The sequence below is a fragment of the Streptomyces sp. NPDC051173 genome (genome assembly GCF_040689515.1).
In the GTDB taxonomy this organism is placed as follows: Bacteria; Actinomycetota; Actinomycetes; order Streptomycetales; family Streptomycetaceae; genus Streptomyces.
Genome location: NZ_JBFBBD010000050.1, coordinates 1 through 51,647, shown reverse-complemented (window position 1 = coordinate 51,647; position 51,647 = coordinate 1). Strand labels below are relative to the sequence as shown.

40 protein-coding genes, 1 tRNA gene and 3 pseudogenes are annotated in these 51,647 nt (G+C 70.6%); 21 read left to right on the top strand and 23 right to left on the bottom strand.

The features are described from left to right. Positions 1 to 554: hypothetical protein (locus tag AB0435_RS23680; protein ID WP_366427896.1), on the bottom strand; the 554-nt coding region annotated here is incomplete at its 3' end. Between the two features lie 359 nt (positions 555 to 913). On the opposite strand from AB0435_RS23680, the gene AB0435_RS23675 reads away from it, so the two are divergent. Together AB0435_RS23675 and AB0435_RS23670 are read left to right on the top strand one after the other, a co-directional pair. Continuing rightward, positions 914 to 2,419, top strand: a complete 1,506-nt coding sequence (locus tag AB0435_RS23675; RefSeq protein ID WP_366427895.1) for a pyridoxal-dependent decarboxylase — start codon at positions 914 to 916, stop codon at positions 2,417 to 2,419. After that, on the top strand, positions 2,416 to 3,888 hold the full coding sequence (locus AB0435_RS23670; RefSeq protein ID WP_366007096.1) for a SidA/IucD/PvdA family monooxygenase: 1,473 nt from the start codon (positions 2,416 to 2,418) through the stop codon (positions 3,886 to 3,888). Before AB0435_RS23675 ends, AB0435_RS23670 begins: the two co-directional genes overlap by 4 nt. Here the strand turns inward: AB0435_RS23670 and AB0435_RS23665 are convergent. Continuing rightward, positions 3,844 to 5,655: a 5'-nucleotidase C-terminal domain-containing protein gene (locus AB0435_RS23665; protein WP_366427894.1), complete on the bottom strand. Its 1,812-nt coding sequence runs from the start codon at positions 5,653 to 5,655 to the stop codon at positions 3,844 to 3,846. The two genes, AB0435_RS23670 and AB0435_RS23665, sit on opposite strands and share 45 nt — an antisense overlap. Before the next feature lie 147 nt (positions 5,656 to 5,802). Here AB0435_RS23665 and AB0435_RS23660 point away from each other — a divergent pair, with 147 nt between their 5' ends. From AB0435_RS23660 to AB0435_RS23650, 3 genes are all read left to right on the top strand, one after another. Then, the gene (locus AB0435_RS23660; protein WP_366427893.1) at positions 5,803 to 6,501 is read left to right on the top strand and encodes an SIMPL domain-containing protein; all 699 of its coding nucleotides are present in this window, start codon (positions 5,803 to 5,805) and stop codon (positions 6,499 to 6,501) included. Between the two features lie 145 nt (positions 6,502 to 6,646). Further along, positions 6,647 to 8,068 carry a pyruvate kinase gene (gene pyk, locus AB0435_RS23655; RefSeq protein ID WP_366427892.1) on the top strand — a complete coding sequence of 474 codons (1,422 nt, stop codon included), beginning with the start codon at positions 6,647 to 6,649 and terminating at the stop codon, positions 8,066 to 8,068. A 206-nt stretch (positions 8,069 to 8,274) separates the two neighbouring features. Further along, a complete protein-coding gene (locus AB0435_RS23650) occupies positions 8,275 to 9,009 on the top strand; it encodes a class I SAM-dependent methyltransferase (RefSeq protein ID WP_366007100.1) in 735 nt (244 codons plus the stop codon). Here the strand turns inward: AB0435_RS23650 and AB0435_RS23645 are convergent, their stop codons facing one another. Together AB0435_RS23645 and AB0435_RS23640 are read right to left on the bottom strand one after the other, a co-directional pair. Continuing rightward, a complete protein-coding gene (locus tag AB0435_RS23645; protein ID WP_366007101.1) occupies positions 9,010 to 9,783 on the bottom strand; it encodes a helix-turn-helix domain-containing protein in 774 nt (257 codons plus the stop codon). A 109-nt stretch (positions 9,784 to 9,892) separates the two neighbouring features. Next, positions 9,893 to 9,965 (bottom strand) — tRNA-Leu (locus AB0435_RS23640). Between the two features lie 100 nt (positions 9,966 to 10,065). Here AB0435_RS23640 and AB0435_RS23635 point away from each other — a divergent pair. Then, positions 10,066 to 10,713 (top strand): response regulator, encoded by a 648-nt coding sequence (locus AB0435_RS23635; protein ID WP_366007102.1) that lies wholly within the window; start codon positions 10,066 to 10,068, stop codon positions 10,711 to 10,713. A 53-nt stretch (positions 10,714 to 10,766) separates the two neighbouring features. Here AB0435_RS23635 and AB0435_RS23630 read toward each other — a convergent pair whose 3' ends face one another. The 8 genes from AB0435_RS23630 to AB0435_RS23595 all read right to left on the bottom strand — a co-directional run bounded on the left by AB0435_RS23630 (position 10,767) and on the right by AB0435_RS23595 (position 20,391). Then, the gene (locus AB0435_RS23630; RefSeq protein ID WP_366007103.1) at positions 10,767 to 11,483 is read right to left on the bottom strand and encodes an ABC transporter ATP-binding protein; all 717 of its coding nucleotides are present in this window, start codon (positions 11,481 to 11,483) and stop codon (positions 10,767 to 10,769) included. Further along, a complete protein-coding gene (locus tag AB0435_RS23625; protein ID WP_366427897.1) occupies positions 11,480 to 12,340 on the bottom strand; it encodes an ABC transporter ATP-binding protein in 861 nt (286 codons plus the stop codon). Before AB0435_RS23625 ends, AB0435_RS23630 begins: the two co-directional genes overlap by 4 nt. Positions 12,341 to 12,345: 5 nt before the next feature. After that, positions 12,346 to 14,157, bottom strand: coding sequence for a branched-chain amino acid ABC transporter permease (locus tag AB0435_RS23620; protein ID WP_366007116.1), 1,812 nt, complete (start codon positions 14,155 to 14,157; stop codon positions 12,346 to 12,348). Positions 14,158 to 14,162: 5 nt separating this feature from the next. Next, positions 14,163 to 15,095, bottom strand: a complete 933-nt coding sequence (locus AB0435_RS23615) for a branched-chain amino acid ABC transporter permease (protein WP_366007104.1) — start codon at positions 15,093 to 15,095, stop codon at positions 14,163 to 14,165. A 91-nt stretch (positions 15,096 to 15,186) separates the two neighbouring features. Continuing rightward, positions 15,187 to 16,422: a branched-chain amino acid ABC transporter substrate-binding protein gene (locus AB0435_RS23610; protein WP_366427891.1), complete on the bottom strand. Its 1,236-nt coding sequence runs from the start codon at positions 16,420 to 16,422 to the stop codon at positions 15,187 to 15,189. Positions 16,423 to 16,814: 392 nt separating this feature from the next. Further along, positions 16,815 to 17,219 carry a hypothetical protein gene (locus AB0435_RS23605; RefSeq protein WP_366007106.1) on the bottom strand — a complete coding sequence of 135 codons (405 nt, stop codon included), beginning with the start codon at positions 17,217 to 17,219 and terminating at the stop codon, positions 16,815 to 16,817. Between the two features lie 346 nt (positions 17,220 to 17,565). Beyond that, positions 17,566 to 18,024 carry a PaaI family thioesterase gene (locus AB0435_RS23600; RefSeq protein WP_366007107.1) on the bottom strand — a complete coding sequence of 153 codons (459 nt, stop codon included), beginning with the start codon at positions 18,022 to 18,024 and terminating at the stop codon, positions 17,566 to 17,568. Positions 18,025 to 18,108: 84 nt separating this feature from the next. After that, positions 18,109 to 20,391: an FdhF/YdeP family oxidoreductase gene (locus AB0435_RS23595; RefSeq protein ID WP_366427890.1), complete on the bottom strand. Its 2,283-nt coding sequence runs from the start codon at positions 20,389 to 20,391 to the stop codon at positions 18,109 to 18,111. A 262-nt stretch (positions 20,392 to 20,653) separates the two neighbouring features. On the opposite strand from AB0435_RS23595, the gene polA reads away from it, so the two are divergent. The 4 genes from polA (at position 20,654) to AB0435_RS23575 (ending at position 25,031) form a co-directional block, all read left to right on the top strand. After that, the gene (polA, locus tag AB0435_RS23590; RefSeq protein WP_366007109.1) at positions 20,654 to 23,389 is read left to right on the top strand and encodes a DNA polymerase I; all 2,736 of its coding nucleotides are present in this window, start codon (positions 20,654 to 20,656) and stop codon (positions 23,387 to 23,389) included. A gap of 245 nt (positions 23,390 to 23,634) precedes the next feature. After that, positions 23,635 to 23,769: an SPW_0924 family protein gene (locus AB0435_RS23585; protein ID WP_366007110.1), complete on the top strand. Its 135-nt coding sequence runs from the start codon at positions 23,635 to 23,637 to the stop codon at positions 23,767 to 23,769. Between the two features lie 13 nt (positions 23,770 to 23,782). After that, entirely contained in the window at positions 23,783 to 24,823 is a 1,041-nt protein-coding gene (locus AB0435_RS23580; RefSeq protein ID WP_366007111.1) for a DUF3068 domain-containing protein, read from the top strand. Between the two features lie 16 nt (positions 24,824 to 24,839). After that, the gene (locus tag AB0435_RS23575; protein ID WP_366007112.1) at positions 24,840 to 25,031 is read left to right on the top strand and encodes a hypothetical protein; all 192 of its coding nucleotides are present in this window, start codon (positions 24,840 to 24,842) and stop codon (positions 25,029 to 25,031) included. Positions 25,032 to 25,108: 77 nt separating this feature from the next. On the opposite strand, the gene hrpB is transcribed toward AB0435_RS23575, so the two are convergent. Together hrpB and AB0435_RS23565 are read right to left on the bottom strand one after the other, a co-directional pair. Beyond that, complete coding sequence (gene hrpB / locus AB0435_RS23570) at positions 25,109 to 27,643, bottom strand: ATP-dependent helicase HrpB (protein ID WP_366427889.1); 2,535 nt, start codon at positions 27,641 to 27,643, stop codon at positions 25,109 to 25,111. A 232-nt stretch (positions 27,644 to 27,875) separates the two neighbouring features. Next, positions 27,876 to 28,679, bottom strand: coding sequence for a methyltransferase domain-containing protein (locus AB0435_RS23565; protein WP_366008290.1), 804 nt, complete (start codon positions 28,677 to 28,679; stop codon positions 27,876 to 27,878). Between the two features lie 438 nt (positions 28,680 to 29,117). Between AB0435_RS23565 and rpsA the strand changes: the two genes are divergently transcribed. The 5 genes from rpsA to AB0435_RS23540 all read left to right on the top strand — a co-directional run bounded on the left by rpsA (position 29,118) and on the right by AB0435_RS23540 (position 33,579). Then, positions 29,118 to 30,626: a 30S ribosomal protein S1 gene (gene rpsA / locus AB0435_RS23560; protein WP_366008289.1), complete on the top strand. Its 1,509-nt coding sequence runs from the start codon at positions 29,118 to 29,120 to the stop codon at positions 30,624 to 30,626. A gap of 187 nt (positions 30,627 to 30,813) precedes the next feature. Next, positions 30,814 to 31,758: a PAC2 family protein gene (locus AB0435_RS23555; RefSeq protein ID WP_116211169.1), complete on the top strand. Its 945-nt coding sequence runs from the start codon at positions 30,814 to 30,816 to the stop codon at positions 31,756 to 31,758. Positions 31,759 to 31,783: 25 nt separating this feature from the next. Continuing rightward, complete coding sequence (coaE, locus tag AB0435_RS23550; RefSeq protein WP_366427888.1) at positions 31,784 to 32,383, top strand: dephospho-CoA kinase; 600 nt, start codon at positions 31,784 to 31,786, stop codon at positions 32,381 to 32,383. Between the two features lie 123 nt (positions 32,384 to 32,506). Continuing rightward, positions 32,507 to 32,821 carry a hypothetical protein gene (locus tag AB0435_RS23545; protein ID WP_366427887.1) on the top strand — a complete coding sequence of 105 codons (315 nt, stop codon included), beginning with the start codon at positions 32,507 to 32,509 and terminating at the stop codon, positions 32,819 to 32,821. Beyond that, the gene (locus AB0435_RS23540; protein WP_366427886.1) at positions 32,818 to 33,579 is read left to right on the top strand and encodes a hypothetical protein; all 762 of its coding nucleotides are present in this window, start codon (positions 32,818 to 32,820) and stop codon (positions 33,577 to 33,579) included. Before AB0435_RS23545 ends, AB0435_RS23540 begins: the two co-directional genes overlap by 4 nt. A 111-nt stretch (positions 33,580 to 33,690) precedes the next feature. On the opposite strand, the gene AB0435_RS23535 is transcribed toward AB0435_RS23540, so the two are convergent. Further along, a complete protein-coding gene (locus tag AB0435_RS23535) occupies positions 33,691 to 34,548 on the bottom strand; it encodes a hypothetical protein (RefSeq protein ID WP_366427885.1) in 858 nt (285 codons plus the stop codon). Positions 34,549 to 34,680: 132 nt separating this feature from the next. Here AB0435_RS23535 and AB0435_RS23530 point away from each other — a divergent pair, with 132 nt between their 5' ends. Continuing rightward, on the top strand, positions 34,681 to 36,807 hold the full coding sequence (locus tag AB0435_RS23530; protein ID WP_366427884.1) for a toll/interleukin-1 receptor domain-containing protein: 2,127 nt from the start codon (positions 34,681 to 34,683) through the stop codon (positions 36,805 to 36,807). A 34-nt stretch (positions 36,808 to 36,841) separates the two neighbouring features. Here the strand turns inward: AB0435_RS23530 and AB0435_RS23525 are convergent, their stop codons facing one another. The 4 genes and pseudogenes from AB0435_RS23525 to AB0435_RS23510 form a co-directional block, all read right to left on the bottom strand. Next, entirely contained in the window at positions 36,842 to 37,123 is a 282-nt protein-coding gene (locus AB0435_RS23525; protein ID WP_366008281.1) for a DUF6343 family protein, read from the bottom strand. Positions 37,124 to 37,177: 54 nt separating this feature from the next. After that, positions 37,178 to 38,608: a WGR domain-containing protein gene (locus AB0435_RS23520; protein ID WP_366427883.1), complete on the bottom strand. Its 1,431-nt coding sequence runs from the start codon at positions 38,606 to 38,608 to the stop codon at positions 37,178 to 37,180. A gap of 121 nt (positions 38,609 to 38,729) precedes the next feature. Continuing rightward, the gene (locus tag AB0435_RS23515) at positions 38,730 to 39,305 is read right to left on the bottom strand and encodes a methylated-DNA--[protein]-cysteine S-methyltransferase (RefSeq protein ID WP_366008278.1); all 576 of its coding nucleotides are present in this window, start codon (positions 39,303 to 39,305) and stop codon (positions 38,730 to 38,732) included. Positions 39,306 to 39,597: 292 nt separating this feature from the next. Next, positions 39,598 to 39,777, bottom strand: a pseudogene (locus AB0435_RS23510) (glycerophosphodiester phosphodiesterase family protein); the annotation flags it as partial. A 118-nt stretch (positions 39,778 to 39,895) separates the two neighbouring features. Between AB0435_RS23510 and uvrB the strand changes: the two are divergent. From uvrB to AB0435_RS23490, 4 genes and pseudogenes are all read left to right on the top strand, one after another. After that, positions 39,896 to 42,016 carry an excinuclease ABC subunit UvrB gene (uvrB, locus tag AB0435_RS23505; protein WP_366007531.1) on the top strand — a complete coding sequence of 707 codons (2,121 nt, stop codon included), beginning with the start codon at positions 39,896 to 39,898 and terminating at the stop codon, positions 42,014 to 42,016. A 145-nt stretch (positions 42,017 to 42,161) separates the two neighbouring features. Further along, positions 42,162 to 42,740, top strand: a complete 579-nt coding sequence (locus AB0435_RS23500; RefSeq protein ID WP_366007532.1) for a TerD family protein — start codon at positions 42,162 to 42,164, stop codon at positions 42,738 to 42,740. 145 nt (positions 42,741 to 42,885) lie between these two features. Further along, positions 42,886 to 44,339: pseudogene (locus AB0435_RS23495) on the top strand (TerD family protein). A 138-nt stretch (positions 44,340 to 44,477) separates the two neighbouring features. After that, positions 44,478 to 45,458, top strand: coding sequence for a TerC family protein (locus AB0435_RS23490; RefSeq protein ID WP_366427882.1), 981 nt, complete (start codon positions 44,478 to 44,480; stop codon positions 45,456 to 45,458). Between the two features lie 20 nt (positions 45,459 to 45,478). Here AB0435_RS23490 and AB0435_RS23485 read toward each other — a convergent pair whose 3' ends face one another. The 3 genes from AB0435_RS23485 to AB0435_RS23475 form a co-directional block, all read right to left on the bottom strand. Continuing rightward, positions 45,479 to 46,762 (bottom strand): MFS transporter, encoded by a 1,284-nt coding sequence (locus AB0435_RS23485; protein WP_366007545.1) that lies wholly within the window; start codon positions 46,760 to 46,762, stop codon positions 45,479 to 45,481. A gap of 218 nt (positions 46,763 to 46,980) precedes the next feature. Then, the gene (locus tag AB0435_RS23480; RefSeq protein WP_366007534.1) at positions 46,981 to 47,637 is read right to left on the bottom strand and encodes an MBL fold metallo-hydrolase; all 657 of its coding nucleotides are present in this window, start codon (positions 47,635 to 47,637) and stop codon (positions 46,981 to 46,983) included. A gap of 10 nt (positions 47,638 to 47,647) precedes the next feature. Continuing rightward, the gene (locus AB0435_RS23475; RefSeq protein ID WP_366427881.1) at positions 47,648 to 48,337 is read right to left on the bottom strand and encodes a maleylpyruvate isomerase family mycothiol-dependent enzyme; all 690 of its coding nucleotides are present in this window, start codon (positions 48,335 to 48,337) and stop codon (positions 47,648 to 47,650) included. A 178-nt stretch (positions 48,338 to 48,515) separates the two neighbouring features. Here AB0435_RS23475 and uvrA point away from each other — a divergent pair, with 178 nt between their 5' ends. Further along, complete coding sequence (gene uvrA, locus AB0435_RS23470) at positions 48,516 to 51,512, top strand: excinuclease ABC subunit UvrA (RefSeq protein WP_366007536.1); 2,997 nt, start codon at positions 48,516 to 48,518, stop codon at positions 51,510 to 51,512. Here uvrA and AB0435_RS23465 read toward each other — a convergent pair. Next, positions 51,454 to 51,647 (bottom strand): annotated as a pseudogene (locus tag AB0435_RS23465) (hypothetical protein); the annotation flags it as partial. The gene uvrA and the pseudogene AB0435_RS23465 sit on opposite strands and share 59 nt — an antisense overlap.

Genomic DNA, 51,647 nt, shown 5'->3' with positions numbered 1-51,647 from the left:
CCGAGGCGAGAGCGTCGGGCGTGATCTCCGCCAACGGGGCGGGCACACCGGGCAGCGAGGTGTGGATGACCGTCCGTATCCGTACGCCCGCCGGCCACCGGCTCACCGGAGATCCGGCCCGCCAGCTCCGTCGCCAGCACACCGACCTGCTCACGCAGCTCGGCCTCCGCGACCGCACGCTCCGCGTCGATCACCGCGTGCCCGGCGGAGATGATCTCCTCGCGCTGCCGCTGACCCTCGGCCCGCAGCTCCGCGATGATCGCCGTACCCTGCTCCACCGACTCCTGACGCAGGCGAGCGGCCTCGTGCCGCGCCTCGGCCAGCAGCTCCTGGTACTCGGCGTGCACCCGCGCGGCCTCCGCGCGCGTCGCCTCCGCCTCGTCGAAACGCCCGCCCGTGGCCTTCTCGCGCTCGACGAGGACCTTGCTGATCCGGGGGAGGAGCACCTTCGCCATCACGGCGAAAACAATGAAGAAGAGGACGAACCCAAGGACGAGCGGCGCGGGCTCGGGCTTGAGCGGCCCTACGTCGAGAGCGAGAAAGTTCATGGCCATAGGTGCAGATTAGTCGACGCCGCGCCCGAAGTCCGCCCCGCACCAGTGCCTGTCCGGCGGATCTTGTGGCCGGTTCTGCGGGTGGTGCCGTCCGCACCACCGCTGCGCGGCGGTGTCCTCACACTCCCCCAGCTACCGCTGGGAGGTGCCCCAACAGGCTTGATGTGGCTGATGCGAGTGCCCAATTCAGCACGCGGGAGCACCTCTCCGCCTACCAGACCCAACTCCCCGCCGTCGCACGGCCTACCACCATCGGGCGAAACTCCTCCGGACCCCGGTCACCGAACGTGCGTCGAAAGTAACTTGATGCAGTTACTGCCCGCTCACCTCCGCGAGACAGCCCAAAGGGGGCACCAGCATTGCCCGAGACCACACTCCCGCCCCTCGCCGGAGGCACCGAGGGACCCTCGGCACTCCGCCCCCTCCTCGACACCGTCCTCGACGCCCTCACCCAAGGCGCCACCACCCGCGCCGGCCCCATCCCCCACGGCGGCCCCCACGCCGTCACCGCACGCGTACGCGCCACCGGCCCCGCACTCCCCACCACCGGCACCGGCCCCCACGAAGCCCTCCACACCCTCGTACGCACCCTCGCCGAAGGCGCCGCCGACCCCGCCGACCCCCACTGCGCCGCCCACCTCCACACCCCACCGCTCGCCCTCGCCACCGCCGCCGACCTCGCCGCCTGCGCCCTCAACCCCTCACTCGACTCCTGGGACCAGGCACCCGCCGCCTCCGCCCTGGAAACCGAGGTCCTCCGCGCCCTGGCCGCCCTCGCCTACCCCCACCGCCCCGCACCCGACGCCGTCACCACCACCGGCGGCACCGAGTCCAACCACCTCGCCCTCCTGCTCGCACGCGAGGAAGCGAAAGGCGCGCCCCCGGCCACCACACCCGACGGCGCACACCACCCGGCGGCCGGAATCACCCCCGGAACCACGCACGGCACCACCACGTACGACTCCTCGTACGGCACCTCACCCCGACCCGACCGCACCCTCCGCGTCATCTGCGGCGCCAACGCCCACCACAGCATCCACCGCGCCACCTGGCTCCTCGGCCTCCCCGCACCCCACGTCCTGGCCACCCCCACCGGCACCATCGACCCCGCACACCTGCACACCGCGCTCTACGCCCACCACGCCACCCCCACGCTCGTCGTCGCGACCGCGGGCACCACCGACACCGGCCGCATCGACCCCCTGCCCCACCTCGCCGACCTCTGCGACACCCACCACGCCCGCCTCCACATCGACGCCTCCTACGGCGGCCCCCTCCTCTTCAGCGACACCCTCCGCCCCGCCCTCCACGGCCTCGACCGCGCCCACACCATCGCCATCGACCTGCACAAACTCGGCTGGCAACCCATCGCGGCCGGCCTCCTCGCCGTCCCCGACAGCACCGCCCTCCACCCCCTCGCCCACCGCGCCGACTACCTCAACGCCCCCGACGACACCGACGCCGGCCACCCCGACCTCCTCGGCCGCTCCCTGCGCACCACCCGCCGACCCGACATCCTCAAGATCGCCGTCACCCTCCGCGCCCTCGGCCGCACCGGCATGGGCCGTCTCGTCGAACGCGTCTGCGCCACCGCACACCACCTCGCCGACCTCATCGACGCCCACCCCCGCTTCGAACTGCACGCCCGCCCCACCCTCAGCACCGTCCTCTTCCGCCCCACCGGCACCGACGACCACACCATCGCCACCATCCGCCGCCGCCTCCTCCACCACGGCCACGCCGTCCTCGGCCGCGCCACCACCCCCGACGGCCTCTGGCTCAAGACCACCCTCCTCAACCCCCACACCACCACCCACCACCTCCGCACCCTCCTCAACCTCGTGGAAGGCCACATCAACCCATGAACAACCCCAACCCCCCGAAAAAGACCCCCCGCACCACCCCCGACACCCCCCAACCAGGCCCCCGCACCACCCCCGACCAACCCCTCGACATCGCCGGCATCGGCATCGGCCCCTTCAACCTCTCCCTCGCCGCCCTCGCCCACGGCCTCCCCGACCTCCGCACCGCCTGCTACGACCAGACCCCCACCTTCCGCTGGCACCCCGGCCTCCTCATCGACGGCACCGCCCTCCAAGTCCCCTTCCTCGCCGACCTCGTCACCCTCGCCGACCCCACCAGCCCCTGGAGCTTCCTCAACTACCTCAAGGACCGCGAACGCCTCTACCCCTTCTACTTCGCCGAGCGATTCCACATCCAACGCGCCGAATACGACGCCTACTGCCGCTGGGTCAGCCAATCCCTCCCCGGCCTCCACTTCGGCCACCAGATCGACGCCCTCCGCTGGAACCCCGAACGCAACCTCTTCGAAATCGACTACACCCAACTCGACACCGAAGGAGAAGCCGAAGCCCTCGGCCGCGCCTACGCCCGCAACCTCGTCCTCGGCGTCGGCACCACACCCCACATCCCCGAACCCCTCCGCCCCCTCAGCGAAGCCCCCAACGTCCCCGTCATCCACTCCGCCGACTACCTCGACCACCGCGAGAAAATCCTCGCCGCCGACCACATCACCGTCATCGGCTCAGGCCAGTCCGGCGCCGAAGTCTTCCTCGACCTCCTCCGCAACCGCCCCACCGGCCGCGAAAAACTCCACTGGCTCGCCCGCACCCCCGCCTTCGCCCCCATGGAATACAGCAAACTCGGGCTCGAACAATTCACCCCCGACTACACCCGCTACTTCCACGCCCTCCCCGAAGGCGTACGCAACCAACTCCTGCCCCAGCAATGGCAACTCCACAAAGGCATCGCCGCAGAAACCCTCGCCGACATCCACGAAGAGCTCTACCGCCGCAGCCTCCACGGCGGCTGGCCCGACACCGTCCTCACCCCCGGAGTCTTCGTCCGCACCGCCGGCCGCGTCGGCACCACCCGCGTCGAACTCCACCTCGAACACGCCCAGCAAGGCACCCGCTCCCGCATCACCACCGACGCCGTCGTCCTCGCCACCGGCTACCGCGAACGCCGCACCGACACCCTCCTCGCCGCCCTCGACCCCTACATCCGCCGCGACCACAGCGACCGCCCCCGCATCGACGAGAACCACCGCCTCGTCCTCGACCCCCTCGTCAAGGGCGCCGTCCACGTCCAGAACGCCGAACGCCACACCCACGGCATCGGCACCCCCGACCTCGGCCTCGCCGCCTGGCGCAGTGCCGTCATCCTCAACGCCATCACCGGCAAGACCGCCTACCCCCTCCCCGAACGCACCGCCTTCACCACCTTCGGCCTGGAGCCGCGGCCACAGCCACGACCCCGGACCACCACCTCAGAAGACCGGCGCACCATCCCGCGTCAACTTCCAGTCCACTGAGGCGAAACGCCCCACATCGATCGCCCCCTGGGCCCGCACCCACGAGATGATCGTGTTACGGATCTCCTCCGAATTCGCCCACACCTGCTTCGCCCGAGCGACATGCGGAAAATTCCCCCCGCCACTCGCCCGGTAGTTGTTCACCGCCAGCACGAACCGCGCCGCGTCGTCCAGCGGCTTCCCGTCGAAGACCAGCTTCGAGATACGCGCCCCCGGCGCCTTCGCGATGTCGATCTCGTACGAGAGGCCGCTGACCACGTCATAATTGAAATCCGGGATGTTCTCCGCATTCGTCAGCTTCGCCGGATCCACCGCCCCACCCGGAGCCGTCCGCACGTAATACCGCGCCGAGAACTCCAGATACTCCCGTATCTGAGCCCCCGTCAACACCCGGGCCTCCAGCGTGTTCTCGAACGGATACAGACCCGCCACCTCCCGGATCGTCACCTTCCCCGCCGGTACCCCCGCCGTCCGCGAGAAACACGACGCCTGCGACAACACCGGCAACCCCGCGTACGCCGACCCCCGCAACGCCGCACGCACCGTCTCCACCTGCACATGATTGATGAAATCGATCACCGGCGTGTCCTTGTACGCCGCCTCCGCCGCACTCATCGCCGCCGACGACGTACCGATCACCTGATTCACATACGCCACCACCTTCCGGTGCTCACCCCGCAACAACTGAGTGATCTTCCGGTCCTCGGCGACCGTATTCGAATTCAGCACCCTCGCCCCCACCGAGGCCACCCGCCAACAACCCTGCTCCCACACCAGATCGAAGTCGAACACCGTCAACCGCTGCCCCCACTTCAACGGCTCCGACAACACCACCTCCTTACCCGACTCCTTGTTCACCACCCGGCGCTCGGGAATCTCCACATGCGCATGCCCCACCAAAATGGCATCGATCCCCGGCACCCGCTCCGCCACCAACGCCGCCGCATTCTCCACATACGGCAACTGATCCCCGTACGACGACGTACCACTGGCCCCCGAATGCGCCGCGACGATCACCACATCCGCACCCATCGACCGAAGCTTCGGCACCCACTTCGCCGCCTGCTCCTCCAGCCCCGGGAACACCATCTTCCCCTGCACATTCGCCTTGTCCCAGATAGCGATCCCCGGATTCGTCAACCCCAGAACCGCCACCCGCACATCCCGCCCGAACGGCGCCCGCACCCGCTTGATCACATACGGCGGAAAAGCCGGACGCAACGTCTTCGCATCCAACGCGTTGGCACCCAGCAACGGGAAATGGCACTGCTCCTCGAACTTCCGCAGCACCGGAATACCGTAATTGAACTCGTGATTCCCCAGCGCCGCCGCGTCATACCCGATCGCATTCATCGCCCGCGCCATCGGATGCACCGGACCGTGCGCCTTCGTGATCGGATCCACCCGCGCGTAGTAATACGACAGCTGAGTACCCTGAATCGTGTCACCCGCGTCGATCAGCAGCGTATTCCGCCGCCCCTTCTCCCGCCGCACCTCGTTCACCAGGGTCGAGACCTTCGCCAGCCCCACATCGTTGTGCGCCTGGTCATCGAACTCCGCATCCGTGAAATAGTCCCAGTTGAAGACATTCCCGTGCAGATCCGTCGTCCCCAGCACCGTCAACGCGTAATGCCGGCCCCGGCCACCACCCGAGCCGGCCACCGCCTCCCGCGCCTCGGCCGACCCGGCACCCACCGACCCCACCAGCGCGACACCCGCACCCGTGGCAGCCGTACGCCCCAGGAAATTCCTCCGGTTCAACGACACGTCAACTCCTAGAATCTCGCAGCTCAACTCACCGACAACGCGCGTAGATTCTGGCGTCGGACACCCCAACCGCAACACCCCCACAAGGTTGCGAAACGGTGACTCCCACATGGCGCCCCCACGCCCCCGACCTGACACCCTGACCCCATGACCACACCCGCACCACTGCCCTACGGCACCCCCGACAGCCCCCGACTCGCCGTCCGCGGCGAAGCCCGCCTCGAAGTCGACCCCGAAATCGCCCACATCGACATCACCATCAGCGCCCGCGGCACCGACCGCACCACAGCGCTCAACGACCTCACCCGCCGCAACAACCACACCCTCGACCTGCTCAAGAGCTACGGCGACACCGTCGAAAAACTCGAGACCGGCACCTTCACCCTCACCCCCCAACTCACCGAAAAAGGCCGCCACGAACGCATCCACGCCTACCACGGCACCGTCCGCCTCACCGCCACCCTCAGCGACTTCACCACCCTCGGCGAACTCACCACCCGCCTCGCCGCACTCGACCTCACCCGCGTCGACGGCCCCTGGTGGGCACTGCGCCCCGACTCACCCGCCCACCGCGAAGCCCGCCAGCAAGCCGTACGCGAAGCCGTGCAACGCGCCCGCGAATACGCCGGCGCCCTCGGCGCCCAGCTCGTCGCGCTCGTGGAACTCGCCGACCTCGGCGCCGAGAACATGGCCCCCGCCGGCCCGCCCCCCGCCCCCGGCGGCCTCATGCGCTCGGCCGGCTACGGCGGAGCCGCCCCGGCCCCCGCACTCGACCTCGAACCCCAGCGCCAGAACGTCTACGCACAGGTCAACGCCCGATTCACCATGACGCCCCCCGCACTGTAGAGACCCATGCGCGGGGCGTGCGCGAACGCTCATCGGAGCACCCCCGCGCACGTTTCACTAATTGTCAACGAGCTTTTACCCAACGGACGTTGGGGAGTTGGACTCGACCAATTCTCTACCCACCGGTAGGTCATAAGGTCGTGCCATGCGCCGAGCAAAAATCGTCTGCACCCTGGGACCGGCCACCGACTCGTACGAGCAGATCAAGTCACTCGTCGAAGCCGGAATGGACGTCGCCCGGTTCAACCTCAGCCATGGCACCTACGTCGACCACGAGGCGCGGTACCACCGAGTACGCAAGGCCGCCGAAGAAACCGGCCGCAGCATCGGCATCCTCGCCGACCTTCAAGGCCCGAAGATCCGCCTCGGCCGATTCCGCGAAGGCCCCGTACTTCTTGAACGCGGCGACGAGTTCACCATCACCGTCGAGGACATCGAAGGCGACCGTCACCACTGCGGCACCACCTACGACGGCCTCGCCGCCGACGTCACCAGGGGCGAACGCATCCTCGTCGACGACGGCCGCGTCACCCTCGAAGTCACCAACGTCGACGGCCCCCGCGTACGCACCATCGTCATCGAAGGCGGCATGGTCTCCGACAACAAGGGCCTCAACCTCCCCGGCGTCGCCGTCTCCGTCCCCGCCCTCTCCGAGAAGGACGTCGAAGACCTCCGCTGGGCCATCAGGACCGGCGCCGACATCATCGCCCTCTCCTTCGTCCGCAGCGCCGACGACATCCGCGACGTCCACCGCGTCATGGACGAGGAAGGCCGCCGCCTCCCCGTCATCGCGAAGATCGAAAAGCCCCAGGCCGTCGAGAACCTCCCCGGCATCGTCGACGCCTTCGACGGCATCATGGTCGCCCGCGGCGACCTCGGCGTCGAAATGCCCCTCGAAACAGTCCCGATCGTGCAGAAGCGCGCCATCAAACTCGCCCGGCGCAATGCCAAACCGGTGATCGTCGCCACCCAAATGCTCGACTCCATGATCGACGCCTCCCGCCCCACCCGCGCCGAAGCCTCCGACGTCGCCAACGCCGTCATCGACGGCACCGACGCCGTCATGCTTTCGGGTGAGACCAGCGTCGGCAAATACCCCGTCGAAACGGTCAAGACGATGGGCCGCATCGTCGCGGCGGCCGAAGAGGACGTCCTCGCCAAGGGCCTCCCGCCCCTGAGCGAACGCGGCAAGCCCCGCACCCAGGGCGGCTCCGTCGCCCGCGCCGCCGCCGAGATGGGCGACTTCCTCGGCGCGAAGTACCTCGTCGCCTTCACCCAATCCGGTGACACAGCACGCCGCCTGTCCCGCTACCGCTCCCCGATCCCCCTGCTGGCCTTCACCCCCGAGCCGGCGACACGCTCCCAACTCAACCTCACCTGGGGCGTGGAGACCTTCCTGGGGCCCATGGTCCAGACGACGGACGAGATGGTGAAGCAGGTCGACGAACACCTGCTGAAGATCGGCCGCTGCCAGAAGGGCGACATGGTCATCATCACCGCCGGCTCCCCACCGGGGGTCGCGGGCACGACGAACCTCGTGCGGGTGCACCACATCGGAAAGGAGTGAAAAACCCGCTCCAACGCCGCCCGGAATGGCCCCGGGACGGCCTTCGCCGGGGGAACGGGCGACCACGCGCACGGGACGAGGGCGACGGGACCAAGCCCCTCACGCCCTGCCCCCAGGGGCCTTCCCACACGCTCGCGCCATCCGGCCTGAGCTGGGCTTTCACCTCGTACGGCCGTACTGTCCCCCCAAGCGAAAAGGGGGACCGGATGGACCGGAACATACGCACGGTCGACGACGTACTCAAGCTCCTGGACGGCCTGTTCGCGCCCGAAGCCGACCGCTGGACGGCCGACGGGGCCACTTGGTGGGACGGCTTCTACACCGACCGCTCGAAGCCCGTGCCGTTCTTCGTCGCCAAGCCGGACGAGAACCTGGCCTCGTACATCGACCGCGGACTGATCACCCCCGGCCGGGCCCTCGACCTGGGCTGCGGCCCGGGCCGCAATGCGCTGCACCTGGCCGCACTGGGCTTCCAGGTGGACGCGGTCGACCTGTCTCCGACAGCCATCGCCTGGGCCGAGGAACGCGCCCGCGAGGCCGGTGCCGACATCCGCTTCCACTGCGGCGACGCGTTCGCCCTGGCAGGGACCGAACTGACGGGCCCGTACGACCTGATCCACGACTCGGGCTGCTTCCACCACCTGCCGCCTCACCGCCGCGTCAGCTACCGCGCGCTTCTTGAACGCGCGCTGGCTCCGGGCGGCCATCTGTCGCTCGCCTGCTTCGCCTCCGGAGCGATGGGCTCCGAACTCCCGGACCCGGCCTTCTACGACCGGACCGGCCTCCGGGGCGGGCTCGCCTATACACCGGAGTCCTTGCGCTGGATCTTCTCCGACCTGGAGGAGGTCGAACTCCGGCGGATGCACGATGAATTGCCGGAGTCCGCGTGCTTCGGTGAGCCCTTTCTTTGGACGGCGCTGTTCCGCCGAGGGGTGGGATAGTCAGTATTTGGGGCCTATGTGGGCGTCCATGAGGGCTACGGAGTCGCGGCGGGCTACGGAGATGTTGTACGGATCCTTGCCTCGCCGAGTGGTTTTCCACTCGACTCCGACCTTGTCTAGGGCGTCGGCGTAGAGGCGCAGGATGTCCTCCGATTTGTTGGTGAAGAGGTATCTCGGGTACTCGTAGCGCTTGTTCTCGCCCCTGACGAGGCGGATGGTCCAGTTCGTCACGCGGCAGCCGTCGGAGTGGATCAAGCCGCGTATGAACTCCCAAGGGTGTGTGTCCACAATGCGTTGTTGCCACGCTTCGAGAGCGATGCGTCGTTCGTGCTTCTTGCCCGGGCCATGCTGAGGGAACAAGCACGGCCAGTGCTGGCTGTACGACTTGACCTCGACGCAGCCGTCTCGCTGCCGTTGGTTCACGCTGGGCAAGGACATCACCTTGCGCATGGCGGCTTCAGCGCTCTCGATCAGGCCGGGCCAGGCGTCAGCGCAGTAGATGGACAGGTGGTGTTGCTTGGGTTTGGAGATTATGTGGCCATCGCCGAGATAGAGGCCCAACAAGTAGGCGTATGCCGGGCCATCGAGTTCCTGGTTGGTGCACCTGGGGCAGTCGGTCGGATGGACGAAGACCTCGCCATGATGTCGCCGATCCTCGTACCGCCACCAGCCGACTGTGCCTGGAGGGACGCCGAGCTGTTCGGCCACGGCTCGGTTGGCCATGCCTTGCCGCATCAGAGTCACGGCGCGATTGCGCGTCTGGGAGTCGTACATGGCTACGAGATTGGCTGGATTCAAGCCATGCCGAGCTGGTTCGAAGACGCGTTCACCGGAGCGAGTGAAGATCGCCAATCAACGGTGAATCTTGGAAATGAAGGTGAAGTGCCCCGAGTCGGATTCGAACCGACGCTGTATGGGTTTTGAATCCATGGCCTCTACCGCTGGGCTACCGGGGCTAGCCTACGAAACCAAGGTTAGCGGAAACCTGCTGTGCGTCAAACATACCGCAGCTAGGTAGGCTCATGGGGCACCACCTGCCCTTGATCGAGGAGACCCGTGACCGCCGCCGAGCCCACGCCGCCCGTCGACGACGAGCCGCAGCACACCCCTCCCCACATCACCCGCGTCGTGATCGCCGAGGACGAGGCCCTCATCCGGCTCGATCTCAAAGAGATGCTCGAAGAAGAGGGCTACTCCGTAGTCGGCGAGGCGGGCGACGGGGAGACCGCGGTCGCGCTCGCCCGGGAGCACAAGCCGGACCTGGTCATCCTCGATGTGAAGATGCCGGTCCTGGACGGGATCTCCGCCGCCGAGCAGATCGCCGCGGACTCGATCGCGCCCGTCCTGATGCTCACCGCCTTCTCGCAGCGCGACCTCGTGGAGCGGGCCCGGGACGCCGGGGCGATGGCGTATCTCGTGAAGCCGTTCAGCAAGAGCGACGTGGTGCCGGCCATCGAGATGGCGGTGTCGCGCTTCACGGAGCTGAAGGCGCTGGAGCGGGAGGTCGCGGACCTCTCCCAGCGGCTGGAGACGCGGAAGCTCGTGGACCGGGCGAAGAGCGTTCTGCAGACGCAGTACGGGCTGACGGAGCCGGCCGCGTTCCGGTGGATCCAGAAGACGTCGATGGACCGTCGGCTGTCCATGCAGCAGGTGGCCGAGGCGGTCATCGAGGACGCCGAGGAGAAGAAGGCCAAGGGGCAGTAAGCAGCAGAGAGAAAGGGCCCGCGTCGTTCCGGACGCGGGCCCTTTCGTATGGCTCAGTCCTCGCCCAGATACGCCTTTCGCACCGATTCGTCGTGCAGCAGATCCGCGCCGGAGCCGGAGAGGGCGATCTTTCCGACCTCCATCACATGACCCTGGTCGGCGAGCGACAGTGCCGCCTGGGCGTTCTGCTCGACGAGCAGGATCGTGGTGCCGGTGGCCTTGAGTTCGGCGATGGTCTCCATGATCTTCTGCATCATGATCGGGGAGAGGCCCATGGAGGGCTCGTCGAGCATGAGGAGCTTGGGGCGGGACATCAGGGCCCTGCCCATGGCGAGCATCTGCTGTTCGCCGCCGGAGAGGGTCCCGGCGGCCTGCTTCGCTCGTTCGCCGAGGATGGGGAAGAGCTCGTAGGCGCGCTGGATGTCCCGCTGGATGCCTCCCGTGTCCTTGCGGAGGAACGCTCCGAGCTGGAGGTTCTCGGCGATGGTGAGGCGCGGGAAGATGTGGCGGCCTTCGGGGGAGTGGGCGAGTCCGCGGGCGACGATCTCGTGGGCGGGAGTGCCGAGGATGCTGCGGCCGTCGAAGCGGACGGTGCCGCCGAGTGGCTTGATGAGGCCGGAGAGGGTGCGGAGCGTGGTGGTCTTCCCGGCGCCGTTGGTGCCGATGAGGGTGACGATGCGGCCTGTCTCGACGGTGAAGGTGATTCCCTTGACGGCTTCGATCTTGCCGTAGGCGACGCGGAGGTTCTCGACCTCCAGGAGGGCGGTCATCGGTCTTCCTCCGGGGAGGCGTGGGCGGCTTCCGCTTCGGCTGCTTCGACTTCGGCGACTTCCTCCTGGCCGGGGGCGCCTTCGAAGGGGGTGCCGAGGTAGGCGGCGATGACGCGTTCGTCGGCCTGGACGGTGTCCGAGGTGCCTTCGACGAGTTTTTCGCCCTGGACGAGGACGGCGACGCGGTCGCAGAGATTGAAGATGAAGCGCATGTCGTGCTCGATGACGAGGACGGCGGTGCCTTGTGCGCGGATGGCGCGGACGAGTGCCTCGGTGGCGCGGGTTTCCTGGGGGTTCATTCCGGCGGTGGGTTCGTCGAGGAGGAGGAGTCCGGGGTCGCTGGCGAGCGCGCGGGCGATTTCGAGCTTGCGCTGTTCGCCGTAGGGGAGGTTGCGGGCGAGGTGGTCGGCCTTGTGGGTGAGGCCGGTGAAGTCGAGGAGTTCCAGGGCGCGTCGGGTGGAGGCGGCTTCGGCGCGGTGGAATCGCGGGCTGCGGAGGAGGGCGGCGAGGAGTCCTTCTTTGGTGCGGGTGTGGCGGCCGACGAGGACGTTTTCGAGGACGGTCATGTTGGCGAAGAGCCGGATGTTCTGGAAGGTGCGGGCGATGCCGGCCCGGGTGACGAGGTGGGGTTTGGGCGGGAGGACGGTGTCGCGGTAGGTGACGGTGCCTTCGGTGGGGCGGTAGAGGCCGGTGAGGCAGTTGAAGAAGGTGGTTTTTCCTGCCCCGTTGGGGCCGATGAGTCCGACGATCTCGTGCTGGTGGACGGTGAGGTCGACGGTGCGTACGGCGGTGAGTCCGCCGAAGCGCATGGTGACGCCGGTGGCGGTGAGGACGGGGGCGCTGTGGGTGGTGTTCATGGTGGTCACGCCTCCGCCTTGGTGATGCCGAGGGATCCGGTGGCGTCCTCGTGGTATTCGAGTTGTTGCCTGCGGTTGGGGATGAGGCCTTCGGGGCGGAAGCGCATGAGGAGGATGAGGGCGAGGCCGAAGGCGAGGAGTTGGTAGTCGTGGAGGAATTGGAGTTTCGCGGGGATGAGGTAGAGGAGCGCGGCGCCGAGGAGCGGGCCGCGGATGGTGCCCATGCCGCCGAGGATGACGGCGGCGAGGAGGAAGGCGGAGTTGGGGGGTACGGGGCCGGCGAAGACGTATTGCTCGGGTACGACGGTGTAGGCGACGTGGGCCTGCACGGTGCCAGCGAGTCCGGCGAGGGTGGCGCCGAGGGCGAAGGCGAGGAGTTTTAGGCGGAAGCTGTTGATGCCCATGGCGGTGGCGGCGGTCTCGTCCTCGCGGATGGCGATCCAGGCGCGGCCGATGCGGGAGTTGCCGGCTCGGCTGAAGACGAGGACGACCAGGATCGTGATGAGGAGCATGAGGAGGTAGTAGTTGGCGAAGGGGTTGAGGGTGATGTTGCCGAGGGTGTGGGTGGCGCCGAAGTTGTAGCCGAAGAGCTTGAGGTCGGGGATGTTGGGGATGCCGTTGGGGCCGTTGGTTAGGGAGGGGCCGGATTCGCCGTTGAGGTTGCCGACGGTGATGCGGAAGATCTCGCCGAAGCCGAGGGTGACGATGGCGAGGTAGTCGCCGCGGAGGCGGAGGGTGGGGGCGCCGATGACGATGCCGAAGGCGAGTGAGGCGGCGGCGCCGGTGAGGACGGCGGCCCAGAAGGGGAAGTGGACGCCGAGGGTGGAGGCGGTGGAGCCGGAGACGAGGGCCGCGGTGTAGGCGCCGACGCCGAGGAAGGCGACGTAGCCGAGGTCGAGGAGGCCGGCGAGGCCGACGACGACGTTGAGGCCGAGGGCGACGGTCGAGAAGATCAGGATGTTGACGGCGATCAGGGTGTATTGGTCGGTGGACTGGGTGAGGGGGAAGAGGGCGGCGGCGACGAAGGCGGCCGTGATGGTGATGTTGCGGTGTTTGTCGGTGAGTTCGGTGAGCCTGGTGACGAGTCCGGCTTTGCGGAGAGCGAGGGTGGTGAAGGCGCCGATGATGAGGAAGCCGGTGAAGAGTTCGCCGTAGCCGGTGCCGATGCCGTAGGTGACGAGGTGGAGGGCGATGCCGAAGGTGGCGGCGATGATGAGGATCTCGGCCCAGGCGGGGAGCGGCTGTGCGGTGGGGAGGGGACGGTCGGTGCGGCCGGGCCGGACGGTGCGCAGTGTGCCGCGGAGTGCGGTGGCCAGGGGGGCGGGCAGGGTGGCGAGGCGGCTGCCGGGCGGGTAGGAGGCGGCGGTGCGGCGGTCGATGGGGAGGCCGAGGGCGCCGGTGAGGGTGAGCAGGGTGGCGAGTGCGGCGACGTAGCCGCCGGGTTCGAGGTTGGCGAGTCCGCCGAGTTGTACGGCGATGGCGGCCAGGGTGTACCAGGTGGTGGCGAGGGTGCCGGCGGCGAGGTAGGTGGTGGCGTCGTGGCGTCGGGTGGGGTTGAGCCAGCGGAGTCCGGGGGTGGGCCGGGTGGCGAGGGTGAGGGCGAGGGTGAGGAGGGCTCCGGTGAGGGTGAGGAGTTGGAGTCCGCCGGGGTAGCCGTTGACGGTGAGGTTGCCGGGGAAGGCGGTGGTCCAGGTCCAGGAGAGGAAGGTGGAGGCGGCGGTGAGGAGGGCGCCGGTGGCGGTGAGGGCGCGGGCGGCGGTGAGGGGGAGGGGGATGACGGGGGTGGTTTCGAGGGTGGTGTCGGTGTGTGGGGTCATGGTGGTCACGCCCGATCCGCGACGCGTTCGCCGAGCAGTCCTTGGGGCCTGATCAGCAGGACGAGGATGAGGAGGACGAAGGCCCAGACGTCTTTCCAGCCGCCGCCTCCGAGTTGGTGCATGCCGGGGATGTTCTGGATGTAGGTGGTGGAGGCGGCTTCGGCGATGCCGAGGACGACTCCGCCGAGCATGGCGCCGTAGATGTTGCCGATGCCGCCGAGGACGGCGGCGGTGAAGGCTTTGAGGCCGAGGATGAAGCCCATCTCGAAGTTGATCTGGCCGGCGCGGAGTCCTTGGGCGACGGCGGCGACGGCGGCGAAGGCGCCGCCGATGGCGAAGGCGAGGACGATGATGCGGTCGGTGTTGATGCCCATGAGTTTTGCGGTGTCGGGGTCCTGGGCGGTGGCCTGCATGGCGCGGCCGGTGCGGCTTCTGGCGACGAAGAGGCCGAGGGCGAGCATGCAGAGGGGTGCGGCGATGAGGACGAAGAGGTCGTCGCGCTGGATGTGGATGTTGTTGGCGAGTTCGAAGGCGTCGCCTTGGAACTGGGGGAACGCGCGGGATTTCTTGGCGTCGGGGTAGAAGGCCCAGACGGTTTGCTGGAGGGCGATGGAGAGGCCGATGGCGGTGATGAGGGGGGCGAGGCGGGGGGCGTTGCGGAGGGGGCGGTAGGCGAAGCGTTCGGCGGCGGTGGCGATGGCGACGGAGGCTATGGCGCCGCCGATGAGCATGAGGGGGAGGGCGGTGGCGAGTGTGGTGCCGTCGGGGAGCCAGAGGTGGATGGTGAGGGCGCCGAAGGCGCCGATCATGACGATCTCGCCGTGGGCGAAGTTGATGAGTTGGACGATGCCGTAGACCATGGTGTACCCGATGGCGATGAGGCCGTAGAGGGCACCGAGGGCGAGTCCGCTGACCAGCGTTTGCGGTAGTTGGTGCACCGCGGGCCTCCGATGTGGGTGTCGGATGTGGGTCCGCGCGAGGGCGTGGTGGTGGCGTCCTCGCGCGGTGGGGTGGGGGCCTTGAGTCGGGTCAGTCCTTGAAGGTGGCGCTCTTGATGGAGTGCCAGGTGTCGCCCTGGACTTGGTAGACGGTGAGTTGTTTGTTGGTGGTGTCGCCGAATTCGTCGAAGGAGACCGTGCCGGTGACTCCGTCGAAGGAGATCTTGCTCATGGCTTCGGTGACTTTGTCGCGGGCGTTGGCGGGGAGCTTTCCGTTGTTGTCGGCCACGGTTTTCTTGACGGCTTGGACGATGGCCCAGGCGGCGTCGTAGGAGTAGCCGCCGTATGCGGCGTAGGGGTCTTTGTAGCCGGCGTTCTTGTAGTTCTTGACGAAGGTTTTGGCGGAGTCGAGTTGGTCGACGGGGTAGCCGACGGAGGTGCCGAGGTCGCCGTCGTTGCTTTCGCTTGAGGCGGTGATGAAGGCGGGGTCGTAGATGCCGTCGCCGCCCATGAGGGGGATGTGGGCGCCGGCCCTTTTGACTTGGTCGGCGAGGAGGCCGCCTTCGGGGTACTGGCCGCCGAAGTAGACGATGTCGGCGCCGGAGTTCTTGACTTTGTTGGCGACGCTGGAGAAGTCGGTTTCCTTGACGGTGATGTGGTCGGTGCCGACGACCTGGCCGCCCAGGTGTTTGAATTCTTGGGCGAAGATGGAGGAGAGGCCGACGCCGTAGGTCTGTTTGTCGTCGACGACGAAGGCTTTGGTCTTCTTGGCGTCGTTGTGGGCGTATTGGGCGGCGAAGCGGCCTTGGATGATGTCGGTGGTGGCGGTGCGGAAGTAGGTCTTGAAGGGGCGGGTCTTCTGGCCTTTGAGCCAGTTGGGGCCTTGGCTGAGTTCGGGGCTGGTGTTGGCGGGTGAGACCTGGGTGAGGCCGGCGCGGGCGAAGACGCCTTGCATGGACTGGCTGACGCCGGAGTTGAGGGGGCCGACGACGCCGAGGACGTTCTTGTCGGCGACGAGTGTGGTGGCGTTCTGCTGGCCGGAGGCGGGGACGGCCTGGTCGTCGAGGGGTTCGGTCTTGAAGGTGATGCCCTTGACTTCTTTGTTGTCGTTGGCGGTGCGGGCGGCGAGGTCGACGGAGTTCTTGATGCCTTGGCCGAGGGCGGAGAGCGATCCGGTGAGTGGGGCGTCGACGCCGATGACGACGGTGGCCTTGGTGCCGTTGTCGTGGTCGGCGCCGCTTTTGTCGTCGCGGGATCCGCATGCGCTGAGGGTGAGGGCCCCGGTGGCGATGGCGGTGGTGAGGACGAGTAAGGAGCGGTGTCGCAAGGCTGGAGTCCTTTCCCTGGCGCGGCTTCCTCTGCTGAGGTGCCGTGTCGCCCGCCGGGCGGGTGGGAAGGCGGGGGTTCGGGTCGTGCGGCGCCCGGGGGGTGGTGACTGGCCGTGACTCTAGGGGTGTGCGGCGGCGGGTGGCAGAGGTGCTGGCCATGATGTGACTGTCTTGTTATGCCGCAGGTCACTTGGGGGTGTCGCTGTAGCAGTATTGCGCGGACAGTCTTCGCCTTTGGGGTGAATGGCATCATCCAGATAGTGCGAAGGTGCAGTTCCACTCATGCTTCGGTGGCGCGGCGGGGTCCGGCGTGGGTGGTGCCGGCCGAGGGGATCGCGGGTGGGGAGGAGTGGGTGCCCTCGGTGCCGTGCGGCGCAGGTGTCACGCAGTGTTATGTGGGTGGGGGGCGCCAGTTCTCGGAGCTGTGGGTGGCGCCGTCGGCTGCCGTGCAGCGCTGATTCGCCTGATGCTCTATCAGTTTCCGGGCCGCGTCGGTGCCGTGCCGCTGTTGTTCGGCGCGGGCCGCCCGGACGATGTCGTCGTAGATGACGTACTGGTCGTTGGACAGGCCCTTTTGTTCCCAGTCGAGTCCGGCCCAGTGGCCGCCGGTGAGGTCCTGTCCGGCCCAGTAGGTGATGAGCTCGGTGCACACCTGGACGGGTGGGGCGGTGCGGGTGGCGGCGCTGTGGCCCTCGCCGTGGGTGTCGGAGCAGCCGGTGGCGAGGGCGGTCGTGAGCAGCAGGGTGCCGATGGCGGTGGGCAGCCGTCGGGGTGTCCGGTGGGTGGGGTCCCTCATGGCCGAAAGGTAGGGCGGGGCGGCCGGGTGGGGAAGGGGGTTCGGCCGGTTGACGGCCGGCGTGTGGCACGGGGCCTGTGTCCGGTGGGTTGTTGCCGGTCTGCGGGCCGTCTGCCGCCTGCGGCGGATGCGCCCTGTGGGCGCGTGCTCAAGCTCCCCCGGCTCCTGCTGGGAGGTGCCCTCAAAAGTGCCCCTACGGGCCGAATTGCGCGCCTACATCAGCCAACTCAAGCCCGTGGGGGCACCTCCCAGCGTTAGCTGGGGGAGCTTGAGGACACTGCCGCGCAGCGGTGGTGCGGATGACACCACCCGCGGACGACCGAGGACAAGAGCCACCGGACGCTGCCTACGCGTCGGCGGCGCGCAGCACGCAGGTGAGGCGGGCGGTGCAGACGCGCTTGTCCTGGTCGTCGGTGATGACGATTTCGTAGGTGGCGGTGGTGCGGCCGCGGTGGACGGGGGTGGCGACGGCGGTGATGAGGCCGGAGCGTACGCCGCGGTGGTGGGTGCAGTTGAGGTCGACGCCGACGGCGATCTTGCCGGGGCCGCCGTGGAGCATGGCGCCGACGGAGCCGAGGGTTTCGGCGAGCACGGCGGAGGCGCCGCCGTGCAGGAGGCCGTACGGCTGGGTGTTGCCCTCGACGGGGAGGGTGCCGACGATGCGGTCGGGGGAGGCTTCGAGGACCTGGAGGCCCATGCGGTTGCCGAGGTGGCCCGCGGAGAAGAGGGTGCGCAGGTCGTGTCCGCTGCCGGCCCATTCGTCGAGGACCTGCTGCGGGAACGTGGTCTGGCTCTGCTCGCCCATGGGTCCGGCTCCGTTCGTCCTTGGTCGTTGCGTGGTGAACGTCTTATCAGGTGGGTGGGGGCGGTGCCGGAGCCGGGTGGGTGATCAGGCCGGACGGGCTGGTTCCACCCTGATGACCAGGGACTTGCTGGCGGGGGTGTTGCTGGTGTCGGCGGTGTGGTCGAGGGGGACGAGGACGTTGGTCTCGGGGTAGTAGGCGGCGGCGCAGCCGCGGGCGGTGGGGTAGTGGACGACGCGGAAGCCGGGTGCGCGGCGTTCGGTGCCGTCGGTCCATTCGCTGACGAGGTCGGCGTAGGTGCCGTCGGCGAGGTCGAGTTCGGCTGCGTCGTCGGGGTTGACGAGGACGACGCGGCGGCCGTTCTTGATGCCGCGGTAGCGGTCGTCGAGGCCGTAGATGGTGGTGTTGTACTGGTCGTGGGAGCGCAGGGTCTGCAGGAGCAGGCGGCCTTGGGGTGCGCGGGGGTATTCGATGTCGGCGGCGGTGAAGTTGGCCTTGCCGGTGGTGGTGGGGAAGCGGCGTTCGTCGCGGGGTGCGTGGGGCAGGGTGAAGCCGCCGGGGCGGGCGACGCGGGTGTTGAAGTCCTCGAAGCCGGGGATGACGCGGGCGATGCGGTCGCGGATGGCGCCGTAGTCCTTTTCGAAGTCCTCCCAGGGGGTGGTGCTCCGGGGGCCGAGGGCGCGGCGGGCGAGGCGGCAGACGATGGCGGTCTCGGAGAGCAGCTGGGGGCTCGCGGGGCGGAGGCGGCCGCGGGAGGCGTGGACCATGCCCATGGAGTCCTCGACGGTGACGAACTGGTCGCCGCCGGCCTGGTGGTCGCGTTCGGTGCGGCCGAGGGTGGGGAGGATGAGGGCGCGGGCGCCGGTGACCACGTGGGAGCGGTTGAGCTTGGTGGAGACGTGGACGGTGAGGCGGGCGCGGCGTACGGCGGCTTCTGTGACGTCGGTGTCGGGGGTGGCGGAGACGAAGTTGCCGCCCATGGCGAGGAAGACCTTGGCCTGGCCGTCGCGGAGGGCGCGGATGGCGCGGACGACGTCGAGGCCGTGTTCGCGGGGCGGGGTGAAGTCGAATTCCTTCTGGAGGGCGTCGAGGAAGGCGGGGGCGGGGCGTTCGAAGATGCCCATGGTGCGGTCGCCCTGGACGTTGCTGTGGCCGCGGACGGGGCAGACGCCGGCGCCGGTGCGGCCGATGTTGCCGCGGAGCAGGAGGAAGTTGACGACTTCGCGGATGGTGGGGACGGCGTGCTTGTGCTGGGTGAGGCCCATGGCCCAGCAGACGATGGTGCGGCGGGAGGCGAGGATCATCTCGAGGGCGCGCTCGATCTCCTCGCGGCGCAGGCCGGTGGCGCGCAGTGTCTCGTCCCAGTCGGCGGAGCGTGCCGTCTGTGCGAATTCCTCGAAGCCGTGGGTGTGTTCGGCGATGAAGTCGGTGTCGAGGGCGCCTTCGGTTTCGAGGATCAGGCGGTTGAGGGTGCGGAAGAGTGCCTGGTCGCCGCCGAGGCGGATCTGGAGGAAGAGGTCGGTGAGGGGGGTGCCGACGCCGCTGAGGCCGCGGGCGTTCTGGGGGTTCTTGAAGCGTTCCATGCCCGCTTCGGGGAGCGGGTTGACCGTGATGATCTTCGCGCCGCCGGACTTGGCCTTTTCGAGGGCGCTGAGCATGCGGGGGTGGTTGGTGCCGGGGTTCTGTCCGGCGACGATGATCAGGTCGGCCTGGTGGAGGTCTTCGAGGAGGACGCTGCCCTTGCCGATGCCGATGGTCTCCGAGAGTGCGGAGCCGGAGGACTCGTGGCACATGTTGGAGCAGTCGGGGAGGTTGTTGGTGCCGAATTCGCGGGCGAAGAGCTGGTAGAGGAAGGCTGCTTCGTTGCTGGTGCGGCCGGAGGTGTAGAAGACGGCTTCGTCGGGGGAGGTGAGGGCGTCGAGTTCTTCGCCGATGATGTCGAAGGCGCGGTCCCAGCTGACCGGTTCGTAGTGGTCGGCGCCTTCGGCGAGGTGCATGGGCTGGGTGAGGCGGCCCTGCTGGCCGAGCCAGTAGCCGCTGCGGCCGGCGAGGTCGCTGACGGGGTGGGTGGCGAAGAAGTCGGGGGTGACGCGGCGGAGGGTGGCTTCCTCGGCGACGGCCTTGGCGCCGTTCTCGCAGAATTCGGCGGCGTGCCGCTTCTCGCCTTCGGGCCAGGCGCAGCCGGGGCAGTCGAAGCCGTCCTTCTGGTTGACCTTGAGCAGGGTGAGGGCGGTGCGTTTGACGCCCATCTGCTGGTGGGCCATGCGCAGGGAGTGGGCGACGGCGGGGAGGCCGGCGGCGGCGTGCTGCGGGGCGGTAACGCTGGGAGCGTCCTGGATGGGGTCATCTGTGGGCGAATTGCCTGCCATCGGTTTCCTCCTGTGGTAGCTTCCGCTCGTCCCGCAAGGGATCGGTTCGGGCTGGACCGCAACCCAATGGGTTGGAAGTCCACCGCGTTGGCGGTGGACGGAGTCACTTCGCTCCCCCTTGAGCCTGGAGCGGATGATCCAGCGTATGGATCTGATCGTGCCATGAGGCACCCGGAGCGTCACCGGACCGGGGCCGACCCTGACGGGTCGGTCGCGGTCCGGTGGCGCTCCACTGTCAGTGAGCCGTGGCAGGATCGAGGGCGTGGCAGCAAACGCATCGCAGACGAACGAACTGACCGGCACCGAGGCAGCGGGGGGAGACCGGCCCCGCCTGCTCCTGATGGACGGGCATTCCATGGCGTATCGCGCGTTCTTCGCGCTGCCCGCGGAGAACTTCACGACGGTCGCCGGGCAGCCGACGAACGCGGTGTACGGCTTCGCGTCGATGCTGGCGAACACCCTGCGTGATGAGCGGCCCACGCACTTCGCGGTGGCGTTCGACGTGTCGCGCAAGACGTGGCGTTCGGCGGAGTTCCCGGAGTACAAGGCGACGCGTTCGAAGACGCCGGACGAGTTCAAGGGGCAGGTCGAGCTGATCGGCGAGCTGCTGGACGCGATGCGGGTGCCGCGGTTCGCGGTGGACGGCTTCGAGGCCGACGACGTGATCGCGACGCTGGCGACGCAGGCGGAGGCGGAGGGTTTCCACGTCTCGATCGTCACGGGTGACCGTGACTCGTTCCAGCTGGTGTCCGACGACGTCACGGTGCTGTATCCGACGAAGGGCGTGTCGGAGCTGACGCGCTTCACCCCGGAGAAGGTGCAGGAGAAGTACGGCCTGAGCCCGTCGCAGTATCCGGACTTCGCGGCGCTGCGCGGTGACCCGTCGGACAATCTGCCGGGCATCCCGGGTGTGGGTGAGAAGACGGCCACGAAGTGGATCACCCAGTTCGGTTCGTTCGCGGAGCTGGTGGAGCGGGTCGAGGAGGTCAAGGGCAAGGCCGGGCAGAATCTCCGCGATCACCTGGAGTCGGTCAAGCTCAACCGCCGGCTCACCGAGATGGTGCGGGACGTGGCCCTGCCGACGGGTCCGGACGGGCTGGTGCGTGAGGCGTACGACCGCACGGCGCTGATCGCGTTCCTGGAGGGTCTGGAGATCCGTAACCAGGGTCTGCGGGACCGGCTGCTGGCGGCCGACCCGGGTGCGGAGGCCGAGGAGGAGGCGCCTCCGGCCGCGGGTGCCGAGGTCGAGGGTGTGGTGCTGGCTGCGGGCGGGCTCGCTCCGTGGCTGGCCGAGCACGGTTCCGGGCCGCTGGGCCTGGAGATGGTCGACTCCTGGTCGCAGGGCAGTGGCCGGGTGGCCGAGATCGCTCTGGCGTCGGGTGAGGGTCCGGCGGTCTGGTTCGATCCGGCGGAGCTGGACGAGGCGGACGAGCGGGCGTTCGCGGCGTGGAGCGCGGATGCGGCGCGGCCGAAGGTGATGCACGACGCGAAGGCCGCGATGCGTGTCTTCGCCGAGCACGGCTGGTCGGTCGCCGGGGTCGCGATGGACACCGCGCTGGCCGCTTATCTGGTCAAGCCCGGCCGCCGTTCGTTCGCCCTGGACGCGCTGTCGGTGGAGTATCTGGGCCGTGAGCTGGCGACGGCCGCCGCGGGTGACGGGCAGCTGGCGTTCGGTGCGGACGAGCAGGCCGAGGCGGATGCCCTGATGGGCCGGGCGCGTACGGTCCTGGATCTGGGTGCCGCCTTCACGGGCCGGCTGAAGGACGTGGGCGCGGCGGAGCTGCTCACCGATGTGGAGCTGCCGACGAGCGCGCTGCTGGCGCGTCTGGAGCGGGCGGGCATCGCGGCGGACCGCGGCTGGCTGGAGCGGATGGAGCAGCAGTTCGCGGCGGCGGTGCAGCAGGCGGTCACGGAGGCGCACGCCGCGGCGGGCCACGAGTTCAACCTGGGCTCGCCCAAGCAGCTCCAGGAGGTCCTCTTCGGCGAGCTGGGTCTGCCGCGGACGAAGAAGACCAAGACGGGTTACACCACGGACGCCGACGCCCTGGCCTGGCTCGCGGCGCAGACGGAGAACGAGCTTCCGGTGATCATGCTGCGGCACCGTGAGCAGTCCAAGCTGCGTTCCACGGTGGAGGGGCTGATCAAGGCGATCGCTCCCGACGGGCGGATCCACACCACGTTCAACCAGACGGTGGCCGCCACCGGCCGGCTGTCGTCCACGGACCCGAATCTGCAGAACATCCCGGTGCGTACGGACGAGGGCCGTGCCATCCGGCGGGGCTTCGTGGTCGGTGGGGGCTTCGAGACCCTGATGACCGCGGACTACAGTCAGATCGAGCTGCGGGTGATGGCCCACCTCTCCGAGGACGAGGGCCTGATCGAGGCGTTCGCGTCGGGTGAGGATCTGCACACCACGGTCGCTTCCCAGGTCTTCGGCGTGGCCAAGGCCGACGTCGACCCGGAGATGCGCCGGAAGATCAAGGCGATGTCGTACGGCCTGGCGTACGGCCTGTCGGCGTTCGGCCTGTCGCAGCAGCTCAACATCGCCCCGGACGAGGCGCGCCGGCTGATGGACACCTTCTTCGAGCGGTTCGGAGGGGTGCGTGACTATCTGCAGCGGGTGGTCGAGGAGGCGCGGGCGACGGGCTACACCGAGACGATGCTCGGCCGCCGCCGCTATCTGCCGGACCTCAACAGCGACAACCGCCAGCGCCGTGAGATGGCGGAGCGGATGGCGCTGAACGCGCCGATCCAGGGCACGGCCGCCGACATCGTGAAGATCGCGATGCTCCGGGTGGGGCAGGCCCTGGAGGCCGGGGAGCTCACGTCCCGGATGCTGCTCCAGGTGCACGACGAAATCGTGCTGGAGATCGCCCCGGGCGAGCGCGAGGCGGTGGAGGAGCTGGTGCGCCGCGAGATGGCCGGGGCGGTGGAACTGCGCGCGCCGCTGGACGTGTCGGTCGGTGTGGGCGGGGACTGGGAGTCGGCGGCGCACTAGCCCTTGCCGGGCGGGTCTTGGTGGTCGGCTGCGGGCGGTTTCGTCCGCACCACCGCTGCGCGGCGGTGTCCTCAAGCGCCGGACGGGCTGGATGTGGCTGATATGGGGTCGTATCCAGCCCGTGTCGGGCGACGGTCGACTTTTCCGGCGTTGCCTGACAGCTCCAACTCCCTTGGTTTATGCGGCCCGTGTTGCTACCGTGCCCCACTCCTGACGGTCCATCAGCTATCTTGGGAGGCGGACGTATGCGCGCACTGGCCGCCGTGGCCATCGGAGTGGCCGCCGCCCTCGCCCTCGTCTTCACGGTGACCGCGATCGGGCCGCCGGGCGGGCGGACGTCGCCGAAGCCGCTCCTCACCACCGTCCCCGCACGCCCCTGAGCGCGGGCCCGCCGTGCGCCGCCGAGCCGGCCTCGTCCTCCTCGCCCTCGCGGTCTTCTTCGCCACTCTGTCGCCGCTGCTGCGCTGGTATGCCTTCCCGCGGCTGGCCAAGGTCCCCGCGGGCCGCTACCAGACCGTCGTCCTGGAGGCGAAGGACGCGACCCTCATCGACTACAGCACCCTGGAGCCGAAGAAGGTCTCCCGGATCACCATGACCGAGACCCTCAAGGGCGATGTGGAGCAGGCCCGCAAGGTCAAGGACGAGACCGGCCGGGACGTCGTCGTCTGGGACACCCTCACCTATGTCGCCGGGCCGGACGGCGCGATGGTCTCGAAGATCCCCGAGCGCTACGTCTTCGACGCGCACAGCCAGGAGCCCGTCCACGCGGGCGGCGAGAGCGTCGACGGCACACCGGTGCGCCGCGACGGCATCGAGTTCAAGTGGCCCTTCCTCGTGCGGAAGCGCGACTACCAGTACTTCGACATGCAGACCCGCACCTCCGCGCCCATCCACTACGGGGGGACCCGGCGCTTCCACGGCCTGAGCGTCTACTACTTCGAGCAGACGATCCCCTGGACCCGCGTCCCCGTGCCGCGGGCGCTGCCCCTGGGTCTCACCCCCGACGCCGTCCGGCAGATCGGCCTGGAGCGCTGGTACACCACCAAGCGGATGTTCTGGGTCGACCCCACGACCGGCGCGCCCGTCAACGGCGAGGAGGTCCACCAGGAGGAGATGCGCTGGACCGGGCACCCCGAGAAGAAGCCGATCACCGCTTTCTCCGGGGACGTGAGGATGCGCCCGGACTACGTCGACGCGACGGTCGCCCTCGTCACCTCGCAGCGCCGCCTGGTGCTGCTGCTCACCAGTTGGCTCCCCTGGGGGTTCCTCGGCCTGGGCGGGGCGCTGCTGGGGCTCGCGCTGCTGCTGGAGGCCCGTTCGCGCCCGACGCCGTCCGTCGCGGATACCACGGCGGGAGATCGGCGTGCACTTGTTCCGGAAATGTCACACGATGGGGGGAAACCCAAACAGCTGCCCTCCACGGAGGGCAGCTGAACAGAGGAGGTCCACCGTGAAGGAGAGCTCCGAGGACGCGTCCACCACGTCCCGGCCTGTGCGGCTGTACACCGGCGGTGAGCGGCCGTTCGACCCCGAGGACATGGTCATGGCGTCGGGCCGGGACGTGACGCCCGAGCGGGTGGAGGCCGCGAGGCGGCTGATGGAGGAGAAGGGGGCGGCCGCGGTCGAGCGGTACCTCCCCTGAAGAGATCACAACGGACCAGCGCCGCTCCCGAGGTACGGCGGGAGCGGCGCTTTCCGGTGCGGGAGGCTCCCGGAGCGTCAGCGGCGGGCGTTCGTCCTGCGCGTCGCGACCGCCGTCGCCGGGTCCTCCGGCCAGGGGTGGCGGGGGTAGCGGCCGCGCAGCTCCGCCCGTACGGAGCGGTAGCCGTCCTTCCAGAACGAGGCCAGGTCGGCAGTGACCGCCGCGGGCCGGCCCGCCGGTGACAGCAGGTGCACGAGCACGGGCACCCGGCCGCCCGCCACCCGCGGTGTCTCCTGCCGGCCGAAGAGCTCCTGGAGCTTGACCGCGAGCACCGGCTGCTCGCCGCCGTAGTCCACCCGGATCCGGGACCCGCTCGGCACCTCGATGCGCTCCGGGGCCAGCTCGTCCAGGCGCGCCGCGTCGCCGGACGCCCACGGGAGCAGCCGCTCCAGCGCCTTGCCCGCGTCCAGCCGCTCCAGGTCGGCGCGCCTGCGGGCCCGGTCGAGGTCCCAGCCGAGCCAGTCGTCCGGGTGCTCCAGCAGCGCCTCGTCGGACACGTCAGGCCAGGGCGCGCCCAGCTCGCGGTGGAGGAACGCCAGCCGCTGCCGGAGGCCGGTGGCCTCGGGCGTCCAGCGCAGCAGCCCCAGACCCTCGCGCCGCAGCCCTTCGCGCAGGGCCAGGCGTACGAGCGCGGGGTCCGGGGACGGCAGCGCGCGGCTGGTCAGTTCCACGGCGCCCAGGCGCTCGACGGACCGGGCCACCACGTCCCGCCGCTCCTCGGACCAGCCGACCTCCTCACCCTTGCGGAAGAGCGCTCCCGCGGCCTCCCGGGCGGTGTCCTCGTCGATCAGCGCGCCCAGGGTCACCCGCGCCGACGCGGCCGTCACGGGCCGGTCGGCCACGGCGATCGCCAGCCACTGCCCGCTGCGCAACCGCGACCCCGCGCCCAGCTCGGCGCCCGTACCGGACACCATGAGGTACGCGCCCTCGCCCCGGGCCCGCGCCACCCGCTCGGGGAACGCGAGCGCGGCGACGAGCCCGGCGACGGCGTCGTCGCTCACCGGGCCACCGCTCTCCGGGCCCGGCCCGGCCGGTGATCCGCCCCGTGCCGCCTGCTCCAGGCGGCGGGCCTCCGCGCGCCAGCGGGCCGCGTAGGCGTCGCCGCCGCGCCGGGCGGCGCGCCAGGCGGCCGCGAGGTCGTCGCCGTACTCGCGCGGGGGCTCCTCGCTGAGCAGGGCCACCACCTCGGCCGCCCGGCGCGTGCCCACCTCGCGCGCGCCGTCCAGCAGGGCGCGCGCCAGCCGGGGGTGGAGGCCCAGGCGGGCCATGCGGCGGCCGCGGTCCGTGGGCCTGCCGTCGGCGGTGACCGCTCCGGTGGCGGTCAGCACCTCGCGCGCCGCGGCCATCGCCCCGCCCGGCGGCGGGTCGAGGAGCGCGAGGCTGGACGCGTCGGGATCGCCCCAGCACGCCACCTGGAGGGCGAACGCCGTGAGGTCCGCGACCGTGATCTCCGCCGCCGGGAACCGCGGCAGGCGCGCGTCGTCGGCCTCCGTCCAGCAGCGGTACACCGCGCCCGGCGCCTCGCGGCCGGCCCGTCCCGCGCGCTGCCGGGCGGCGGCCCGGGAGGCCCGTACGGTCGTGAGCGCGCTCAGCCCCCGGGCGTGGTCGACGCGAGGCTCGCGCGCGAGGCCCGCGTCCACCACGACGCGTACGCCCGGGACGGTCAGGCTCGATTCGGCCACGGAGGTCGCCAGGACCACCCGGCGGGTCCCCGAGCCGCCCGCCAGCACCGCGTCCTGCACGTCGGCCGGGGCCCGCCCGTGCACCTGGAGGACCTCGGCGCCCAGCGCCCCGGCACCGCCGAGCCGCCCCGCCACCCGCGCGATCTCGCCGACACCGGGCAGGAAGCACAGCACGTCGCCCTGCCGCTCCCGCAGCGCCCGCCGCACCACGTCCGCTACGTGCTCCAGCAGCGCGGGGTCCACCCGCATCCCGTGCGGCGGCCGTACGGGGCGCTCCGGCGGGGACCACACCACCTCCACCGGGTGCGCGATCCCCTGGGCTTCGACCACGGGGGCGCCGCCCAGCAGCCGGGCCCAGCCCTCGGCGTCGGTGGTCGCGGAGGCCGCGACGAGCCGCAGCTCGGGCCGGAGGGTGTCCCGTACGTCCAGGAGGAACGCGGCGGCCGTGTCGGCGTCCAGGTGCCGCTCGTGGCACTCGTCGAGGATCACGGTGTCGACGCCCGCGAGTTCGGGGTCGCGCTGGAGGCGTTGCAGCAGGACGCCGGTGGTGACGACCTCGACCACGGTCCGCGGCCCGGCCCGCCGCTCGCCGCGCACGGTGAAGCCGATCCGGTCGCCGACGGCCTCGCCCAGCAGCCAGGCCATACGGCGGGCGGCGGCCCGCGCCGCGATCCGCCGGGGCTCGGCGACGACGACGCGCCGCCGCTGGCCCTCACCCAGCAGACCGGCGAGGGCCAGCGGGACGAGAGTCGTCTTGCCCGTGCCGGGGGGTGCGCAGAGGACGGCGACTCCGCGGTCGTCGAGGGCGCGCGTGAGGGTGGGGAGGGCGGTGCGGACGGGGAGTTGGCGGAGGGCGTCGGTGCGGATCACAGGGCCCAGTCTCGCTCAGGTCCGGGGGCGGGATCTTTTCCGGGGCATGAGCCCCGGATCCCCGGCTGCGGTCGGTTGTCGCCTGCGGCGCTTTGTTCCCCTACCCGCCCCTTCCCGGCTGCATCTGATGTGCGGCTCCGCCGCGTGGCGGGGCAAGCCCCCAGGCCCCCTGTCCTCAATCGCCGGACGGGCTGAAATCAGCCCGTCCGGCGATTGAGGACGCGCCCGCAGGTCAGTCCCGCTCGCAGACGAAGATCGCCGTGCCCGGGATCAGATGGCCGCGCAGAGGGGACCAACCGCCCCATTCCTGCGTGTTCCACGCGGGCCATTCAGGCTCCACGAGGTCGACCAGGCGGAAGCCGCCGGCGACCACGTCGCGTACGCGGTCGCCGATCGTGCGGTGGTGTTCGACGTAGACGGCCCGGCCGGTTTCGTCCTGCTCCACATAAGGGGTGCGGTCGAAGTAGGAGGCGGAGACCGAGAGGCCCTCGGGGCCGGGCTCGTCCGGGAAGGCCCAGCGCAGGGGGTGGGTGACGGAGAAGACCCAGCGCCCGCCGGGCCGCAGCACCCTGCGTACCTCGCGCATCACCCGCACCGGGTCGGCGACGAAGGGCACCGCACCGTACGCCGAGCACGCCAGGTCGAAGGAGCCGTCCGCGAAGGGCAGGGCGCCCGCGTCGGCCTCGACCAGCGGCACGCCGCCGCCGATCCGCAGGGCGTGCTGGAGCTGCCGGTGCGAGAGGTCGAGGGCCACCGGCCGCGCGCCCTGGGCCGCCAGCCAGCGCGAGCACTGGGCCGCGCCGGCGCCGATCTCCAGGATGTCGAGGCCCTTGAGCCCGGCGGCCGGCCCCAGCAGGGCCGCGTCGGCCTCGTCGAGCCCTTCCGGCCCCCAGACGAAACGGTCGTCGCCGAGGAAGGCGCCGTGCTCGTTCTGGTACTCGTCGGCGTTGCGGTCCCACCAGCCACGGCTGGCCCGGCTGCTCTCGGTCTCGCCGGTGGCCCGCCGGGTCGCTTCCGGCTCGTACTCATGGATCATTTCGACCGTCGTGCCCTCGGCTGTAGTGGTTCGGCAGGGTTTGTCGTATCTTCTATGCGCCTGCTCGGCGCCTGAGCGTAAAGCTACGGGGTGCGTCAGGTCCCTCGTGGCCTCGCGAAACATAAGTTGTGCCCGATATGGGCATTTCATCCCGGGTGTGCGTCTTCGCGCATTGACCGTGCCCCGCTGCCCCCGTATGCTACAAGTTGCGCTGCGGGCCTGCGCTCCTCAGACATAGCAGGTCGCGCTCGCACTTGTTGTATGTCCCCTCGGTTGTCGAGGCGCTTTCGGTTTTCTTCGAGAGCTTCGGGAGATCTTCGGATCTCCGGAGGTCCTCGGACGGTGCGCCTCCAAGGCTGTCCGGCTTCGGCGGTGCGATACGGGTTCTCGGCGTAGCAGTACCTACGACTCACTGTCCGTACCGGAGCCTTTACCCACATGACGAGCAGCACCGAGACCACCGCCACCACCCCGCAGGTTGCGGTCAACGACATCGGTAACGAGGAAGCCTTCCTCGCCGCGATCGACGAGACGATCAAGTACTTCAACGACGGCGACATCGTCGACGGCGTCATCGTGAAGGTCGACCGGGACGAGGTCCTGCTCGACATCGGTTACAAGACCGAGGGTGTCATCCCCTCCCGCGAGCTCTCGATCAAGCACGACGTCGACCCGAACGAGGTCGTCAAGGTCGGCGACGAGATCGAGGCCCTGGTTCTCCAGAAGGAGGACAAGGAAGGCCGCCTCATCCTGTCCAAGAAGCGCGCTCAGTACGAGCGTGCCTGGGGCACGATCGAGAAGATCAAGGAAGAGGACGGGATCGTCACCGGTACCGTCATCGAGGTCGTCAAGGGTGGTCTCATCCTCGACATCGGCCTCCGTGGCTTCCTGCCGGCCTCCCTCGTCGAGATGCGTCGCGTCCGCGACCTCCAGCCCTACGTGGGCAAGGAGCTCGAGGCCAAGATCATCGAGCTGGACAAGAACCGCAACAACGTGGTCCTGTCCCGCCGTGCCTGGCTGGAGCAGACCCAGAGCGAGGTCCGCCAGACCTTCCTCACCACCCTCCAGAAGGGTCAGGTGCGCTCCGGCGTCGTCTCCTCCATCGTCAACTTCGGTGCCTTCGTGGACCTGGGCGGCGTCGACGGTCTCGTCCACGTCTCCGAGCTGTCCTGGAAGCACATCGACCACCCGTCCGAGGTTGTCGAGGTCGGCCAGGAAGTCACCGTCGAGGTCCTCGACGTCGACATGGACCGCGAGCGCGTCTCCCTGTCCCTCAAGGCGACGCAGGAAGACCCGTGGCAGCAGTTCGCCCGGACCCACCAGATCGGTCAGGTCGTCCCGGGTAAGGTCACCAAGCTCGTTCCGTTCGGTGCGTTCGTCCGCGTCGACGAGGGCATCGAGGGCCTGGTCCACATCTCCGAGCTGGCCGAGCGCCACGTGGAGATCCCGGAGCAGGTCGTCCAGGTCAACGACGAGATCTTCGTCAAGGTCATCGACATCGACCTCGAGCGCCGTCGCATCAGCCTCTCGCTGAAGCAGGCCAACGAGTCCTTCGGTGCCGACCCGTCCGTGGTCGAGTTCGACCCGACCCTGTACGGCATGGCCGCGTCCTACGACGACCAGGGCAACTACATCTACCCCGAGGGCTTCGACCCCGAGGCCAACGACTGGCTCGAGGGCTACGAGAAGCAGCGCGAGGAGTGGGAGCGCCAGTACGCCGAGGCGCAGCAGCGCTTCGAGCAGCACCAGGCGCAGGTCATCAAGTCCCGCGAGGCCGACGAGCAGGCCGCTGCTGAGGGTGCTGCCGCTCCGGCCGCCGCCTCCACCGGTGGCAGCAACGTCTCCGGCGGTTCGTACTCCTCGGAGTCGGCCGACAACTCCGGCGCCCTGGCGTCGGACGAGGCGCTCGCCGCGCTCCGCGAGAAGCTGGCCGGCGGCCAGAGCTGAGGCTCCGACCGACAGCTGACAGCTGACAGCTGACTGAGCAAGGCCCGTTCCCCTCGGGGAGCGGGCCTTCCTCATGCCCTCCCGGCGCCGCGGAGTGTGTCCGCACTGTGTCGGGATCCGGCCGCCGGGAATGGTCCGGGCCTCCACGGGCGTTCCCCCGTACGGAACATGAGGAGGAGCGGTCACTGTGTTGGATCCGCAGGGTTTGTACGAATGGGAGCCCAAGGGGCTCGCCGTAGCCGACCTGGCCTTGGCCCAGGACACGGCCGGCCTGGTCATGCTCTACCACTTCGACGGTTACATCGACGCGGGGGAGACCGGCGAACTGATCGTCGACCGGCTGCTGGACGGCCTGCCGCACCAGGTCGTCGCGCGCTTCGACCACGACCGGCTCGTCGACTACCGCGCCCGCCGCCCCCTGCTCACCTTCCAGCGCGACCGCTGGAGCGCCTACGAGGCGCCGAAGATCGAGCTGCACCTGGTGCAGGACGCCACCGGGGCGCCCTTCCTGCTGCTCGCGGGCCCCGAGCCGGACGTGGAGTGGGAGCGTTTCGCCGCCGCCGTGCGGCAGTTGGTGGAGCGGCTCGGCGTGCGACTGTCCGTCAACTTCCACGGCATCCCCATGGGCGTGCCGCACACCCGGCCGGTCGGCATCACCCCGCACGGCAACCGCACGGACCTGATGCGCGGCCACCGCAGCTATTTCGACCAGGCCCAGGTGCCCGGCAGCGCCGAGTCGCTCGTCGAGTTCCGGCTCGCGGAGGCGGGCCACGACGTCCTCGGTGTCGCGGCGCACGTCCCGCACTACGTCGCCCGCTCGCCGTACCCCGACGCCGCTCTGACCGCCCTTGAGGCGGTCACCGCCGCCACGGGCCTGGTGCTGCCGAACGCCGCGCACGCGCTGCGCACCGAGGCGCTGCGGACGCAGGAGGAGATCGAGCGTCAGATCGGCGAGGGCGACGAGGAACTGGTCGCGCTGGTCCGGGGCCTTGAGCACCAGTACGACGCGGTGGCGGGCTCCGAGACGCGCGGCAATCTCGTCGCCGAGCCCGTCGAGCTGCCGTCGGCGGACGAACTGGGCGCCGAGTTCGAGCGTTTCCTCGCCGACCGGGAGGGCGACGGCGGTCACTGAACCGCCGCCCGCTACCGTTACGCCCATGCTGAAGGTCGGTCTTACGGGTGGAATCGGCGCGGGCAAGAGCGAGGTGTCACGGCTGCTCGCCTCGTACGGGGCGGTGGTCGTGGACTCCGACCGGATCGCGCGTGAGGTGGTCGAGCCGGGCACGCCGGGGCTCGCGGCCGTCGTCGCCGAGTTCGGGCCGGAGGTCCTGACCCCCGAGGGCGCGCTCGACCGCCCCGGGCTGGGCGCGGTCGTCTTCGCCGACCCCGGCAGGCTGGCCGCGCTGAACGCCATCGTCCACCCCCTCGTCCGGGCGCGCTCCGCCGAGCTGGAAGCGGCGGCCGCGCCGGACGCGGTGGTCGTCCACGACGTGCCCCTCCTCGCCGAGAACGGCCTGGCGCCGCTGTACGACCTGGTCGTCGTCATCGACGCCGGCACGGAGACCCGCCTCGACCGCCTCGTACGGCTGCGCGGCATGACCCCGGACGAGGCGCGCTCCCGGATGGCGGCCCAGGCCACGCGCGAACAGCGCCTGGCCGTGGCCGACTTCGTCATCGACAACGACGGCCCGCTGGAAGCGCTCGCTCCGCAGGTGGAGAAGGTCTGGGCGCGGCTGCGGGAGCGGTCCGCGGGGTAGGGCAGACGCCGGGGAGGTGGTCAACTCCCCGATCGGGTGAGGGAGTTCCGGCGGCTGTGGCGTGTGTTGCGTTAGCATGCGGCCGCGTCGAACCGGTCCCGGCTACGGAAGTGAACTCCCCGCATGGTTCTGTCTGTTCCAGCAACACGGTTGCACGGCTTCTCCGGTCTGCTGCGCCGCGCCGCGGACGATGCCGCCGAGGCGCGGGGCTACGTGCGGCGGCACGGGGCCATCGGTTCGACGGAACAGGGCCTGCTGACCAGGGTCATCGACCTGCACGGTGATCTGACGGAGACGGTGACGGCCGCCATGGGGCGGCTGGAGCGCGTGCTGCGGGCCTCGGCGGACGAGGTCGAGCGGGCGGCCGGCGACTACCGTGCGTCGGACCTGCGGGAGGCGTCGAGGATGGACGCGGCCCGCCGGAAGGTGCGGCCGTGACGGGCGGCACGGACATCCAAGATGCGGTCCGGCCCACCGACTGCCTCACACCCCCTCGCGCGCCGGAGGACTTCACCTCCCCGATCGATACGCTCAATACCGCCGGGGATCTGGTCAGCCCGTCGTTCTGGATGTCCAAGGTGCTGGATTTCGCCCTCGCCTTCGACCCTCTGGAAGAGGGCAGGAAATACTTCGCCGGGGACTGGGAGGCGTACGCGCGGAGCGCCGAGGCATGGGCGAATCTCGCCGGATTCTGCGAAGGGCTCGCCACCAACATCGAATCCGGGAAGCGGTCGCTGGGCGAGGAGTGGCAGGGGGAGGCGGCGACCGCCGCCGACGCCTATTTCGCCTCCCTCTGCGGCAGACTGCGCGACATCAAGGGCTCGCTGGAGACCATGCAGGGGGAATACCTCGTGGCGGCCCACGGGGTCTCGATGACGGGTGAGGCCGTCGGGCAGCTCATGGGCCTGATCGGGGACGCCGCGGCGACGGCCGCGATCGCCTGGACGGCGGGCGGCCTGACGGCCTGGACGGGCTGGGGCGCGGGCGTCGGCTACGGCCTGGCGGCCACGGAGGTCCTGCGGATCTGCGACCTGTGGGGCGAGGTGACCAAGACGGTCAACATGCTCCAGCTGAGAATCGACGCGGTGTACGGACAACTCGCCGATATCGGCGGTGAACTGGCGGTCGTGCTCGACGACTTTCCGCAGCCGCCCTCCCTGCCGTACACCCGGGGCGGGGAGAGCGGCCATGGGTGAACAGGAGGTCGGGCACGAGGAATTCCTCGCACCGGGCCGCGACCGGGCCCAGGCGCGCGCGGTCCGGCGAGGACTTCAGGAAATGGCGGAAGGCGGTGCCGGGGAAGTCCTTCAGGAAATGGCCCGCGATATTCTCTCCGGGCGCATCGGACTGCGGGAAGCCCTGCGCGTCGGCCCGTACGCCACCGCACTCACCGAACGGGTGCGGGCCGCCCACGCGGAATGGGAGAAGATGCCGGCCGCCGACCGTGAGCGGCACGTGGCCGAAGCCCGCCGCTTCCTCGCGGCGGAGGGCGACGGCGGCGAGGCCGGTCCCCGCACTCTCTGACCCGGGTCCCGGCCCGCCCTGCGGCCGGGCCCCGGCACCCGTGCGCCCGGCGCTCTCACGTCAGCCCGTCCGGCCTCCGGGGGGGGGGTGGGCATGGCGGCCGGTCGGAGCAGGTCCGCCGAGCCCGCCACTTCGGCCAGCGCCTTCGCGAGGGCGACCAGCACCTCCCGCACCCGTGCCACCTCCTCCCGCAGCGCCGCCGCGTGCTCCCAGCTCCGCTCGTAGGAGACCGGGTCCACGTCCGCCGGGCGCAGCGACTCGTACGCGGCGAGGCGGGGGTGCCAGTTCGCCAGCATCGGGCGCAGCGCCTGGTTGAGGACGGTCACGGCCAGTGCCCCGAAGGTGATCTGGCCGGGGCCGCGCCGTGGGGCGACGTCGGGGCCGTAGCGGCGCAGGATGTCGCGGGTGGTGCCGAAGAGGCTGTAGAAGGAGGACAGCGCCTCCCTCAGGAAGCCTTCGTCCGGGCCGAGTTCCACGGTCGAGATCCGGGTGGCCAGTTCGGCGTAGAGCTCCCAGGCGGCTTTCCGTTCGGCCTCGACCGGTTCCCAGACCCCGGTGATGTCCCCCAGCAGCGGGATCGCCATCCGGACCGTGATCTGCTTCGGCCTGGCCCGGCCGGCGGCGTTGCGCATCCGTCGCATGATCTTCCTCCCCGAGCCTCCACAGTAGGCTAGGGGCCGCCGGAAGGCAGGGGATCGGCCCGAACACCGTCGGTATCCGGCGTGGAAGAGCCGGCGAGGACGGCGCGCGGGCGGGGAGAAGGAGACGTGAGCGTGGCGGAATCGAGCCCCCGGACCTGGGACGTGTTCCTCAGCTACAGCCGCGGCGACGCCCACCGCGTCGCACCGCTGCGCGAGCGGCTGCTCGCCTCCGGCCTCGACGTCTTCGTCGACGAGGTCGCCGTCGCCGGGTTCGCGGGCATCAGCGACGCGATCCGGGACGGCCTGTCCCGCTCGAAGGCGCTGCTGGCCTGCTATTCGGCCGCCTATCCCGAGTGGCAGGCGTGCCAGTGGGAGCTGACGGCCGCCTATCTCGCGGGGCTGCGCGAGGGCGACCCGCGGCGCCGCGTCATGGTCGTCAACCCCGAGCCGGCCGCGGACCACATCCACCCCGTCGAGCTGCGGGACGCCAAGCACTGGGCGCTCCCGGCCGGGCCGGTGGCGCTGGACGCGCTCGTCGCGGACGTACGCGCCCACGTCTCCGCGCTCGCCACGCCCATCGGCGCCACCGAGACCGCGCCCGCCCCGTACTGGCTGCCGGGCCCGGCGCCCTCGCCCGCCCCCGCCTTCACCGGCCGGCTGCCGTGGCTGTGGCAGGTGCACAGCTCCCTGCACCGGCACGCCGCGCCGCTCACCACCGGCCACACCACCGCCCGCCCGGTGCAGATCCGGGGCGCGGCGGGCCTCGGGAAGACGCTGCTCGCCCAGGAGTACGCGACGTGGTTCGCCGCCGCCTACCCCGGTGGCATCCACTGGCTCGCCCGCGACACGGGCGGCGCGCCCGCCCTTTACGACAAGGGACTTCGCGCGCTGGCGGCCGCCCATGGGCTGTCGGGCGAGGGCGTGGCGGAGGAGATCGTCGCCCGGCTGCACGACCACTTCGCGTATGCCGGCGAACCGTTCCTCTGGATCGTCGACGACCTCCCCGGCGGGCTCACCACCCAGCAGGTGGGCCGGCTGTGCGCGCCGCATCCGCTGGGGCGCACGCTGCTCACCACCCGCAGCCGGATGTACGACGCGCTGGCCACCGCGGTCGAGCCGGGGCCGCTGGGGGACGACGCGGCGTACGCGCTGCTCACGCATGACGTCGAGCCCTCCGGCCCCGACGAGGAGGCGGCGGCACGCGCGCTGTGCGCCGCCGTCGTCGGGCACCCCCTCGCCCTGGACCTCCTGGCGTCGGGTGCCGCCGACGGCTACACCGCTCTCCACGACCGCTTCCACACCCCCGGCCGTTCCCTCCTCGACGTCCTCGCGCGGCGCCGGGCGCTGCCCACGGGCTACCCGGCCGAGGTGACGGCGGCCCTGGTGCGCGACGTGCCCGCGGCCGGGCCGTCCGCGATGGATGTGCTCCGCCTGGCCGCCGCCTTCTCCCCGACGCCGCTGACCAGGGACGACGCGGTGCGGGCCCTGTCGTCGGCGGTGGCCGTCCCGGACATCGCGACGGCCCGCCGCCTCGACGCGGGCATCGCCGAGCTCCACGGCCGCAGCCTCCTGGCCCCGGCGGGCAGCGGGGCCTGGTCGGTGCACCCGCTGATCCTGCACGCCTGGCTGCGGCACGACCCCGAACCGGCCCGCGCCGAGCAACTGCGCCACGCCGTGCTTCAGACGCTGCGCACCCCGTACGGCACTACCCTGGGGCGCATCGGAGGCCGTCCCGGCACGACCGGCACGAGCACGAGGGAGCCGCAGATGAGGCCGTACATGCCCGCGCAGCGGGACGCAGCGCCCAGCGAGCTGGAGCGCATGGCCGCCTTCGACCTCCAGGTCGAACTCGCCACCCGCATCGGCGTCCAGGAGCTCGCTCCCGGCTCGGGCAGCCTGCGCGAGGCGCTCGGTTCGCTGTACGCGATGTTCACGTTCACCCGGAACACGCTGCGGCAGTACAGCATCGGCCTCGCCGCCGACCAGCCCGCCGCGAAGGGCGTGCGCACCGTGCACGGCATCGCCTACGACCTTCTCAACCGCATCCTCCGTCCTTTCACCAGTGAGTGGCACCCGCGGCTCGCGGCGCACGAGGCGCTGCGGCCGGAGGGTGCGAGCCCGGTCGCGCACGAGCAGTCCTGGGCGGACGCGCCCGCCCTGCGCACGGCGTTGGCGGAGCTGCGGGCCCCGCTGCTGAGCGTCGTCGCCGAGCTCGCCGAGATCTCCGGCGCGGACTTCGGCCTCCCGGCGGCGAGCTGACCTCCGGTCGAGCTGACCTCCGGTCGGGCCCGGCTCAGCGGGGGCCGCCGGTGCGCCGGTCTCCTCGCACCGGTTCGTACGGCGGGATGTCCCGCCCCGGCTGGAAGTGCGGCCCTTGCCGGATGTGCCGGATGACCAGGCCCAGGTCGACCGCGGTCACCACGGCCAGCACCGCGCAGGCCACCGCCCACCCCGGGTGCCCGGCCAGCGCGAAGAGCACGGTCCCGGCGACGGCCCAGGCGAGCCCCCAGGCGGCGAGCCCGCACCGCAGGCGCAGCGGGCTGCGGGCGTTCATGGGTTCGTTGCCGGTACGCATCGCACACCATCTCCCACTACCAGCATCCACCCGGCCGGGGGAGGGCGGGCTCCGTCAGACCAGGCGCCTGATCTCGCCGCGGACGCGGTAGAAGCCGCCGGAGGCGGGGGAGAGGGCGTCCACGACGTAGCGCGCGCCGGGCTCGCGTATGTGGCGGGGGAACTGGACGTTCCAGGTGGAGTCGTGGTCGGGGGAGACCGCGTGGACGCGGACCCGGCCGGACTCCAGGACGCACTCGACGACGATGCCCGTGCCGGCGGCGGTGGTGGTCGCGGTGACCGTGGTCGCGGGGGTGTAGGTGGGCACGGCGGCCGCCGACTTGATGTCCAGGGGGACCGGGACGGTGCCGGAGCGGGCGGCGGCGATGGCGGCTTCCCCGGCGTCGACGCAGACCAGGGAGCCGTCGGTGGTGACCATGTAGAGCCGCTCGTCGAGGTACTGCATGGACAGGGCGGATCCGCCGCCCGTGCCGAGCTTCCACAGGCGGGTGCCGTCGGCGGCGAAGCAGTAGACGGACGAGGCGGAGTCGCCGGCGAAGACGTAGCGGCCGCCGGGCGCGGTGGCGCAGGAGTAGACCGCGGAGTCGCACGCGTAGGTGGCCTCGACGGTGCCGGTGGCCTTCGCCAGGCGCTGGACGACCCACCGGCCGGTGCCGGCGTAGACGGAGTGGTCCTCCTGCCAGCCGAACAGCACGGCGCCGGTGGTGCGGGTGTGCCACAGCTCGCCGCTGCCGTCGGCGGCGTAGGCGGTGACGCCGTCGGTGTGGCCGTGATAGACGGCGTGTTCGTCGCGGCGCACCATCCAGGCGTTGGAGCCGGTGCTCCTGCGTGACCACTGGTGTTCGTCCTCGTGGTCGATGACGGTCAGCCCGCCGTTGCGGTCGCTCACATCGAGGATGCCTTCGCGGATGTCCAGCCAGAAGATGTCGACGTCCGACGCGATCTCGTAGGCGGCGAACGGGAGCTTGGAGGAGAGGTCGTAGACGGCGCCGTCGTCGCAGCCGGCGTAGATCCAGAAGTCGTCCGCCACCAGGCACTTGACGCCGTCGGGCAGCCGGTAGCGGGCGAGGACCTCGCCGTCGTGGCCGAGGGCGTGGACGTCGCCGGACTGATTGCCGACCCAGCAGCGGTCCTCGGCGATGTGGATGCCGAAGGCGGAGGAGCCCGTGCGGAACCGCCAGAGCACCGGGGCGACCGCGCGGGCCGTGGAGGGCGCGGACGTGACCTGACGATGTGTCACCGGGCGGGCGGTGCGCTGCCCTTGGATCGCGGGCGCGTACCCCTTGCGGACCTTCTCCCCTATCTTTCTCGCCGCGGCGGCCTGTGCCTTCGCCTCGGTCGGGAAGGTGGAGCTCTGCGCCTGCCCCGCGCTGCCGATCCGGCCGTAGCGCACCGCGACGGCCGTGCCGTCCACGGTCACCTCGTAGAACTTGTGCGCCCCGCCGCCCTCTTGCGAAAGCTCCAGATACGTCGTGGTCCCGGACATGGCGTGCCCCCCTCTCCGGCCGGCCGCGGTGGCCGGTCCGACTGAGAGGAACGCTAGGGGCCGCCACTGACAATCGATCTTCGATCGGCGGCGGCGGAAACGGGCGGAAGCCGCGTAACCCCTAGAAAAGGGGCTCGGGGAGCACTCCTTCGAGTGACAGCAGGGCCCTCTTGATCTCCAGGCCGCCGCCGAAGCCGCCCAGCCCGCCGCCGCTCTCGACGACGCGATGGCAGGGCACCACGACCGGCAGCGGATTGCTCCCCATCGCCACGCCCACGGCCCGCGCGGCCCCGGCCTCGCCGACGCGGTCGGCGAGGTCCTGATAGCTGACGACCGTGCCGTACGGGACCCCGGCGGCCGGCTCGCGCAGCACCCGCCGGTTGAAGCCCGAGGTCAGCGACCAGTCCAGCGGGAGGGAGAACGTCTCGCGGCGGCCGGCGAAATACGCCTCGAGCTCGGCCGCCGCCTTGGCCAGGAGGGTGTGCGCGGCGGAGGGCGGGGCCGCGGGCCCGGTGCCGAGGCGGCGCGTGAGCTGGTCCACGGCCTCGGCCGCCCGCTGCGCGTCGGCACGGAAGACGACCTCCAGCAGCCCTTCCGGGGTCGCGGCGAGCCCCAGGGCCCCGATGGGGACCTCCACCGTCGTCCAGGCCCATGCGCGCGCCCCGGGCTGCGGGCCCGTCCGTTCCACGTCCGTCACGCGGGTCAGCCTAGGCCGTTACCGTCGCGCGGGCCACAGGCGTTTCCCGTCGTCGGCGCGCGATGCCCCGAGGCCGGGACCGGCGCTCTCGCGCGCGGCAAGTACCGCCCGCCGGAAGGGAGTCGGGGCGTGGGGATCGGGTCGGAAGAAGTCGAAGGTCGACGCCAGGAAGGAGAACCGCGAGCCCGGCGCCGTCGGGTCACCCTCCTCGGCCGGCGCCGTCGGGTGCCGCCTCCACGACCTGCGGGGCATCGCCGATCACCGCGTCCACCCCCATGCGGGCCAGCACGTCGTCCCTCGTGCGCCGGACGTCGTTCTCCACCCAGCGGACGCCCAGGTCGGCGGCCGTGTCGATCGAGGCGAGGGTGTTCTCCGGGGCCCGGGCCGGGACGCCCCGGTGGCCGATGGTGACGGGCGCCCGTGCGGCGGCCCGCGCCGGAGGCACCCCGAACAGGAGCGCCGCCGGACACAGCAGGGCACCGGCCGCGGCGGGGAAGGGGAAGTGGCGCGTACGGGCTCCTCGCCCAGGGGCACGGAGGCCCGGCGTCCGGCGCCCGGCCGTTGTCAGTGGGGGGTCGTACGGTGGACCCATGCGGCCCGTATCGAAGATCGAACGCAAGGTGGCGCCTTTCGAGGTCGTCAGCCCCTTCCAGCCCAGCGGCGACCAGCCCACGGCCATCGCCGACCTGGAGCGACGCATCCGCGCGGGCGAGAAGGACGTCGTGCTGCTCGGCGCGACCGGCACCGGAAAGTCGGCGACCACCGCGTGGATGATCGAGAAGCTCCAGCGGCCGACCCTGGTGATGGCACCCAACAAGACCCTCGCGGCCCAGCTCGCGAACGAGTTCCGGGAGCTTCTGCCGAACAACGCGGTCGAATACTTCGTCTCCTATTACGACTACTACCAGCCCGAGGCGTACGTACCGCAGTCGGACACCTACATCGAGAAGGACTCCTCCATCAACGAGGAGGTCGAGCGGCTGCGCCACTCGGCGACGAATTCGCTGCTCACCCGGCGTGACGTCATCGTGGTCGCCTCGGTGTCGTGCATCTACGGCCTCGGTACGCCGCAGGAGTACGTCGACCGGATGGTCCCGCTCCGGATCGGCCAGGAGATCGACCGCGACGAGCTGCTGCGCCGCTTCGTGGAGATCCAGTACACCCGTAACGACCTGGCCTTCACCCGGGGCACCTTCCGGGTGCGCGGTGACACCATCGAGATCTTCCCGGTCTACGAGGAGCTCGCCGTCCGCATCGAGATGTTCGGCGACGAGATCGAGGCCCTCTCCACGCTCCACCCGCTCACCGGCGAGGTCATCTCCGACGACCAGGAGCTGTACGTCTTCCCCGCCAGCCACTACATCGCCGGCGCCGAGCGCATGGAGAAGGCCGTCGCGGGGATCGAGAGGGAGCTGGAGGAGACCCTCGCCCGCATGGAGAAGCAGGGCAAGCTGCTGGAGGCGCAGCGGCTGCGCATGCGCACCACGTACGACATCGAGATGATGCGGCAGATCGGCTCCTGCTCCGGCATCGAGAACTACTCGCTGCACATGGACGACCGCGAGCCCGGCTCCCCGCCCAACACCCTGCTCGACTACTTCCCCGAGGACTTCCTCCTCGTCATCGACGAGTCGCACGTCACCGTCCCGCAGATCGGCGCGATGTACGAGGGCGACGCCTCCCGCAAGCGCACCCTGGTCGAGCACGGCTTCCGGCTGCCGTCGGCGATGGACAACAGGCCGCTGAAGTGGGAGGAGTTCGTCGAGCGCATCGGGCAGACCGTCTATCTCTCGGCGACGCCCGGGAAGTACGAGCTGTCGCGCTCCGACGGCTTCGTGGAGCAGATCATCCGTCCCACCGGCCTCGTCGACCCCGAGGTCGTCGTCAAGCCGACCGAGGGCCAGATCGACGACCTGGTGCACGAGATCCGGCAGCGCACGGAGCGGGACGAGCGCGTCCTGGTCACCACCCTCACCAAGAAGATGGCCGAGGACCTCACGGACTACTTCCTGGAGCTGGGCATCCAGGTGCGCTATCTGCACAGCGACGTCGACACGCTGCGCCGCGTGGAGCTGCTGCGCGAGCTGCGCGCCGGTGAGTACGACGTGCTGGTCGGCATCAACCTGCTGCGTGAGGGCCTCGACCTCCCCGAGGTGTCGCTCGTGGCCATCCTCGACGCCGACAAGGAGGGCTTCCTGCGGTCGGGCACGTCCCTGATCCAGACCATCGGCCGTGCCGCGCGCAACGTCTCCGGGCAGGTCCATATGTACGCGGACAAGGTCACTCCCGCGATGGAGAAGGCCATCGAGGAGACCAACCGCCGCCGCGAGAAGCAGATCGCGTACAACAAGGAGCGGGGCATCGACCCGCAGCCGCTGCGGAAGAAGATCGGTGACATCGTGGCCTCCCTCGCCCGGGAGGAGATCGACACCCAGGAGCTGCTGGGCACGGGCTACCGCAAGGACGAGAAGGGCAAGGCCCCGGTCCCGACGGCGCCCGCGGGCAAGGCCGGTGCCAAGGCGAAGGGCAAGGCCAAGGTGGTGGCGACGGACCGTCCGGCCGCCGAACTCGCCCAGCTCATCGAGGACATGACCGACCGTATGCGCGCCGCCGCCGCAGAGCTCCAGTTCGAGGTGGCCGCGCGGCTGCGTGACGAGGTGGGCGAGCTGAAGAAGGAGCTGCGGCAGATGAAGGAGGCGGGCCTCGCCTGACGGCGACCGGGGGCGCGGTCGCGGGATGTCGCAAGACCGCCACAAAAGGGCGCCCGAGCGGTGAGGGCGCCCGCGCCTCTGCGTAGGGTCGGTCGCGTGGCCGTGCGAACGCGCGGCCGGGGAGAGACACGAGAAGGGACTGCGCGTGACGGTCAACTTGTCCAAGGGTCAGGGCATCAGCCTGCAGAAGGCCGACGGGGGCACCCTGACCGCGGTACGGATGGGGCTGGGCTGGCAGTCCGCACCCCGCCGCGGACTGTTCGGGTCGCGCACCAAGGAGATCGACCTCGACGCGTCGGCGGTGCTCTTCGCCGGTGGCCAGCCGGTGGACGTGGTCTTCTTCCGCCACCTGGTCAGTGACGACGGCTCGGTCCGGCACACCGGTGACAACCTGGTCGGCGGCGCGGGCAAGGGCGGCGACGACGAGGCGATCCTCGTCGACCTCCAGCGCGTTCCCGTGCACATCGACCAGATCGTCTTCACGGTGAACTCCTTCACCGGCCAGACCTTCGCCGAGGTGCAGAACGCGTTCTGCCGCCTGGTCGACGAGACCACCGGCCAGGAGCTGGCCCGCTACACCCTCGACGGCGGCGGCCCGTACACCGCGCAGATCATGGCCAAGGTGCACCGCTCGGGTGCCGGCTGGCAGATGACCGCGATCGGTACGCCGTCCAACGGCCGGACCTTCCAGGACCTCATGCCGGCGATCCTGCCGAGCCTGTAGGGCGCGCGGCGGAAGCGGGACGACCGGGCCCGGCGGAGCGAGTCTCCGCCGGGCCCGCGGGCGCACAGGGCGCCCGGCACGGCGAGTACGACACGTGCGGCGGGGGACGACGCCGCGCTGGCACGGATCACGAGGGGGCGCGGGCATGACGGCCGAGTTGGTGCGGGGACAGAACCACCCGCTGGCGGAGACCCGACTGGAGGTCCGCGTCTCGGCGGCCGAGGCGGTCGTTGCGGGCGCCACGCTCGCTGACGCCGACGGCAGGGTGGCGGGCGCGCACGGCGTCGCGCACCCGGCTTCGCACCGGCTGCCCGGCCTGGAGGTGTCCCGGCAGGCCGCGGCCGAGCACCGGCTGGCCGTCGACCTGGACGCGCTCCCGGAGTCCGTCCACCGCGTCAGCGTCCTGCTGGCCCTCCCGGCCGGCCAGGGCGGCCCGGCCTGCTTCGGCGCGATGCCCGCGCCGTTCGTCGCCGTCACCGCCCTCGACGGGACCGAGGTCGCGAGCTACACGGTCACCGGCCTGGACTCCGAGTCGGCGGTCGTCGCCCTGGAGCTGTACCGCAGGCAGGGCGGCTGGAAGGTGCGCGCCGTCGGCCAGGGGTACGCGGGCGGGCTCGTCGCGATGCTGCACGACCAGGGCCTCGACGACGCCACCGGCATGGCGGCCGCCATCGAGTCGGCGGTGGCCCAGGGCCCGGCCCGGTCGGTCGCGCCCCCGCCCGCACCGGCCACGGCCGCCGCTTCCGGTGCCGCCGCCGATGCTCCGTCCGCGTCGCCGGGCGGCTGCGTGAGCTACGAACACCCCCGCCGACGGGCCTCCGCGCCCGCCGTCGCCCCGGAGCCCGCAGCGGGCGCGCCCGGCCCCGCGGAGCCCGCCTCCGGGCCGGACCGGCCCGCGCCGCCGGTCGCGGGGGACGCCAACGGCTGTGGGTCGACAGCGGGCGGCCCTCCGGCCCGGAGGCGGCCCTGCTGGACGCGGCCGAGCTGCGCGGGCGGGCGATGGACACCGCGGTCGCCCACGCCGCCCGGCTGCTGGCCGTCCACCCGGTCGGCGACTTCACGGTGCAGGTCATCGACCCGGCCGGGGCCGCGGGGGCGTCGCTCGCGCCGCTGCTGGGTTCCGGTGCGCTGCGCGAGCCGCCCGCGGCCGGTGCGCAGGGCGTGTCCGCGGTGCTGGACCGGCTGACGCGGCGGGTCGACCTGGTGCAGATGGCGATCCGCAGCGGGGCGGCGGACTCGCTGCCGCCGGACCTCGACACCGCCGAGCAGCTGCTCATCGTCAACGACTTCCCGCACGGCTTCGACGACCGGGGTGTGACGCAGCTGCGCTATCTCGCGGACGAGGGGCCGTCCGTGGGGGTGCACCTGATGATGGTCGCCGACCGCGCCGACCGCGCCGACGCGCGGGGGTACGGGCCGGTGCTGGACCCGCTCTGGCGGGCCCTGCTGAGGATCACCCCGGTCGCCGACGACCACCTCGCCGACCCCTGGGTCGGGCACGCCTGGACGTACGAGCCGTCCGTGGTCCCGCAGGGGAGCGACGTGCTGCGGCAGGTGCTCTGGCACGTGGGGCAAGCACGCCAGGCATACGGCATCTGACCAGGGCTTTTGGTTTTTCTTTTACCTTTACTTGGGTCTTCCTGTACTGTTTTTGTACGGAGGCGCCCGTGGTGTACCCCGGTGCTCCTCCGGCAGCGACGACGCTGACCAGTTGCCGTACGACGTGCCGGAGGAACAGTGGACGTCTCCCTGACCCTGTGGGTGCTGACCATTCTCGGTCTGTGCGCCCTCGTCGCCGCCGATTTCTTCATCGGCGGCCGCAAACCGCATGACGTGTCCCTCAAGGAAGCGGGCATCTGGACGGTCGTCTGGATGGCCCTGGCTGGCCTCTTCGGGCTGGGGCTGCTGCTCTTCGGCGGCGGCGAGCCCGCGGGCGAGTTCTTCGCGGGCTTCATCACCGAGAAGTCCCTGAGCGTCGACAACCTCTTCGTCTTCGTGCTGATCATGGCGAAGTTCGCGGTGCCGTCGATCTACCAGCAGCGCGTCCTCATGGTCGGCGTGCTGATCGCCCTCGTCCTGCGCGCCGTCTTCATCGGCGCCGGCGCGGCGATCATCGCCAACTTCTCCTGGGTCTTCTACATCTTCGGCGCCTTCCTCATCTGGACCGCGTGGAAGCTCATCCAGGAGGCGCGGGCCGACGAGGAGGAGGAAGAGTTCGAGGAGAACCGCTTCCTCAAGCTGGTCGAGAAGCGCTTCCCCTCGACCGACCGCTACCACGGCACCAAGCTGTTCGTCGTCGAGAACGGCAAGCGCCTGATGACGCCGATGCTGATCGTCATGCTGGCGATCGGCACCACCGACGTCCTCTTCGCGCTGGACTCCATCCCGGCGATCTTCGGCCTGACCCAGGACCCGTACATCGTCTTCACGGCCAACGCCTTCGCCCTCATGGGCCTCAGGCAGCTGTACTTCCTGATCGGCGGGCTGCTGAAGAAGCTGGTCCACCTCTCGTACGGCCTGTCGGTGATCCTCGGCTTCATCGGCGTCAAGCTCGTCCTGCACGCGCTGCACGAGAACGGCGTGGGGGTGCCCGAGATCGGCATCCCGGTCTCGCTCGGCGTCATCTGCGCGGTGCTGGTCGTCACCACGATCACCAGTCTGCGTGCCTCGAAGAAGCAGGCGGCCGCCGAAGCGGTGGCCGAGAGCGCCGAGGTCTGAGCCCCGGGCCGCCCGTCACCTCAGGCGGGCGCGCCCTCGGCGGCCGGGCTCCCGGCGGTCACCGGGCGGGTCTCCGGGAGCAGCGCGAAGCAGCCCAGGCTGAGCAGCGCGAGGGCGGTCAGATAGGCCGCGACGCCCCACGGCGGGCCGTCGCCCCGCGCCACCGCGGTCGCGACCAGCGGGGTGACGGCGCCGCCCAGCACCCCGGCGAGGTTGTAGCCCACGGCCGCGCCCGTGCAGCGCACCCGGGGCTCGTACAGCTCGGGGAGGTAGGCCGCGATGACGGCGAACATCGTCGTGAACGCCAGCGTCGCGACCAGGAAGCCGAGCACCATCCACACCGGCCGGCCGGTGTACAGCAGGGCGGTCAGCGGGACCATCCAGAGCGCCACGGCGGCGCAGCCCGCCAGGCACAGCGGGCGGCGGCCGTAGCGGTCGCCGAGGAAGGCGAACACCGGGGTGACCACGGCCGACACCGAGACCGCCGCCATGATGCAGCCGAGCATGACCGTACGGTCGACGCCGAGCCGTTCGGTCGCGTAGGCGAGGGACCACGTGGTGATCGCGTAGTAGAGGGCGTACGCGACGGTCAGGCCCCCGGCGGTGAGCAGGACGAGCCGCCAGTGGCCGCGTAGGACCTCGGCGAAGGGCGCCTCGGCCTGGGCGCCGCGGTCGGCCAGTTCGCGGAACTGCGGGGTCTCGGACAGCCGGGCGCGCAGCAGTAGTCCGCCCACCGCGAGGAGGCCGGCGAACCAGAACGGGACCCGCCAGCCCCAGGAGCGGAACTGCGCGTCGGTGAGCGTGGCCGAGAGGGTGAGCGTGATCCCGTTGGCGATCAGGAAGCCCACGGGCGGGCCGATCTGGGGCACGCTCGACCACAGCGCGCGGCGGCCCGCCGGGGCGTGTTCGGCGGTCAGCAGTACGGCGCCGCCCCACTCCCCGCCGACCCCGAAACCCTGCGCGAACCGCAGGACGACCAGCAGGGCCGGGGCCGCGACCCCGATCGTGCCGTAGGTGGGCACCAGGCCGACGGCGACGGTCGCGATCCCCGTCAGCAGCAGCGACATGATCAGGACCGGGCGGCGGCCGCGCCGGTCGCCGATGTGGCCGAAGAACACCGACCCGAGCGGTCGCGCGACGAACCCCGCCCCGAACGTGCCGAAGGCCGCGAGCGTGCCGACCACCGGTGAGACCGTCGGGAAGTACAGCGGGCCGAGCACGAGGGCCGCCGCGGTGCCGTAGACGAAGAAGTCGTAGAACTCGATGGCGGTGCCCACCAGGGACGCGGCCGCCAGGCGGAGCATGGCCGGTGGGCGTTCGTCGGAAGACCGGTCGGATCGCATGCAGTGCCCAACTTCCGCCGGGGCGCGAGGCAACGGGGCGTGCGGGGGTACGGCCGGGGGCGCGCGGAGATGCCGGCGTCGCGGGTGCCTGGCGACGCCGCGCGACCCGCCCGGTGTAAAGGTAAGGACCGTCGGCCATGGCCGACGGTCCTTACCTTTCCCGCTGTACGGGTCCGGGGTCACCAGCCGCGGGCGCGCCACTCCCCGAGGTGGGGGCGCTCGGCGCCGAGGGTGGTGTCGGCGCCGTGGCCGGGATAGACCCAGGTCTCGTCCGGGAGTCGCCCGAAGAGCTTGGTCTCGACGTCGTCCAGGAGGCTCGCGAACGCCTTCGGGTCACCGTGGGTGTTGCCGACGCCGCCCGGGAAGAGGCAGTCGCCGGTGAACAGGTGTGGGTGACCGTGCGGGTCGTCGTAGACCAGGGCGATGCTGCCCGGTGTGTGGCCGGTCAGGTGGCGCGCGGTCAGCTCGACACGGCCGACGAGGATCGTGTCACCGTCCTCCACCGGGACGTCCGTCGGCACGGGGATGCCCTCGGTGTCGTAGCGGCCCGCGTGGGTGCGGGCCCCGGTGGCGTCCACGACCTCGCGCAGGGCGCCCCAGTGGTCGCCGTGCCGGTGAGTGGTGACGACCGAGGCGATGCCGCTGTCCCCGATCAGGCTGAGCAGGGTGTGCGGCTCGGCCGCGGCGTCGATCAGCAACTGCTCGTCCGTCGCGCGGCAGCGCAGCAGATAGGCGTTGTTGTCCATCGGCCCGACCGCGACCTTCGAGATCATCAGGTCGGTCAGCTCGTGCACATCCGCCGGGCCGCCGACCTTCACCGCTCCGCTGTACGTCATGGCTTCAAGCCTATAGCGGGGGCAGCGCCGGGAGCGGGGCGCCACCGGTCTCCAGCCCGGCGCCGCGGTCGCCGCGCCCGGCGAGCCAGCCGAGGAGGGCGGGGGCGGTGCCGGTGAGGGTGACCGCGCGGCCGTCCGCGCGGCCCGTGTGCCACTGCCGTCCGTCGGTCGCGGTGACCGTGACGGAGGGCAGGTCCGCGTGGCCGGAGAAGCGCTGGGCGAGGTAGTCGATCTCCCGGCCGAGGAGGTCGTCCGGCAGGTCCGCCAGTTCGTAGCCGATGCCCAGGTCGACGTGGTGCAGCGCGACCTCGGTGAGGCGCCGGAAGGGGATCCGCGCGGCGGCGTCGGTCACTCCGTTGCGCAGGGTGACCGTGCGCGTCCAGTCGTCGACGGCGCCGGCGGTCTCCATGAGGCGGTCCGCGCTCTCGCGGAGATCGGCGAGCTGGGCGTCCAGGGGCCGGCCCGCGCCGCTGTCGATGTCCGCGTCCCGCGCCTCGCCGCTCACGTACATGGGCAGCCCGCGCAGGACGTTGCCCAGGGCGTCCGCGTTCCGCGCGATGTGGGTGAGCAGATGACCACGGGTCCAGCCGGGGAGCCGTGACGCTTCGGCGACGGCGCCGTTGTCCAGTTTCGCGACCGCGGTGAGGAGCCGGTCGGTCGCTTCACGTACAGATGCCAGGTCGCGCACATGATCGATCATGCGGCGACGATAGCGCCGCCACTCGTCCGGGTGAAGTCCTTCGCCTCCCGCCGTAATTCGAATGTGCGTGCTATAGGCTCGTGTGTGGCATCGGATCCGACATCCGTGCCGCGACCCCCCTACCCTGGGTCGGGGGATGCGGCACATCCCACCGTTCTCACGAAAGGTGCCGACCCGCGTGGCTGACCGTCTCATCGTCCGTGGCGCTCGCGAGCACAACCTCAAGAACGTCTCGCTCGACCTCCCCCGTGACTCCCTCATCGTCTTCACGGGGCTCTCCGGGTCGGGCAAGTCGTCCCTCGCGTTCGACACGATCTTCGCCGAGGGGCAGCGTCGCTACGTCGAGTCCCTCTCCTCCTACGCACGGCAGTTCCTGGGGCAGATGGACAAGCCCGATGTGGACTTCATCGAGGGCCTGTCCCCGGCCGTTTCCATCGACCAGAAGTCGACCTCGCGCAACCCGCGTTCCACGGTCGGCACCATCACCGAGGTCTACGACTACCTCCGCCTGCTCTTCGCGCGCATCGGCAAGCCGCACTGCCCCGAGTGCGCCCGGCCCATCTCCCGCCAGTCGCCGCAGGCGATCGTCGACAAGGTCCTGGAGCTGCCCGAGGGCAGCCGCTTCCAGGTGCTCTCCCCGCTGGTGCGCGAGCGCAAGGGCGAGTTCGCCGACCTCTTCTCCGACCTCCAGACCAAGGGCTACAGCAGGGCCCGCGTCGACGGCGAGACCATCCAGCTCTCCGAGCCGCCCAAGCTCAAGAAGCAGGAGAAGCACACCGTCGAGGTCGTCGTCGACCGCCTCACCGTCAAGGACAGCGCCAAGCGCAGGCTGACCGACTCGATCGAGACCGCGCTCGGCCTCTCCGGCGGCATGGTGATCCTCGACTTCGTGGACCTCGCCGAGGACGACCCCGAGCGTGAGCGGATGTATTCCGAGCACCTCTACTGCCCGTACGACGACCTCTCCTTCGAGGAGCTGGAGCCGCGCTCCTTCTCCTTCAACTCCCCCTTCGGAGCCTGCCCGGACTGCACCGGCATCGGCACCCGCATGGAGGTCGACCCGGAGCTGATCGTCCCCGACGAGGACAAGTCCCTGGACGAGGGCGCGATCAACCCCTGGTCGCACGGCCACACCAAGGACTACTTCAACCGCCTCGTGGGCGCCCTGGCCGACGAGCTCGGGTTCCGCACCGACATCCCCTGGGCCGGGCTGCCGCAGCGCGCCAAGAAGGCCCTGCTGAACGGCCACCGCACCCAGATCGAGGTCCGCTACCGCAACCGCTACGGCCGCGAGCGCGCGTACACCACAGCCTTCGAGGGCGCGGTGCCCTTCGTCAAGCGGCGCCACTCCGAGGCAGAGAGCGACTCCAGCCGCGAGCGCTTCGAGGGCTACATGCGCGAGGTGCCCTGCCCGACCTGTGAGGGCACCCGCCTCAAGCCGATCGTCCTCGCGGTCACGGTGCAGGGGCGGTCCATCGCCGAGGTCGCCGCGATGTCGATCAGCGAATGCGCCGACTTCCTGCGGGACATGAAGCTCACCGGCCGTGAGAGGAAGATCGCCGAGCGGGTCCTCAAGGAGGTCAACGAGCGGCTGAAGTTCCTGGTCGACGTCGGCCTGGACTACCTCTCGCTCAACCGCGCCGCGGGCACCCTCTCCGGTGGCGAGGCCCAGCGCATCCGGCTCGCCACCCAGATCGGCTCCGGCCTCGTCGGCGTCCTCTACGTCCTGGACGAGCCGTCCATCGGCCTCCACCAGCGTGACAACCACCGTCTCATCGAAACGCTCGTGCGCCTGCGGGACATGGGCAACACCCTGATCGTCGTCGAGCACGACGAGGACACCATCAAGGTCGCCGACTGGGTGGTCGACATCGGCCCCGGCGCCGGCGAGCACGGCGGCAAGGTGGTGCACAGCGGGCCCTTGAAGGACCTGCTGCGCAACAAGGAGTCGATGACCGGTCAGTACCTCTCCGGCAAGAAGGCCATCGCCACGCCGTTCGAGCGCCGACCCGTGGACCTCGACCGCCGGCTGACCGTGCGCGGCGCCCGGGAGAACAACCTCCAGGACATCGACGTGTCCTTCCCGCTCGGCGTGCTCACGGCCGTCACCGGTGTCTCCGGCTCCGGCAAGTCGACGCTGGTCAACGACATCCTCTACACCCACCTGGCCCGCGAGCTCAACGGCGCCCGCGCCGTCCCCGGGCGGCACACGCGCGTGGACGGCGACGACCTCGTCGACAAGGTCGTCCACGTCGACCAGTCGCCCATCGGCCGCACTCCGCGCTCCAACCCCGCGACGTACACCGGCGTCTTCGACAACATCCGCAAGCTCTTCGCGGAGACGATGGAGGCGAAGGTGCGCGGCTATCTGCCGGGCCGCTTCTCCTTCAACGTCAAGGGCGGCCGCTGCGAGAACTGCTCCGGCGACGGCACCATCAAGATCGAGATGAACTTCCTGCCCGACGTGTACGTGCCGTGCGAGGTCTGCCACGGCGCGCGCTACAACCGGGAGACCCTGGAGGTGCACTACAAGGGCAAGTCCATCGCCGAGGTGCTGGACATGCCGATCGAGGAGGCGCTCGGCTTCTTCGAGGCCGTGCCGACGATCGCCCGGCACCTGCGCACCCTGCACGAGGTCGGGCTCGGATACGTCCGCCTCGGGCAGTCCGCGCCGACGCTCTCCGGTGGCGAGGCCCAGCGCGTGAAGCTCGCCAGCGAGCTGCAGAAGCGCTCGACCGGACGCACGGTCTACGTCCTCGACGAGCCCACCACCGGGCTGCACTTCGAGGACATCAGCAAGCTCATCTCGGTGCTGTCCGGGCTGGTCGACAAGGGCAACAGCGTCATCGTCATCGAGCACAACCTCGACGTCATCAAGACGGCCGACTGGGTCGTCGACATGGGCCCGGAGGGCGGCAGCGGCGGCGGCCTCGTCATCGCGGAGGGCACGCCGGAAGAGGTGGCTTCCGTGCCGGACAGCCACACGGGCAAGTTCCTGCGGGAGCTGCTGGGGGACCGGGTGAGTGATTCACCGGCGGCGCCCGCGCGGAAGAAGAGGGCTGCTTCGAAGAAGGCGGTTGCTGCGGTTGCTGCCGCTCCGGCGAAGAAGGTTGCGGCTAAGAAGACGGTTGCTGCTGCTCCGGCGAAGAAGGCCGCTCGGGCGCGGAAGGCGTAGCCGGTGGGGTGGGGCGGGCGCTGGTTTCCCGGCCGCGGGCCACCAGGCGCTTGATGCCCGCCTCGTGGGCCGGCACCACGGTGCGCCCGGCGTCGTCGACGACGATGATCTGGCCCTCGTCGTTGCCGGCGAAGA

Coding starts and splice junctions, on each gene's coding strand:
- AB0435_RS23670 (WP_366007096.1), top strand. CDS start 2,416: ATGAACAACCCCAACCCCCCGAAAAAGACCCCCCGCACCACCCCCGAC.
- AB0435_RS23660 (WP_366427893.1), top strand. CDS start 5,803: ATGACCACACCCGCACCACTGCCCTACGGCACCCCCGACAGCCCCCGA.
- pyk (WP_366427892.1), top strand. CDS start 6,647: ATGCGCCGAGCAAAAATCGTCTGCACCCTGGGACCGGCCACCGACTCG.
- AB0435_RS23650 (WP_366007100.1), top strand. CDS start 8,275: ATGGACCGGAACATACGCACGGTCGACGACGTACTCAAGCTCCTGGAC.
- AB0435_RS23645 (WP_366007101.1), bottom strand. CDS start 9,783: ATGTACGACTCCCAGACGCGCAATCGCGCCGTGACTCTGATGCGGCAA.
- AB0435_RS23630 (WP_366007103.1), bottom strand. CDS start 11,483: ATGACCGCCCTCCTGGAGGTCGAGAACCTCCGCGTCGCCTACGGCAAG.
- AB0435_RS23625 (WP_366427897.1), bottom strand. CDS start 12,340: ATGAACACCACCCACAGCGCCCCCGTCCTCACCGCCACCGGCGTCACC.
- AB0435_RS23620 (WP_366007116.1), bottom strand. CDS start 14,157: ATGACCCCACACACCGACACCACCCTCGAAACCACCCCCGTCATCCCC.
- AB0435_RS23605 (WP_366007106.1), bottom strand. CDS start 17,219: ATGAGGGACCCCACCCACCGGACACCCCGACGGCTGCCCACCGCCATC.
- AB0435_RS23600 (WP_366007107.1), bottom strand. CDS start 18,024: ATGGGCGAGCAGAGCCAGACCACGTTCCCGCAGCAGGTCCTCGACGAA.
- AB0435_RS23595 (WP_366427890.1), bottom strand. CDS start 20,391: ATGGCAGGCAATTCGCCCACAGATGACCCCATCCAGGACGCTCCCAGC.
- AB0435_RS23585 (WP_366007110.1), top strand. CDS start 23,635: ATGCGCGCACTGGCCGCCGTGGCCATCGGAGTGGCCGCCGCCCTCGCC.
- AB0435_RS23565 (WP_366008290.1), bottom strand. CDS start 28,679: ATGATCCATGAGTACGAGCCGGAAGCGACCCGGCGGGCCACCGGCGAG.
- rpsA (WP_366008289.1), top strand. CDS start 29,118: ATGACGAGCAGCACCGAGACCACCGCCACCACCCCGCAGGTTGCGGTC.
- coaE (WP_366427888.1), top strand. CDS start 31,784: ATGCTGAAGGTCGGTCTTACGGGTGGAATCGGCGCGGGCAAGAGCGAG.
- AB0435_RS23545 (WP_366427887.1), top strand. CDS start 32,507: ATGGTTCTGTCTGTTCCAGCAACACGGTTGCACGGCTTCTCCGGTCTG.
- AB0435_RS23535 (WP_366427885.1), bottom strand. CDS start 34,548: ATGCGACGGATGCGCAACGCCGCCGGCCGGGCCAGGCCGAAGCAGATC.
- AB0435_RS23525 (WP_366008281.1), bottom strand. CDS start 37,123: ATGCGTACCGGCAACGAACCCATGAACGCCCGCAGCCCGCTGCGCCTG.
- AB0435_RS23520 (WP_366427883.1), bottom strand. CDS start 38,608: ATGTCCGGGACCACGACGTATCTGGAGCTTTCGCAAGAGGGCGGCGGG.
- uvrB (WP_366007531.1), top strand. CDS start 39,896: ATGCGGCCCGTATCGAAGATCGAACGCAAGGTGGCGCCTTTCGAGGTC.
- AB0435_RS23485 (WP_366007545.1), bottom strand. CDS start 46,762: ATGCTCCGCCTGGCGGCCGCGTCCCTGGTGGGCACCGCCATCGAGTTC.
- AB0435_RS23480 (WP_366007534.1), bottom strand. CDS start 47,637: ATGACGTACAGCGGAGCGGTGAAGGTCGGCGGCCCGGCGGATGTGCAC.
- AB0435_RS23475 (WP_366427881.1), bottom strand. CDS start 48,337: ATGATCGATCATGTGCGCGACCTGGCATCTGTACGTGAAGCGACCGAC.